At 39.4% G+C, this 57,671-nt stretch carries 44 protein-coding genes, 1 pseudogene and 2 CRISPR repeat arrays (1 of these 47 running past the window's edge); of the genes and pseudogenes, 25 read left to right on the top strand and 20 right to left on the bottom strand.

The annotated features are described in order from the left end of the window. Together NWP25_RS16105 and NWP25_RS16100 are read right to left on the bottom strand one after the other, a co-directional pair. Window positions 1-403 carry the 5' portion of a hypothetical protein gene (locus NWP25_RS16105; protein ID WP_280652212.1) on the bottom strand. 41 nt of this gene lie to the left of the window's left edge, so only the first 403 of its 444 coding nucleotides appear in the window; the start codon lies at window positions 401-403; the stop codon falls past the left edge of the window. 261 nt (window positions 404-664) lie between these two features. Then, complete coding sequence (locus NWP25_RS16100) at window positions 665-2,227, bottom strand: hypothetical protein (RefSeq protein ID WP_280699775.1); 1,563 nt, start codon at window positions 2,225-2,227, stop codon at window positions 665-667. Window positions 2,228-2,433: 206 nt separating this feature from the next. On the opposite strand from NWP25_RS16100, the gene NWP25_RS16095 reads away from it, so the two are divergent. Beyond that, entirely contained in the window at window positions 2,434-5,877 is a 3,444-nt protein-coding gene (locus NWP25_RS16095) for a type I polyketide synthase (protein WP_280699772.1), read from the top strand. A gap of 66 nt (window positions 5,878-5,943) precedes the next feature. Here NWP25_RS16095 and NWP25_RS16090 read toward each other — a convergent pair whose 3' ends face one another. Continuing rightward, entirely contained in the window at window positions 5,944-6,747 is an 804-nt protein-coding gene (locus NWP25_RS16090) for a Uma2 family endonuclease (protein WP_280652209.1), read from the bottom strand. Between the two features lie 428 nt (window positions 6,748-7,175). Between NWP25_RS16090 and tnpA (NWP25_RS16085) the strand changes: the two are divergent. The 5 genes and pseudogenes from tnpA (NWP25_RS16085) to NWP25_RS16065 form a co-directional block, all read left to right on the top strand. Then, window positions 7,176-7,454, top strand: a pseudogene (tnpA, locus tag NWP25_RS16085) (IS200/IS605 family transposase); the annotation flags it as partial. A gap of 493 nt (window positions 7,455-7,947) precedes the next feature. Beyond that, window positions 7,948-8,532, top strand: a complete 585-nt coding sequence (locus NWP25_RS16080; RefSeq protein WP_280699771.1) for a YdcF family protein — start codon at window positions 7,948-7,950, stop codon at window positions 8,530-8,532. Then, window positions 8,519-9,061, top strand: coding sequence for a WcaF family extracellular polysaccharide biosynthesis acetyltransferase (locus tag NWP25_RS16075; RefSeq protein WP_280699768.1), 543 nt, complete (start codon window positions 8,519-8,521; stop codon window positions 9,059-9,061). The genes NWP25_RS16080 and NWP25_RS16075 overlap by 14 nt, the downstream gene beginning before the upstream one ends. Window positions 9,062-9,102: 41 nt before the next feature. Then, on the top strand, window positions 9,103-9,357 hold the full coding sequence (locus tag NWP25_RS16070) for a TIGR03643 family protein (protein WP_280652206.1): 255 nt from the start codon (window positions 9,103-9,105) through the stop codon (window positions 9,355-9,357). A 125-nt stretch (window positions 9,358-9,482) separates the two neighbouring features. Then, on the top strand, window positions 9,483-9,974 hold the full coding sequence (locus NWP25_RS16065) for a DUF1499 domain-containing protein (RefSeq protein ID WP_280652205.1): 492 nt from the start codon (window positions 9,483-9,485) through the stop codon (window positions 9,972-9,974). Between the two features lie 7 nt (window positions 9,975-9,981). On the opposite strand, the gene NWP25_RS16060 is transcribed toward NWP25_RS16065, so the two are convergent. The 5 genes from NWP25_RS16060 to NWP25_RS16040 all read right to left on the bottom strand — a co-directional run bounded on the left by NWP25_RS16060 (window position 9,982) and on the right by NWP25_RS16040 (window position 17,499). After that, window positions 9,982-11,013: a D-alanine--D-alanine ligase family protein gene (locus tag NWP25_RS16060; protein WP_280657391.1), complete on the bottom strand. Its 1,032-nt coding sequence runs from the start codon at window positions 11,011-11,013 to the stop codon at window positions 9,982-9,984. Window positions 11,014-11,068: 55 nt separating this feature from the next. After that, complete coding sequence (locus NWP25_RS16055; RefSeq protein ID WP_280686506.1) at window positions 11,069-12,466, bottom strand: ATP-grasp domain-containing protein; 1,398 nt, start codon at window positions 12,464-12,466, stop codon at window positions 11,069-11,071. Between the two features lie 161 nt (window positions 12,467-12,627). Beyond that, window positions 12,628-13,461 (bottom strand): O-methyltransferase, encoded by an 834-nt coding sequence (locus tag NWP25_RS16050; protein ID WP_280652202.1) that lies wholly within the window; start codon window positions 13,459-13,461, stop codon window positions 12,628-12,630. Between the two features lie 4 nt (window positions 13,462-13,465). Beyond that, window positions 13,466-14,701 (bottom strand): sedoheptulose 7-phosphate cyclase, encoded by a 1,236-nt coding sequence (locus tag NWP25_RS16045; protein ID WP_280652201.1) that lies wholly within the window; start codon window positions 14,699-14,701, stop codon window positions 13,466-13,468. A gap of 1,742 nt (window positions 14,702-16,443) precedes the next feature. Beyond that, window positions 16,444-17,499 carry a DMT family transporter gene (locus NWP25_RS16040; protein WP_280699766.1) on the bottom strand — a complete coding sequence of 352 codons (1,056 nt, stop codon included), beginning with the start codon at window positions 17,497-17,499 and terminating at the stop codon, window positions 16,444-16,446. Window positions 17,500-17,710: 211 nt separating this feature from the next. Between NWP25_RS16040 and NWP25_RS16035 the strand changes: the two genes are divergently transcribed. Further along, on the top strand, window positions 17,711-19,075 hold the full coding sequence (locus NWP25_RS16035) for a histidine phosphatase family protein (protein WP_280657395.1): 1,365 nt from the start codon (window positions 17,711-17,713) through the stop codon (window positions 19,073-19,075). 331 nt (window positions 19,076-19,406) lie between these two features. Next, a CRISPR array of direct repeats spans window positions 19,407-21,016; the repeat unit is 36 nt; unit sequence ATCCCTACTCGCTAGGGATATTAATTGAATGGAAAC. A gap of 81 nt (window positions 21,017-21,097) precedes the next feature. Here NWP25_RS16035 and NWP25_RS16030 read toward each other — a convergent pair. Further along, on the bottom strand, window positions 21,098-22,288 hold the full coding sequence (locus NWP25_RS16030) for a helix-turn-helix transcriptional regulator (protein WP_280652196.1): 1,191 nt from the start codon (window positions 22,286-22,288) through the stop codon (window positions 21,098-21,100). Window positions 22,289-22,484: 196 nt separating this feature from the next. Between NWP25_RS16030 and csx18 the strand changes: the two genes are divergently transcribed. The 3 genes from csx18 to cas2 all read left to right on the top strand — a co-directional run bounded on the left by csx18 (window position 22,485) and on the right by cas2 (window position 24,317). Then, entirely contained in the window at window positions 22,485-22,739 is a 255-nt protein-coding gene (gene csx18 / locus NWP25_RS16025) for a CRISPR-associated protein Csx18 (RefSeq protein ID WP_280652195.1), read from the top strand. Between the two features lie 294 nt (window positions 22,740-23,033). Then, complete coding sequence (gene cas1, locus NWP25_RS16020) at window positions 23,034-24,026, top strand: CRISPR-associated endonuclease Cas1 (protein WP_280652219.1); 993 nt, start codon at window positions 23,034-23,036, stop codon at window positions 24,024-24,026. A gap of 9 nt (window positions 24,027-24,035) precedes the next feature. Next, window positions 24,036-24,317 carry a CRISPR-associated endonuclease Cas2 gene (cas2, locus tag NWP25_RS16015; protein WP_280652194.1) on the top strand — a complete coding sequence of 94 codons (282 nt, stop codon included), beginning with the start codon at window positions 24,036-24,038 and terminating at the stop codon, window positions 24,315-24,317. Between the two features lie 206 nt (window positions 24,318-24,523). Continuing rightward, window positions 24,524-26,112: a CRISPR direct-repeat array (repeat unit 36 nt; unit sequence ATCCCTACTCGCTAGGGATATTAATTGAATGGAAAC). Between the two features lie 35 nt (window positions 26,113-26,147). Here the strand turns inward: cas2 and NWP25_RS16010 are convergent. Further along, window positions 26,148-26,798, bottom strand: a complete 651-nt coding sequence (locus NWP25_RS16010) for a hypothetical protein (RefSeq protein WP_280652193.1) — start codon at window positions 26,796-26,798, stop codon at window positions 26,148-26,150. 609 nt (window positions 26,799-27,407) lie between these two features. On the opposite strand from NWP25_RS16010, the gene cas10 reads away from it, so the two are divergent. The 6 genes from cas10 to sfsA all read left to right on the top strand — a co-directional run bounded on the left by cas10 (window position 27,408) and on the right by sfsA (window position 35,548). Next, complete coding sequence (cas10, locus tag NWP25_RS16005) at window positions 27,408-30,413, top strand: type III-B CRISPR-associated protein Cas10/Cmr2 (RefSeq protein ID WP_280699764.1); 3,006 nt, start codon at window positions 27,408-27,410, stop codon at window positions 30,411-30,413. Continuing rightward, window positions 30,413-31,564, top strand: coding sequence for a type III-B CRISPR module-associated Cmr3 family protein (locus NWP25_RS16000; RefSeq protein WP_280652191.1), 1,152 nt, complete (start codon window positions 30,413-30,415; stop codon window positions 31,562-31,564). Before cas10 ends, NWP25_RS16000 begins: the two co-directional genes overlap by 1 nt. 13 nt (window positions 31,565-31,577) lie before the next feature. Continuing rightward, window positions 31,578-32,369 carry a type III-B CRISPR module RAMP protein Cmr4 gene (cmr4, locus tag NWP25_RS15995; protein WP_280699762.1) on the top strand — a complete coding sequence of 264 codons (792 nt, stop codon included), beginning with the start codon at window positions 31,578-31,580 and terminating at the stop codon, window positions 32,367-32,369. Between the two features lie 37 nt (window positions 32,370-32,406). After that, the gene (locus tag NWP25_RS15990) at window positions 32,407-32,802 is read left to right on the top strand and encodes a hypothetical protein (RefSeq protein ID WP_280652189.1); all 396 of its coding nucleotides are present in this window, start codon (window positions 32,407-32,409) and stop codon (window positions 32,800-32,802) included. A 5-nt stretch (window positions 32,803-32,807) separates the two neighbouring features. Beyond that, entirely contained in the window at window positions 32,808-34,718 is a 1,911-nt protein-coding gene (locus NWP25_RS15985; protein ID WP_280699760.1) for an RAMP superfamily CRISPR-associated protein, read from the top strand. Window positions 34,719-34,822: 104 nt separating this feature from the next. Further along, window positions 34,823-35,548 (top strand): DNA/RNA nuclease SfsA, encoded by a 726-nt coding sequence (gene sfsA, locus NWP25_RS15980; protein ID WP_280652218.1) that lies wholly within the window; start codon window positions 34,823-34,825, stop codon window positions 35,546-35,548. A 301-nt stretch (window positions 35,549-35,849) separates the two neighbouring features. Here the strand turns inward: sfsA and NWP25_RS15975 are convergent, their stop codons facing one another. Continuing rightward, entirely contained in the window at window positions 35,850-36,827 is a 978-nt protein-coding gene (locus NWP25_RS15975; RefSeq protein WP_280652187.1) for a carbohydrate kinase family protein, read from the bottom strand. Between the two features lie 423 nt (window positions 36,828-37,250). Between NWP25_RS15975 and pedR the strand changes: the two genes are divergently transcribed. The 5 genes from pedR (at window position 37,251) to NWP25_RS15950 (ending at window position 41,733) form a co-directional block, all read left to right on the top strand. Further along, window positions 37,251-37,526, top strand: coding sequence for a photosynthetic electron transport-dependent transcriptional regulator PedR (gene pedR, locus NWP25_RS15970; RefSeq protein ID WP_280652217.1), 276 nt, complete (start codon window positions 37,251-37,253; stop codon window positions 37,524-37,526). Window positions 37,527-37,719: 193 nt separating this feature from the next. Beyond that, the gene (locus NWP25_RS15965; RefSeq protein ID WP_280652186.1) at window positions 37,720-38,373 is read left to right on the top strand and encodes a DUF6391 domain-containing protein; all 654 of its coding nucleotides are present in this window, start codon (window positions 37,720-37,722) and stop codon (window positions 38,371-38,373) included. Between the two features lie 79 nt (window positions 38,374-38,452). Continuing rightward, complete coding sequence (locus NWP25_RS15960; protein ID WP_280652185.1) at window positions 38,453-38,926, top strand: hypothetical protein; 474 nt, start codon at window positions 38,453-38,455, stop codon at window positions 38,924-38,926. Between the two features lie 84 nt (window positions 38,927-39,010). After that, window positions 39,011-40,003: a glycosyltransferase gene (locus tag NWP25_RS15955; RefSeq protein ID WP_280652184.1), complete on the top strand. Its 993-nt coding sequence runs from the start codon at window positions 39,011-39,013 to the stop codon at window positions 40,001-40,003. 398 nt (window positions 40,004-40,401) lie between these two features. Then, window positions 40,402-41,733 carry a serpin family protein gene (locus NWP25_RS15950; protein ID WP_280699758.1) on the top strand — a complete coding sequence of 444 codons (1,332 nt, stop codon included), beginning with the start codon at window positions 40,402-40,404 and terminating at the stop codon, window positions 41,731-41,733. A gap of 66 nt (window positions 41,734-41,799) precedes the next feature. Here NWP25_RS15950 and NWP25_RS15945 read toward each other — a convergent pair whose 3' ends face one another. Beyond that, a complete protein-coding gene (locus tag NWP25_RS15945; RefSeq protein WP_280652216.1) occupies window positions 41,800-42,942 on the bottom strand; it encodes an AI-2E family transporter in 1,143 nt (380 codons plus the stop codon). A 1,118-nt stretch (window positions 42,943-44,060) separates the two neighbouring features. Between NWP25_RS15945 and NWP25_RS15940 the strand changes: the two genes are divergently transcribed. Both NWP25_RS15940 and NWP25_RS15935 read left to right on the top strand, forming a co-directional pair. Continuing rightward, window positions 44,061-45,491 carry an LCP family protein gene (locus tag NWP25_RS15940; RefSeq protein ID WP_280699756.1) on the top strand — a complete coding sequence of 477 codons (1,431 nt, stop codon included), beginning with the start codon at window positions 44,061-44,063 and terminating at the stop codon, window positions 45,489-45,491. Window positions 45,492-46,546: 1,055 nt separating this feature from the next. Next, window positions 46,547-47,362, top strand: coding sequence for a carbon-nitrogen hydrolase family protein (locus NWP25_RS15935; RefSeq protein ID WP_280652181.1), 816 nt, complete (start codon window positions 46,547-46,549; stop codon window positions 47,360-47,362). Between the two features lie 197 nt (window positions 47,363-47,559). Here NWP25_RS15935 and NWP25_RS15930 read toward each other — a convergent pair whose 3' ends face one another. The 5 genes from NWP25_RS15930 to NWP25_RS15910 form a co-directional block, all read right to left on the bottom strand. Then, on the bottom strand, window positions 47,560-48,147 hold the full coding sequence (locus NWP25_RS15930; RefSeq protein WP_280652180.1) for an HMA2 domain-containing protein: 588 nt from the start codon (window positions 48,145-48,147) through the stop codon (window positions 47,560-47,562). Between the two features lie 94 nt (window positions 48,148-48,241). After that, window positions 48,242-48,550: a DUF5132 domain-containing protein gene (locus tag NWP25_RS15925; protein ID WP_280656717.1), complete on the bottom strand. Its 309-nt coding sequence runs from the start codon at window positions 48,548-48,550 to the stop codon at window positions 48,242-48,244. A 175-nt stretch (window positions 48,551-48,725) separates the two neighbouring features. Next, window positions 48,726-49,568, bottom strand: coding sequence for an HMA2 domain-containing protein (locus NWP25_RS15920; protein ID WP_280699754.1), 843 nt, complete (start codon window positions 49,566-49,568; stop codon window positions 48,726-48,728). 96 nt (window positions 49,569-49,664) lie between these two features. Continuing rightward, the gene (def, locus tag NWP25_RS15915) at window positions 49,665-50,198 is read right to left on the bottom strand and encodes a peptide deformylase (protein ID WP_280651206.1); all 534 of its coding nucleotides are present in this window, start codon (window positions 50,196-50,198) and stop codon (window positions 49,665-49,667) included. A gap of 80 nt (window positions 50,199-50,278) precedes the next feature. After that, complete coding sequence (locus NWP25_RS15910) at window positions 50,279-51,607, bottom strand: IS701 family transposase (protein ID WP_280699752.1); 1,329 nt, start codon at window positions 51,605-51,607, stop codon at window positions 50,279-50,281. A 389-nt stretch (window positions 51,608-51,996) separates the two neighbouring features. On the opposite strand from NWP25_RS15910, the gene dnaA reads away from it, so the two are divergent. Continuing rightward, window positions 51,997-53,376 (top strand): chromosomal replication initiator protein DnaA, encoded by a 1,380-nt coding sequence (dnaA, locus tag NWP25_RS15905; protein ID WP_280651204.1) that lies wholly within the window; start codon window positions 51,997-51,999, stop codon window positions 53,374-53,376. A gap of 343 nt (window positions 53,377-53,719) precedes the next feature. Then, the gene (dnaN, locus tag NWP25_RS15900; RefSeq protein WP_280651203.1) at window positions 53,720-54,883 is read left to right on the top strand and encodes a DNA polymerase III subunit beta; all 1,164 of its coding nucleotides are present in this window, start codon (window positions 53,720-53,722) and stop codon (window positions 54,881-54,883) included. Window positions 54,884-55,093: 210 nt separating this feature from the next. Here dnaN and NWP25_RS15895 read toward each other — a convergent pair whose 3' ends face one another. The 3 genes from NWP25_RS15895 to tnpA (NWP25_RS15885) all read right to left on the bottom strand — a co-directional run bounded on the left by NWP25_RS15895 (window position 55,094) and on the right by tnpA (NWP25_RS15885) (window position 57,249). Continuing rightward, window positions 55,094-56,281, bottom strand: coding sequence for a TRC40/GET3/ArsA family transport-energizing ATPase (locus NWP25_RS15895; RefSeq protein ID WP_280651202.1), 1,188 nt, complete (start codon window positions 56,279-56,281; stop codon window positions 55,094-55,096). Window positions 56,282-56,363: 82 nt separating this feature from the next. After that, complete coding sequence (locus NWP25_RS15890; RefSeq protein ID WP_280651201.1) at window positions 56,364-56,750, bottom strand: DUF2358 domain-containing protein; 387 nt, start codon at window positions 56,748-56,750, stop codon at window positions 56,364-56,366. A gap of 73 nt (window positions 56,751-56,823) precedes the next feature. Continuing rightward, window positions 56,824-57,249, bottom strand: coding sequence for an IS200/IS605 family transposase (gene tnpA, locus NWP25_RS15885; RefSeq protein WP_438827611.1), 426 nt, complete (start codon window positions 57,247-57,249; stop codon window positions 56,824-56,826). Window positions 57,250-57,671 lie beyond the last annotated feature (422 nt).

The raw sequence follows: 57,671 nt of genomic DNA, 5'->3' as shown, positions 1-57,671 counted from the left end.
TGTTGTTAAAGTAACGGGGATCATCATTCATGATAAAGGAAAGAGTTTCACCTGGTTCCAATTTTAGACTCTGCTGCTTTCCACCAAAGGAAGATTTTACATTACCTTCTGCATCCTTAATTTCTGAAACGAGGGCTGCTGGCTTTAGATGTGGATACTTAAGTTTATAACTTTCAGCATTTTTATCGGGTTCATAACCATCACCGTCTGTCAATCGTTTGTATTTGGCTAGTTTGGGGTCAGGGGTTTCAAAATTAATTAAACACCACTGACCTGTCGAGGTAATTTCAACCTTAACTGCATGATTGGAAACATTTGTTAGAGCAGTAAGGGGAACTTCTTGAATTGCTTGCAATTCAAAGGAACCGGACTGGGTGGTGGCATTAAATGATTGTAGGTCCATGGTAGAGTAAATATCTCCTTTTGTAAGAAAAATACCGAATGGGGTGAAATTACAATTTGCAGATAACAAACATTGTGTTTTGTTTCTTGGAAAGCGATGGCCATTCTAGGTTAAATAGCGCCCAGATCTCCCTCTATTTAGCTTGATTGTTTTGAGTGTGTTAGATAGAAGCAGAGAAGAGGTGCACTAAAACACACCTCAAGAAGCGATAATCGCCATCGCTATTGCCACTTAACAAATGAATACCCGCGCACAGCCATCTTATAACCGTAATTCGTCCCAAGACAATACAGTGGTTTGGTTCGCTTGTCCGGTAAGGATAATAGTTTTTTGCGCGGAATCCACAGTAATGCTGGTAAGATAACGAGCACCTGGTTTTTCCCACTGTCTAACAATCTGACCTTGGGCATCATAAGCAAGGATAGCCATAGCCATTCTGTTGTCGGTATAACTGTACGCCCAATAAGTGTAGCCATTCCACTGAATTACGGGAGCAGCAGATGGAGTAAAGGTAAAAGGAGAGTGGAAACCTTGAGGAATTGTAGGTGCATTTGCTGGAGGCACTGTAACAACAATGGGAGCCGTCAAGGAGGATGGCAACAACTCAACTTTGATGGCAGAGGTAATATTATCAAAATCATCACCAACCCAAGGAGCATCAGCAGTAAAAACCTTACTGCGACCCTGATTAGTAGCGTGTTGGTATAGAGTAACCTTGAGTCCTTGTGGCACCTTCAAAGAACTTAGCGCATCGTTTGGAAAACCGATGTTCCATACATCATGGCTCCCAAGGCCCACTTCCTTGCTAACACCTTGGAAGTCGCGATCTTCATAGATAGTGGCTTTCAAGGAAGATGGCTTATAAGTTCCACTAATACTATCAATTCGCAACCCCGTTGGACCCCCAACACTATGCAGTTTAAATTCAAGGGTGTTGGTACCGACGACAAATCCAGTGGAAATTGAAAAACGACCAATCTTTGTCCAGGAGCTTAAAGGAACAGGATTACCCACTGATACCCCGTTAAGCACAATATCGGTAATATTGTCATCCACAGAAAGTTCACCGACAATCAATGCTTCAGAAAATTCAGGTAGCGTAAAGGTCGTTGTATAGCTATAGTTTCCAACAGGCCCGTTAGCAAAAGGTGTCTTAGGCCCAATCCATCGAGCTGTTTGGGTATTTGGAACCCAGTTGATAGGAGCTAAATCCTTGTTCGGAGTAGTAACACCCGGGAGTTCTGTACCGGCTGGATAGGTTGCTAGGGTGTAGTGGGGGTCAGGAATGCTGTCGGCCAAAACCTGACGGGCATTATCTACCCCGGTATTATAGAGGTCCGTGATGCTGAGAATTTCAGGCTGTGGTTTAGGGTCTGTACTCTTAACTGTTGAGGTATAACTAATGGTTAGCTTACCGGCGTTGTTGCCATACCATTTAGGATCATCATTGATGAGGAAGGAAACTGTTTCCCCTGGTTGCAATTCAAAGCTTTGTTGCTTACCGCTCACCGTAGATTTTGTATTGCCCTTAGCATCTTTAATTTCTGCAACCATGGCTCCAGGGTTCGACTGAGGATACTTAAGTTTGTATTTTTCATCGTTTTTGTCACGGGGGTGACCATCGCCATCTACTGGGGTTTTATATTTAATTAGGGTAGGGTCGGATGTTTCAAAGTTAATCAAAGACCATTGACCCGTTGCCGTGAGGGTGATTGTAACAGTGCTACCCGAATTATTGAGTAAAGCAGGTGGACTTGTAAGCTCTGTGGCAAGTAATTCAAGGGATCCAGCCTGGGAATTTGAATTAATGGAACTTAAGGTCATTAGGACAAAAACTCCTTATTTGTTTATGATTTTTATTTGACAGTCAAGCCCTTAGAGTTGCCAAAAATTTCAGTAACAGACAAACCATGGTAAAAGAATATGCTAGACCAAGGGGCAACTCCGCGGGAATAGCTTGACCAGCAACAAAGCTAGCGTGTATAATATATTTGTGTCAACCTAGGTGGTAAGTAAAGATAAAAAACTTAATGATTGGACAATCGATCGCAATTATCGGTATGGGATGTCGTTTTCCCAATGCAAATAGTCCTAGTGAATTCTGGGAGGTAATTCGAGACGGCGTAGATACTATCACAGATGTACCGATGGGTCGCCCTAGGGAAATGAAGGGTCGGGGCGGATTTCTAAAGGCCATAGATAAATTTGATGCGGCGTTTTTTGGCATTTCTTCGGAGGAAGCCATTAAGATTGATCCTCAACACAGACTTTTATTAGAAACCACTTGGGAAGCATTGGAAGACGCGGGGCTAGTTCCTGCTAACTTAGCCGGTACAAATACGGGTGTTTTTACTGGAGCTACTGGTAGTGAATACCTGAAATTGCTCAACGAAGACTCAACCTTTTCTGCTAGCATTGGTACCGTCGAATGTATGTTAGCAAATAGAGTTTCTTCCTACTTTGATTTTCGAGGAGCAAGTCTGGTAATTAACACCACATGTTCCTCTGGCCTCGTGGCCATAGATCAGGCTTGTCGCAACTTATGGAATGGAGAAATTTCTTTAGCTTTGGTCAGTGGCACAAATCTAACTTTTTCTTCGGTGATTGCTTCTAGGTTTGACAATGCAGGCTTAATCTCCGGGAATGGTCGTTGCAAAGTTTTTGATGCTAAAGCTGATGGTTACGTTCGCGGTGAGGGAATTGGAGTCGTTGTGTTAAAACCTTTATCCCAAGCTCAAGCAGACGGCGATCGCGTTTATGCTGTTATTCGAGGAAGCGGCGTTAATCACAATGGTAGGGGTAATGGCTTGACTGCACCGAGTATGCAAGCCCAGATTGAGCTCCTACAAAAAGTTTATCAACAGGCAGATATTAATCCTAGTTCCATTAATTATATTGAAGCTCATGGTACGGCAACATTGATCGGAGATGCCCTAGAAATGAAGGCATTAGGAGCAGTGGTGGGGAAAAATCGAACTCCCGATAATCCCTGTGGAGTGGGCTGTGTGAAAACCAATATTGGTCATACAGAAGCGGCTTCCGGTATTGCGGGGTTGATTAAAGTTGCTCTTTCGCTTTATCACCGTCAAATACCACCTACTTTACATTTTCAAGAGCCTAATCCTGGAATTTCTTTTGCCAAGCTAGGACTAAAAGTACAACAAACCTTAGAAACTTTACCCGAAGACACAGGGCTAATCCGAGCAGGAGTTAGTTCGTTGGGTCTGGGGGGGACTAATGCTCATGTGATATTAGAATCAGTCCCCTCTCAGGCAAAAGTTGAACTGAATCCTGCTCCTTTACAAATTTTTACCCTAACCGCAAAAAGTCCCACTGCTTTACAAGCCTTAGCCCAACGTTACCAAGCTTTCCTAGAACATACCCCTGAAGCCTCTTTGTCCGATATTTGTTTTACGGCTAACACTAGGCGATCGCAATTTCAACACCGTATAGCTGTGATCACTGAATCCAAAGAACAGTTAAAAATCCAACTAAACAGTTATGTTTGTAATGAAGAATCATTAGAGGTATTTAGTGGGAAAATCACAAGAAGAAAATCTGCGCCAGTTGGTTTTATTTTTACTGGAGAAAGTCATAAAATTAAACCAATTATTCAACTTTTTTATCAAAAAAATAACTCGGCTATTGATTCTCTTTTAGAACCATTAGAATTAATGCTTGATTCCTATGTAGGGAAATCTTTCCTAGAATTGATTAAAGAAGATAATTTAGAAAATTCCCTTCATAGTAAATTAGTTGATTTCATTTGTGAATATGCCGTTGCTCAATTATTTCAATACTGGGGAATCAATCCGGCAATGTCTATTGCCTACGGGATGGGAACTTATACTGCTTTAGTCATAGCAGAAGTTTTAACTTTAGAAGATGTAATTTTTATAATTACCGAAAATAAAAACTTTAAATCTCTTCATAATTTTCAACTGCCAACAATTCCAGTAGTTTCATCTTTGACAGGTAATACAATTAAAGTTGCTCAAAGTATTACTCCTGAACAATGGCAAAAAGAATTTGACTTTAATAACATAGATTCACAAAATCTAGCCAATTTATCATTAGATAATAATTCAATTCTCCTAGATGTATGTTCTTTAAGCATTAAAAATTATGACAAAATTGAAAGCAGTGACCATGTGTATATTTTATTTGCTACCTTAATTCAATTTTGGTTAATAGGGACAAAAATTGACTGGTCTAAAGTTGAGGATTACAAACAATGTTCACCGATTTCACTTCCCACCTATCCTTTTGAGGGTGAATCATACTGGATTAATTTATCCCCGAATATCTCCAGGGATAAAATTGAAGGAAAAAATAAAAATCACCATAATAATTTGATATGCCTAGAGGAAGAATTTGTAGCTCCTCGTAATGATATAGAACAACAAATAGCTAATATATGGCAAAAAGTTTTAGGACATGAATCTATTGGAATACATGACAATTTTTTTGAATTAGGCGGAAACTCTATTTTATCTGCCTCCCTCGTATCTGAAATGGAAAAAAACTTTGATCAGCATTTTTCTCTAACTTCATTTTTCCAGTTTCCCACCATTGCAGAAATTGCTCACTCAATGAATGAGCCTTTAGTGGATCTGCCAAATAATTCATTTATTAATGCACTTGATCCAAAAGATTATCACAAATTGCTGATTATTAATTTAGGTCGTAATGGATTACGTCCTAACCCATACTCACTCATGATAGCCCTTAATTCTCAGAATAATAAACCACCTTTTTTCTTTTGTGCAAATGGTATTCATGAAGCAACTCCTTTGAGTAAATATCTTGAAAAAGAATATTCTTTTTATTTTTTGGAATCTGGTTATACAATATTTTTCTTAGAAGATAGAACAACAGAAGAAAATATTAAAGCTCTTGCTTCTCATCATGTAAAGGATATTCTGGCCATTCAGCCTGAAGGTGACTATCTATTAGCAGGTTTCTCTTTTGGTAGTTTAGTCGCTTATGAGATAGCTAAACAACTTGAACAAAAAGGAAAAAAGGTCGCTTTTTTAGGCATACTCGATATGTTCGGAAATGACCTTAGATTTAATTTTTTTAAAAAACAATTAACTAAAATCTTGACAGTGAATTCAAAAAAGTTAATTCAACTAATTGAACTAATTCAACTAATTATGAAGACGATTTTTTACACAGCCGATAAAAAGCCTGATGAAATTCCTCAATCAACATACAATCCCAATAATACTTCGGACAAAAAATATATCATGGATAGATATCAAGGAAAAATAACTCTATTCATAGCACAAGGACGCGTAAATTCAAGACCAACAGAAAAACTAATTTCTTTGTTGTTTTATCGCTATGGTTGGTCTCAAGAGTCTTTAGCTCAAATCCATAAAGTACCCGGATCTCATGCCTCTATGGTTCAAGAACCTAATGTAAAGATTCTAGCCGATAAAATTCAATGTTCCTTAACTAAGGATAGTTAAAAAGTAGGGAATTTATCTTTGTTCTCTAAAATGAAAATTCCCTCTTCAAAAGTTATAAAACAACATCTAAAGTTGATCAGGATTTATCCCCATTGTCTGTAACTTAGCCAGCAGTTCTTCCCTTTGTTGGCGCTCTTGTGCAAGTAACAATTCCGCAGCCTCTGCTCTTTGCTGGGCTTGTTGGGCTTGTTGCTGGGCTTGCTGGGCTTGTTGCTGGGCTTGTTGGGCTAATTCACGGGCCGTAGGTAGTAGAACCCCGTCTAAAGTCGCCCACCTTACCCACACAGCATTGGCTCCTCCAAATTCCCCAGGCCAACGCACTAGGGCTAAACCTAATTTTTGACTGATGAGCCTGTTTTCCTCATTGGGGATGATTGGTTCATATCCATAATCCCTGATCATAAAACCGGCAAACTCATTGGGATTAAAGGGATCATACCAAAAGTATTCTGGTACTCTGAGCCTGTTTTGGTATATTTCTTTTTTGTCTGTCTTGTCTCTGGAAGCAGTGCTAGAGGATAGCAATTCCACTACCACATCGGGACCTTTACCCTCTTCCCAAGTTACCCAGCATTTGCGCTCTCCCTTGGGAACATCTAACACAGCAAACATATCCGGACCACGAAAATCATGGTTTTTCAATTGATGGGGACTAAAGTAAACAAACATATTACCCCCTACAAAGGCATCTTTATCCCCCAGCCAAGCTGCTAGGGGATCAACTAGTAAGTCCATTTGCAGTTTATGGCGATAGGTTTCCATGGGGATGCCGTCATCACAGAGTAATTCGTCCTGGGTGGGGGGATTAACAAAATCTGGGGTTGAATCTGGTGTGGATTGATCTAAGTTTAGCAATGTTGATTCAGTCATATTTTCTCCGATTGAATCCCGATGCTTACTAATTTAATTAAGTTTAACTGATATTGATTTGGTTTGCGTTGTGTTGCACAGACAGCAACGGTAAACTCAAGTCATGACTAAATTCAACCTTAGTTGTGCTTACCTATTCACGAGTTCAGCCTTTGTCTTACTGCTGCCAAGATACCCCAACCTAGGGCGATCAACCTGGGTAATTTATCTTTGATAATTATACATGGAATAGGATCGCCGCTAAAATGCCGGCAGTGTATCAGGATATTCAGGAACACAGGAACCATTGCCGATGGTTATCCACATGGGGGAGCCGAGGAATGAATTCCCCGTCTCAAAGCTAAAGTCGGTTAAAAACGGACTAGGAAGTAGGTTGAGGTTGTTTGTACTTTTTCTGTGATTTTTTGATTTAATTCATCAATTTGATTGTGGCTTTATGGCGGTTGTATTATCATATTGTTCGGGCGACTAAAAAAAGTGAGCTTTTAATTAGTCATGATATAGAAAATGGGGTACATGGTTATTTAATTGGTAAGGCTGATCATCTGGGTTGTATTATTCATGCTATTGGTGGAATTGAAGACCATATTCATGTGGTAATTTCTATTCCCCCTGAACTATCTATTGCCGAATGTGTGAAAAATTTAAAGGGAAGTAGCGCTTATTATTACAATCATTCATTGCCAAAGTTACCACAAAAATTTAGTTAGCAACAAGGATATGGTATATTGTCCCTAGGCAGTCATCAGTTATCCACAGCCCAGAAATGTTGACTGTTGACTGTCCAAGTTCTGCGTCGGTGATACAAAATTTGAGCAATTAATGACTCTATTCTTAATAGACAATGAACTTTATCTGGGTAAAACGCAAAAATTGTAAATTTTTATTGCAGGATTCAACGCTTATGGGTAAATATGGTTTATATTGCTGATTGCAGCGAGTATTGGCAGAAATTATCCTCAGTATAAATTTAATAGAAGCTAGTTTCAATAAAAGCGCTAAATCATCAAGTGGGAGTAACAGTTAAACAAATATTTGCTTATTTCCAGGAAATGTCGGTAGTTATTCATACATGAGCTAGGGATTAGTAAATATACTTGAACTAAGCTCAGTACAATTTTTCCCCAACCTTTGATATTCCCGAAATTAAACTATAGGTTCTACAATACTGTAGAAATAAACATAATTTCAGTTCATGTTATGTTGAAACTGAACAAAAAAAATTGGTTTTTCATCCTAGCAGGTTTTCTAGTGGGATTATTGAGCATAATTCCCACCCGAATGGCCATCGCAGCTTACCAAGCTCCCCATCCCCAAGCCATTCTGACCCTGGGCGGAGGTATAGAACGAGAAAAATTCACTGCTCAATTTGCCAAAAAACATCCCCAGTTAGATATATGGATTTCCACTGGTATTCCCAAAGAACAAGCCCAAGCCATCTTTAAAAGTGCAAACATCACCCACCGCATTCACTTGGATTACCGCGCCGTTGACACTGTTACCAACTTTACATCCCTAGTAAATGATTTTAAGCGCCAGAATATACAGCACATTTATTTAATTACCTCAGACTACCATATGCCCAGAGCCAAAACCATAGCCACCTTAGTTCTAGGTAGTCAAGGCATAATTTTTACACCAGTTTCTATTTCCTCTTCCCAAGGGAGAGAATCAATACTCCGTATTATGCGGGATGGTGGACGTTCACTGTTGTGGATTGTGTCCGGTCGTACTGGAGCCAGCTTTAACCCTCGTTTTAGTGAACCATCTTATGCGGCTAGATAAATACACCCTTGGTAATTATACCCCCGGCGCAAGGTACTGGAAACAACTTTTGTGGTACTTCGTTGGTTCCCCGTTAGTTGCAACTCCTTGGCTTCCCATTTCATCTGTAAAAGTGAAAATATTACGGATATTTGGAGCCACTATTGGTCAAGGTGTTCGCATTAAGACGGGGGTGCGGGTCAAATTTCCTTGGCGCTTGACTGTGGGTGATTATGTTTGGATTGGTGAAGATGCTTGGATAGATAACCTAGCCCATGTAACCATAGAAAGTCACGCCTGCATATCTCAAGGCGTGTATCTCTGCACCGGCAATCATGATTGGAATGACCTGAACTTTGCGTTAAAAATTGCCCCGATTTATATTGAACAAAGTAGTTGGATTGCAGCCAAATCAGTAATTGGCCCCGGAGTGAGGGTTGGTAGAGGGGCTGTATTAACCCTAGGGGGAGTGGCTGTTAAATCATTAGCATCCATGACTGTTTATGCAGGGAATCCCGCCCAACCAATAAAAGAAAGAAAACTATCATAGCCTTGCTCTTTGAATTATCAACACTCTCTTACTAGCAAAACATGAAATTACCAGACCTTGACCCCGAAACCATTGACCGCATTATTGAAATGGCATGGGAAGATAGAACACCCATGGAAGCCATTGAAACTCAATTTGGGCTCCAAGAAAAACAAGTAATTGCCCTGATGCGGCAACAAATGAAAGAATCTAGTTTCCAGATGTGGCGAAAGCGAGTTACCAACCGCAAAACAAAACATTCACAAAAGCGAGAATTTATCGCAGGTAGATTTAAATCAGCAAATCAAAAAACCTGAAATTCACACAGTCAATTACCACAGTTCACCTTCTCCCCACCAGCCAAAATGATGGAAAAATAATGTAAAAATAATGGAGAATATTTCAGTGCTGTACCTTAAGGAATAAAAGGAATAATTTGGTCATGTCCCATCTGCTCACGGCTTTGACAAAATCACTCTGGCGAAGGATCACCTTGATAATCTTCCTCACCCTGATTAGTGGTTTAATACTGCCTACCCCTACTTGGGCTGAATCTTCTAGTTTGGGAATTCATAATGGTTATCTCAGTCCTTGTCCCCCTTCCAATAACTGTGTTCTCAGTCAGAACCCTGATGCTAAACACGCCATTGACCCTATTACCTATCATGTACATCGGGACAAAGCACGAGGAACCTTACTCCAGGTTCTCAGTGTTGTTCCCCGCACAGAGGTCATAGAACAGACAGATAATTACATTCATGCCCTATGTAAAAGCCGCATTTTCAAATTTATTGATGATGTAGAGTTTTATTTACCTACTAACGAGTCAGTCATTCACGCCCGTTCAGCATCTCGCATAGGAGAATCAGATCTCGGTGTCAACCGCAGGCGTGTAGAGCAAATTCGTCTGGCTTTACGCGATTTAAATATTTAATGTTCCACTAACCATGAATTTGTAATGCTTCCTTGGTCACGGTGGAGAATAACTCATTAAGAGAAATACCCTTTGCTTTCGCCATACAAGAAATCACACTTTGAGGAGAAAAAGAACAATACAACCCAGCTTCTAAAAACCAAGGTTGTCCCTGTGGGTCAATGCGAAAGTCAAATAAACTATAGTGGCGACACCCCAAAGCCTGATGACACTGTTTAGCAACTTCCTGAACTTTGTGGGTAATGGGGTCCTTGGGGTCAACAATCCAAGCTTTGATATTATCTTTTGCAGTCAAATGCAAGTTACCATCATGGGTTTGTTGGAGTTTATCAGCATGGTTGCGGATAGGTTTTTCATCAGGGTGTACCAAATATTCTTCCAGAGGTAAACCCACTAATTCCCCATATTGAACAAGAATACCACATCTCACTTCTCTACCAAGTTCAATAAATTTTTCGACAATCACCTCATCTGCATATTCAAATGCCTGGCTCAAAGCACCATCATACTCACTCACCTCTTTGACCAAAGCCACCCCTAAAGAATTGTCAGAACTTACGGGCTTAATAACCACAGGAGGTATGATTGTCGGCACATCTCCACGGCGAAGCAATTCTCCATCAGGCACTTTCACCCCTGCGGCGGCGACAATGGCCTTAGCTTTGGCTTTGTGGCTGGCTATTGCCATAACTTCAGCTTTGTTCCCCATGTAAGGAATTTTGAGTAAGTCGAATAAAGCCCGGTAGTAAGTCATTCCCGGAATACAAAACATTTGTGGTAGTACAAGGTCAATGTTTTGCTCGGTGATAAACTTGATGGCATCCACCACAGAAATAGGTTGACTCAAAGCGATATCTTCTCTAGTCAAAGAGTGAGGAAAACGCCACAACCCATCAGGTGTAATATATGCAATGGAAAAATTATACCCCCATCCCCCTGTCATTGCCTCTAGGCAATCTTGAGCATAAAGCCGTGACAAGTTGCAGTAAAAATCACTGGATGGAGACCCAACTAAATGAAGGATACCAAGCATCGACATAATTGACATTCCTATATAATTGTGTGTATTTTTTTCTATTTCACAACTCAAGTTTCTAATCGCCGTCTAATTCTACCAACTTGCCAATATTGAAATCTATTTTTACCCATCCTTTTAGATCTTGCAGATTCTTCAGTAATAGTAAGGGAATTTGCCAATGATATAAAGTTAAAAATGGTACAGGGTCATCAAAGCAGAAAATGGCATCAGTGCCACCCACTAGGGTATTAACTGATGTTTGCAATTGTTTCCAGGAACGGATACCCGTTAGCCGCCAGATTTCGTGATATAGCCAGTAAGTGGGTTTGCTGTTAGCTAAAGGTTCCACAGGTGCAGCTTGAGGAGTTTTACCTAAATAAGCATCTGCAACACCAGGATGATTGTAGAACATTGTAATGGCTGAATGAGTCCGGGGATTACATTCAATAGCGTAAACTGTACCGTCTTCAGCTTGGATAAAGTCGAAGGAAACCTGTCCAGTTAATCCTAAACTCTTCACAAACTGTTGCACCCATTGACGAATTTGCGGATTTTCCACGTTTTGGTAATTGATTTGAAATGCAGAAGAGTTAGAACAGCAATGTAATCTTAATTCCCCATCCCGTACTGTGCTGTGTGTGCATAACTCCTTACCGGGAATAAACTCTTGCATAATCCAAGGGTTTTGAGCACTAATGGGTAAACTGTTGACAAAGGCTGCTGTTTCTTCTGGGGTATTGCAAGGCAATTTAGTTAAATTTAAGCGGCGAACCGAGTCATAAGCAATATTTTTGAGAATATACTTGCGAGTTTCTTGACTAAAATCAAAGTTAATCACTTGTTGCGGATCTGTGATTTGAAAAGATTTTGGCACAGACAAACCAAGCGATCGCCCTTGCTCAGTAAAAGCAAATTTATCATCTAGCATTTTGGTAATATCTGCATCAAAGTGAAAAACTTCGCAGTATGCTGATAAAGCGGGTTTTGCTAAAGAATCATAGTAACTAGCAACGGGACTGCATACAGGTACATAAAAGTCAACCTTTTCTTTTTTCACAATTGCCACCAAGGACTGTATATACCCTTCTGGGTCTGATTGCGGGGAGGGAACTGTATAAAAAGCACTGACAGCCCGAGAAAATTTATGGCCAGATAACCAATATTTATGAGTTTCAATCAAAATAACTCGATGTCCCGCTCCATGAAAGCACCGAGCTAGTTGCAATGCTTTAGTCATTTTACCTCCGCTCACCAAAACGGTTCGAGGATCAGCTGCTACCAGAGCTTTTTTCCTCAAAGGCCATTGCACAATGCCCCACAGCAAAGCTATTAACACTATCAAACCATTAAATGGCAAAGCTATTAATAATAATGTTAGAGTACCGAGAGTTTTAAATAAAGCCACTAACTTTAACCTGACATCCGTTGATGGTGTTGTAGATTTTGCCAGGGATAAAGAAACAGATTTTGCCATAGGTGTGTAGAAATAAGAAAAGTGTGGGCCAGGGTAGTCACAGCGACATCGCCAGTCAGGATACTCCTGGAGTGAAACAGGGAATCAATTCCCTGTCCCATAGCTCAAAAGTTAAAAACCGACTATTGTGGATAATTTAATTTTGGATAATTTAATTTTGTTTATACAACCCGTCTAATCAAGGTGATACCATCTCGCACGGGTAACAAAACTTGTTCCACGCGAGGGTCGGTAGCGACAACACGGTTAAACTCAGCAATGGCTTCACCGTTGGCGGTGCGTTTTTCTGCTGGTAGGTAAACCTGTCCTTGGAACAAAGTGTTATCCACGCAGATTAACCCATTAGCAGTGAGTAAGTTCTGCGCCAAAATAATTTCCAGGTACTCTACATACTCCTTTTTATCAGCATCTATGAAAATCAAATCAAATGATTCTTTTTTTGCTGCTAACTTCCGGAGGGTCTCTAAAGCTGGTGCTACTTCCACAACTATTTTTTCACCGTGAGGAGACTGACTAAAGCAATCTTGAGCAAATTGAGCAACATAGGGGTCTACTTCACAAGCTATGAGTCGCCCATCTGTGGGTAGTGCTTCCGCCATAGCTAAAGCTGAATACCCTGTGAACATTCCCACTTCGAGAATCCCCTTGGCTTTAGTCATGTGAACAAACATCTTCAATGTCTGTCCTTCCAAATGTCCTGAGAGCATCTCTTGCTCTAATTGACGAACTGTTTCACAGTCACTAAAGCGTTTACCCCAGTCTTCTTGGCTGGTTTTTTCCGCCAATGCTTTTAAGGCGCTGGATTCCGGGGTAGTATAGTCACCCAAATAAGGGTCTAAACCCTTGGCTAATTCAACGGCTTCACTTAGAGAATCTAATATTTCTGAGGGAATGAGATTCTCTTGTGCTAACTTCAAAGTTTTTTGTAGCTGGGCTACCAAAATGCTGTGGGGTGTTATTGGTCTAGGTGTTTCTCTGGTTACAACATTTGTCATGTCTTTACACCCCTAGCAGTTGTCCTTGCTGACTTTCCGTTTCAATGTATGCGTCAACTCCTTCTCCACCACGGGGGTGTTGAGCACAAAGACCTTTGTGTTCAGCCAAAGCCCCATCAAGTTCTTCACGAGTTAAATCATTCACAAAGAAGCACTCACCAATGGGGCGAGGCATAGCAGCCCGTAGTTTGCCATCTCGTGTTAGGGTGATAGACTGGGTAGCATCCCAAAGCAAATTCTCATCTAAGAGAGGATGATCCAGTGATAGACCTATACGACTCATCAAATCTAAGATGCGATCGCGCTCTTCTGTAGTAATGTAGCCTCGTTGGGCTGCAATAGTTGCAGACAAGGCCATATCTATATTCACCGCATGACCATGATATAGGGGTACACGAGGTGCTAACTCTAAAGTAGGACTCCAAGTATGGCCGTAAGCAATGACGCGATCAAGGTCGATTTCATGCAAGTTAGGAGTCTCCAACTCCAGCATAGTTTTGATAGCCTCGTAGTTCACCTTATGGGCAATTTCTCTGATTTCCGGTGTACCATTCACATGTCCAAAGTGAGTGGAAAGGAGTTCCTCGCCATATTTGTATAGCAGTTCAAACACTTCTGAGTTAGAAACCACAGCAATTTTCACCAACTCCGCCATACCATTGCGAACTTGAGCCGTTGGTAAGGTTTTCAAAAATGAGAAATCCAGGATTACTTTTAAAGGTGCATGATATGCGCCCAAGCGATTTTTCAACTTGCGATGATTAACTGCTACCTTAATTGCTACACCTGCATCAATTAAACCAATTAAAGTAGTGGGAATGCGAATGTAGTTACTCTTGCGACGGTAAGCAGCGCAAGCAAACCCAGCTACATCAGTAATTAGACCACCACCAACAACTAAAACTGGTTCTTTGCGAACTAAGCCAAACTTGGAAAAAGCATCAACAATTTTTTCAAAGGTTGCTAAGGTTTTATCTGGCTCAGTAATAATGATGGGAAATACTGTGAGGTCAATATCATAGTGTTGAAAATATGACCTCATCTCTAGTCCATAAAGTTTATAGACATTGGCATCGATTACGGCCAAACAGCGACCAAATTTACGGTAGCTATCAGCAAGTTCTCTGTTTTCGATGTTAAATGCACCCTTCACATAGACAAGACTAAAATCAATTTTTTCGTAGCCTTCCACGTGAAATGCGGTTTCTGTAGCTTGAAACGATGCTTGAATGTTATTCATGATGTCTGTTCGCCTGATTACAAGTAAAAAAATTGTCACATTGGCCCATTATTGCTACTTACTTTCATGTTACTTCCATGCCCTTTAGCCCTTTACATCAAAGGCATGACAAAAGAAGCTTTCAATGAAAAAGCTCAATTCTATTACCAACTGATATTGTTATTTAACAACACCATTCATTTACGTAAATTCTGTAATGGGGTTAACCTTTAATTGGGGTTCACCTCTGAATTAGTCAACTGATCCCGTTAGCAATATATTGCCATAATACTTGCACTGTTTCCCTAGGGAACATTGACTTTCATTGTGGAAAGTTTGTCTTAACTAAGATTTATTCCACCAAGTTTAACTTACAAGTTTAACTTAGTGGCCTTCCGAGGGTTAAATTTGGTAAAAGCAATACCCTCAATAAATCCTCCCATCGTTGGTCTCCAATCTTAAATTTTAGATTAGAGCAATAATTAATCCTTAGTTCGCTGTTTCTTAGCATTACTATCAAACCTTATCTCGCTAAACTCAACCTATTCTATTTTGCTTAGAATGACAGTGGACTTTGAGGAAATTTACCTAAATTCTACCTGAATTTTACTTAACTCCACTTTGTTTGTGTCTAACAACTTTTCAGCTTTAAACTTGGCACAACTCCTATCTTAATAACTACTCTTGTTGTCATTTTCCCAGTTGCAATTTAAAATTACACCCATGGTTTATCCTCAGATAGCTCTTTTGCACCACTAGTCTTCAACCATCAAAATGGTTAAAAACAAAAAAATGTTACTTTCCTTTCTTTCAGTGAAGTTACTGCTCACTATTGAACACAGCTACCTCAGCTCCTGAAAATCCAGAATTAAAATGTATCTGAGTTCCTAGCCACAAAACTTCAACTTTTTTAAGGAATAGTTATGTGTGAAAAAAGTCCAACGTTGCCTGAATTGGCTTTATACCTCTAAATTAAGCCGTTGTAGCTTAAAGCAGTAAGTAGTTTACTGGTGAGTAAATTAAAAGCGCAACACAAAACACAATATCAGGATAATATATATACTAACATATGTAAAGCAAAAAATTAGAAAATTTTATAAATGAACGTAAAAATCAAGGTTTTAGCCTTCCTAGATGATTAAGTAAGTAACTTTTAGTTAAGTTTATTAACGAGGGGCTACAAGTCAGTTACCGGAGAACGAGCCAAAGCCTCTGGCCTTGGAGATACACCATGTGCTACCTACTCAATTCAGTACCCACAATGAAAAATTGTCCATTGTCAGGTATTGGAACAAACACTAAAAACACTGGAAAATGCTTTCACTTCCCTATGGGAGCGGAACTTTAGATTTCCACACTTTAAAAACTGTCAATGGTTGTATCAGTCATAATCAACAGAAGAATCACAATTCCAGGGATTGTGCTTCAACTTCGGTAATACTTCACCAGATGCTTCAGAAGGCTTTGCTCAGTGTGAAGATAGCTATTGCTCCATTACAGGTGCTGAAATTTTTGTAGATAAAAAGCTGATTTCAGAGGTTTCATCACCCTTGGGTTGGAGTTTTTAGTCTACCTGATCCTCGGTGTAATAATTCAGTTGTGGTTAAGTTACTAACAAAAGAAATTAGCACTAGGGAGGGAATTGAACAATGAATCACCATGATTGATACAAGTTATTAAAAAATAATCAGCTAGAAATTTCAGCCTATATTACTTTTCTAAAACTTGATTCAACCCTAGGGGTGAATATTTCTCATGAACTGTCAAATTCCTTTAAATCCAATTTTTGTTTCTATCTTTTGTTGTGCTGTTGCAGATATTACACTATTCAAAGTAGCTTTGTGATGATGCTGCCAAATACCAAACTGGCTGATAAATATCCCAATTAAAATTACACTACCCCCTGTATATTGAGCCAAGGTAGGAGTTTCTCCCAGAATGAAATAAGCTGCTAAAATACCTACGATAGGGGCAAATGAGCCAACTAAAGAAGCTACAGAAACACTAGAGTTTCTCAAACCCTTAATCCAACAAGATTGACCTAGCACCACAATTACAAATCCATAAAATAACATCCATTTCCACAGGAAAGGTGAGAACACATCTAGAAAGTGTTCTCTACCACAAAGCACCATAGCGCTGAAGAAAAAAATCACAGTCCCTAGGGTAGTGCGAAAAATGTTGTAAATTCCTATGGGGACATGAGAGAGATACTGTTTATTGAGGATGGTAGACACAGCTACAGCCAGGGAAGCCATGGCTGTGAGAAATTCCCCCAGTCCTAAATTCAAACTACCGACATTCATGATTGCTACTGGTGTCTGAAGAAAGATAGTTAGAATTACGCCGACAAATGCAGCCATCGCTCCCATAACTTCCCAAATATTTACTTGTTCTTTCAACACCCAACAAGATAAAGCCAAAATCAATGGTGGTTCTAATCTACTAACTAAAATAATATTATTAACCTCTGTTAACTCCAGGGCTTGGAAAATTAACCCAGGAGCCAGAGCCCCTGAGAAAATGGCCACCACAGTCAAAATCAACCAATTTTTTGGGGATATTTGCTTCAAAGTTTGTTTCTTACACTGTCGCCCATAAATGAGCGTCAGGACTATTAAAGCCGAAATATTCCCCACAAATAAAACATTACACAGAGAAATTGGATTACGACCATCTATTAAGTTTTGTGAACCGATTTCCGTCAGCTTCCGAGTAACTGCACTAGATGAGCCAAAAATCAACACTGCTAGCCAGAGATAGGCTTGTCCAGGAATAATATTTTTAACAAAATGATGCCATAGTCTTTGACTAGCCACAATTACACCAGCATAATGAAAACGCTGTTAATCATACTAAGCTTTGCCAATTAAATCTAGAGCAAAGCTGAGAAAATGCCGAATAAAGCTGGATATTTTTGAGGGATAATTAGCGACAATTTCAGATAAATTATGGATTTATTTCTGACTGTGAAGTAACCTGCCGCGATCGTTGTAGAATTAGTCCTTTAGATATGGGAGGGCAAAACAGATGACCCGTGTCATCATTGTGCGTCACGGACAAAGCAGCTATAATACCGAGCGGCGAATCCAAGGACGCACCGATGTGTCAGTGTTGACAGAAAAAGGTTGTGAAGATGCCAGTAAGGTAGGAAAAGCTCTTGGTAATATCGTATTTAGTGCTATTTATAGCAGTCCTCTGCAACGAGCCAAAAAAACAGCAGAAATTATCTCCAATGAGTTGGCTAATCAATTAGTCAATGAGTCTTCACACCCTCTTCAACCGCAAATTTGCCATGGGCTGACAGAAATAGATTTACCTTTGTGGGCAGAAATGCTCAGTGCTGATGTCAAGGAAAAGTTTACCCAAGACTACCGCATCTGGAAGGAATGTCCCCATGAATTAAAGATGTTAGTCAATGATGCAGAAGGAACAAGAGAACATTTTCCTGTTCTTGCTATCTATGAACAAGCGCGGTTATTTTGGCAAGAAATTTTGCCTCTTCATCAAAAAGAAACTATTCTTATAGTTGCCCATAACGGCATTAATCGCGCCTTAATTAGTACAGCCTTAGGTATTCCCCCCAGTCGCTACCATTGTCTACAGCAATCTAACTGTGGCATTAGTGTATTGAATTTTGCTGGTGGTTTAGGAGAACCAGTTCAATTGGAATCCATGAATCAAACCCAACACCTGGGAGAAACTTTTCCTTCAGTGCGACCAAATCATCAAGGAGTGCGATTGTTGTTGGTACGTCATGGAGAAACAGAATGGAATCGCCAAACTAGATTTCAAGGTCAAATTGATATTCCCCTCAACGATAACGGCAGAAAACAGGCGCAAACAGCCGGGGAATTTCTCCGAAACGTCTTTATAGACTTTGCTGTTAGTAGTTCAATGCTCCGCCCTAAAGAAACAGCAGAGCTGATTTTGAGTCACCATCCTCAAGTAAAGTTGGAATTACAAGATGGTTTAAGAGAAATCAGTCATGGACTTTGGGAAGGAAAACTAGAAACAGAAATTGAGGAAGAGTTTCCCGGAGAATTACAGCGCTGGCGAGTTGTACCAGCAGAAGTACAAATGCCTCAAGGAGAAAACTTACAGCAAGTGTGGGAGCGTAGTGTTAGCACTTGGCAATTAATTGTGGAGGCTGCATTAAATAATGAGTTGAAAACTGGATTAATAGTAGCCCACGATGCCACTAATAAAACTTTACTGTGTCATGTTTTAGGTTTATCGACAAAGAACTTCTGGAATTTCCGCCAGGGTAATGGTGCGGTTAGCGTCATCGATTATCCATCTGGACTCAATGGTTTACCAGTACTGCAAGCAATGAATATTACCGGTCATTTGAGCGGAGGAGTATTAGATAAAACCGCCGCTGGGGCTTTGTAAAAAAAAGTAGTTAAGCTTTGGTTTAAATCAAAATCAAATCACGCATTTCCCCTTACAGCTTATAAAGTACATTTGTATTATACAAGTGTACAAATGGCACAGGGGAATGCCTAGTGTAGTTAGATAAAAATCTTCTGGTTTTACCTGGTCTAGCCATAGGTCAGCTAAAATCCCTGGAGTGTTGATTTTTTCGTTTTGAACTTCGGTTCCTTGCTGGGTAAGGTTTTGGGAGTTTTTCAAGGTTCCTTTTTAGTACCTTGAGGGGTGTTTTTTCCTGACCTTCGGAAAGTGCCTCTAGACTCCTGACTGGGCAAGGGTTTACAATGAGGCTATCCCTACTCGCTAGGGATATTAATTGAATGGAAACAAAATGCCATAGCGCCCCATGGACTCTCGCCTTCAGTCCCATCCCTACTCGCTAGGGATATTAATTGAATGGAAACATTGGATGATTTGCCGGGATATAAGTCATCCGTATACATCCCTACTCGCTAGGGATATTAATTGAATGGAAACTGCTTCAGCAGAGACCGGAGTCCCGCCTCATCAGTATCCCTACTCGCTAGGGATATTAATTGAATGGAAACTGGTATCCGCCATCCGGGCTTGCATTGAAGAATCTTTAATCCCTACTCGCTAGGGATATTAATTGAATGGAAACTCTTAAACTGGGAGCCTTAAAGCTCACTGCTTGTTTATCCCTACTCGCTAGGGATATTAATTGAATGGAAACTGAGACACCTTGTACCTTATATAACCATCTTCAAAGACTATCCCTACTCGCTAGGGATATTAATTGAATGGAAACGGGTAACCAAGATAGCCTACTAATATCTGTATCTGATCCCTACTCGCTAGGGATATTAATTGAATGGAAACTAGAAACTTGTCCCGCTAGACGGATGCAAGCACCGAAAATCCCTACTCGCTAGGGATATTAATTGAATGGAAACCTCTCACCCCAGCTACATACATAGCTGACTCTAAGAAAGATCCCTACTCGCTAGGGATATTAATTGAATGGAAACTCTGCTGGGCAGCGATGGCCACAATAGGGCTATGATTAAATCCCTACTCGCTAGGGATATTAATTGAATGGAAACTTTCTTCTACCTTGTTTTGATATAGAGATAACAAGTAATCCCTACTCGCTAGGGATATTAATTGAATGGAAACTGCTAGCCAGTAGGGACAAGTCCCCGTAATGTCTTTCTAATCCCTACTCGCTAGGGATATTAATTGAATGGAAACCAGGCACATTTAGTCCATACCCTTCATATACTTCTTGTTATCCCTACTCGCTAGGGGTATTAATTGAATGGAAACAGTAACCATAGTTTCTGCTGCATTATCATTTAAGCCTAATCCCTACTCGCTAGGGATATTAATTGAATGGAAACTTCACTCTCGTATACAATTCCATCCCTGATTATGAGGATTATCCCTACTCGCTAGGGATATTAATTGAATGGAAACTAGGTTAGGCGATCGCGTGCAGCTAGTGGGGGATGAATCCCTACTCGCTAGGGATATTAATTGAATGGAAACTTCTTATAAATCTTCGCATTTTTCCCCTTGTTTTTGTTTTAATCCCTACTCGCTAGGGATATTAATTGAATGGAAACGCGAATTAGAATTGCAGTGGGCTGCCCTGTAATTCTGAAGAAGAAATCCCTACTCGCTAGGGATATTAATTGAATGGAAACTCGTGTAGGGACGTATTGCAATACGTCCCTACAAATGTCGGAATGAATCCCTACTCGCTAGGGATATTAATTGAATGCAAACTTCCGACTGAGTAAGGAGTAAGAAGTAAGAAGTAAGGAGTAAATTCCTACTGGCTAGGGATTTTAATTGAATGGAAACTCACCTACCCTGTGACATCTGAATAAACCTAGTGAGTTTATCCCTACTCGCTAGGGATATTAATTGAATGGAAACTTCCGACTGAGTAAGGAGTAAGAAGTAAGAAGTAAGGAGTAAATTCCTACTCCCTAGGGATATTAAGTTGGAAATTATTCTCTACTCATGTGGTTGAAAATAGCGATGAAATAAAGCTTGTGCAGACTCACGATGTTTTGCCACTAATTGGGGAGGAGATAATAATTCTGCTTTATCTAAATAACGATGAACCCAGAAACTAAACTCATTTAAAGAACGGGGTGGTAACTCCACAGCATATTCTATATAACTGTATCTCCCGGTGGTTTTATCAATTAATCCCGGAGTAATTTTTTGTTTTAAATGGCGCAATTCACCTTCTATGATAAATGCTGTTACTGGAGGAAAAAACCGCACTTTAATGTCAATTAATTCAAGATTTCCTTGTAATTCTGCTATTTGAGGTTCTAGTTCCCCCAAATTTAAACCCCAACCATTTTCTAACAATTTATATGCCTTTTCTAAACTAACTTTTTGTTTTTCTAATCCTCTGGCAGGAACTTTTATAGGTTCGCAGTAATTACTAAAACGGTTTAACCTACCAATAACTAAATGTCCATTGAGACAAAGTTCATATAGCAAATACCAAGCAACATCATGATAAATTAACTGTAAAGGAAAAACTTGAAACCACCCCACACGGTTGAAACCATACAAATCTTTACTGCGGTAAATTTCAATGGCTTGTCCTTGGGTAATAGCAGTTTCTAATAAGGGTAACTGATGAAACAATGTATCGCGGTTTTGTCCCTTTTGCGCCATTTCCTCTGGGTCAGTATAAATAATAGCACGATTGAGGTATTGACGAGTAGGGTAAAAAAGTTCTCCCTTCAGTTCCATGTCTAAACCCCGTAATCGTTTACTCAAAATTTCGTAAATGCGTCTGACTTGGGCATCTCCTTGATATTGAGCCTGAGACCCCAAAGCATTAAAAGCTACTTTTAATTCTGTTGCTGACAGGGCACCAGTACCTAAATAATATCCCCAGCGATACATACGACGCTCAAGAATACCATAACGCCGTAGGGTTTCTAAATCTTTACGTAGGGTGGCAATAGCTGGGTAGTTTTCTGGTAATTTGATACCTAATTCAGTTGCTAATTTGTGCAGATGTATTTTGACAGCAGCAATGGCATTGTGATTTTGGTTTTCACGACAGTCAATTAAATCAGGGTTACCAACACCAGGATATTTTAATAATGTAGCAATCAATAACATCAGACGTGTAAAGGCTAGGGAATCTTTATACTGATGACTTGGTTGTTTAGGCATAGTCAAAACTACTAATTCAGCTAAGTGTCAAAAGAAAATATTCAATATTTTTCTCAAAGTTGGCTGTAAGTCTTGTTGATACAAGGTTGCACCACCTAAATATTACAAGGAATTTTATACTCTTTTACTGGTTTTTGGGGAATTTTGCCGCTATGGTAGTTAACGTGCTAACTTTTAATTCAGCCCTGTTGCAATTATGTATATTTCTCGGCGTTCTGCTACAGTCAGAAATGCTGCGGTTTCTACTGTAAATGGCAGTGTTACTTTGGTAATTTTGTTAATCGCCCCCTTGGGTTTAGCAGCGGTAATTATCAACACTTTATTGGTAACTGCGGCTACTTATATAGTTTCGAGTATGGTGGATAGGATAATTTTGTGGATGGAACCAAAACAAACAGCAGAATTAACATCTACTGGTAAATTAAAAGATTTACAACGTTGGCGACGTTAGGAATTGCATATTTGCCAATAAGAGCGCAGAGATTTGCTACGGAAGGTGTTTACTTAGGTTGCAGTAAAAAATGATTTAACTACTGTGGTGTGTGCTTTCTTGGAATATCGTCATTCTAAGTATTTTATCCTACAGGTGTAATATTCCTGTGGGCTGTTAAGAGGTTTATGAAATGTCTCACCCAAAATTGTGGAAACCCCACACCGGAAAACACATGTTAAAACACATGTTAAAACACATATTTAATTTGTGACATCACTTGTGAAAATCTCAGCAATTGACACTTTTGCCAATATGCAGACTCTTTATGTTTCTGAGCAAAATTGCTACGTCTACTTAAAGCAGGAAACCTTGCTGGTGAAGCAGGGAGAAACAATCTGTGCTGAAGTGCAGTTACCTTTGTTAGAACAAATATTCATTTTTGGTCATTCCCAACTCACAACTCAAGTAATTCAAGCTTGTTTATGGCGAGATATTTCCATTGCTTATTTATCGTCCATGGGTTATTGCTACGGTAGAATTTTACCAATTTCTAAGGGTTATCGACAGTTGTCACGTTATCAACAACAGTTATCCCCTGTGGATAAACTAATTACTGCTAGAGCTATTGTGAGGGGAAAATTAAAAAATAGTCGTGTATTGTTGCGGAGACAGAAAAAAAGACGGGAATCAGAAATTTTAGAAAGAGTATTACAAACTTTAGATTATTTAGCTGACCAAGCAGTACAAGCTGATACTTGGGAAAAGTTGATAGGGTTTGAAGGTGCGGGTGCGGCGCAATATTTTTCCGCATTTAGTGAGTGTTTGACAAATCCTAGTTTTGTGTTTTCTGGTCGTAGTCGCCGCCCTCCTGGAAATCCAGTTAATGCCATGTTGAGTTTCGGTTATCAGGTGCTGTGGAATCATTTATTAGCGTTGATTGAAATGCAGGGACTTGATCCTTATCATGCTTGTTTGCATCAAGGAAATGATGGCCATGCGGCTTTGGCTTCTGATTTAATGGAGGAATTTCGCGCACCCTTAGTAGATTCTCTGGTGATGTGGTTAATTAATCGCAACATTGTCGATGCTGAAAGTGATTTTGAGTTTAAAAATGGTGGGTGTTATTTGAATAATTTTGGGAGGAAGAAGTTTTTACGGGGTTTTTTACAACGTATGACAGAGGAAATACAAACTAATCCTGGGGAGCAACAGCCTAAGTGGGATTTATTAACTCAACAGGTGAGAGCTTTTAAGCAGTTTGTATATAACCCCAGTCACCACTATCAGCCTTATCGCATTGATTAAAGTGGAATTATGTTTCTGTATGTAATTGCTTATGATATTCCCTGTGATAAGCGGCGCAAAAAGGTCGCTGATTTATTGACGGGTTACGGACAGCGTGTACAGTATTCTGTGTTTGAATGTCACTTGGGTGGGGAAAAATATGATGATTTACGTCGTCGGTTAAGGAGGGAGCTGAATTTAGAGGAAGATAACGTCAGGTTTTATCCTTTATCTCGCCATACTCTTAAAAAGGTGGAAGCTTGGGGTGTAGGTGTACCTGTAATTGAGCCTCCTCATTCAATTATCATCTAGTTTTTGTGATGTTTTTACACTGGTCTAGCCATGGGTCAGCTAAAATCCCTGGAGTGTTGATTTTTTCGTTTTGAACTTCGGTTCCTTGCTGGGTAAGGTTTTGGGGGTTTTTCAAGGTTCCTTTTTAGTTCCTTGAGGGGTGTTTTTTCCTGACCTTCGGAAAGTGCCTCTAGACTCCTCGCTGGGTAAGGGTTTACAATGGGGCTATCCCTACTCGCTAGGGATATTAATTGAATGGAAACCTGTCTTTTCCGGCGGTGATTAAAGTATCGTTTAAGAATCCCTACTCGCTAGGGATATTAATTGAATGGAAACCAGACCCTCATCAAGCTACAGGAAATCAACAAAGAATCCCTACTCGCTAGGGATATTAATTGAATGGAAACGGAACTGTCTTCTAAAGTATCAATCAATGCTTTTGGATCCCTACTCGCTAGGGATATTAATTGAATGGAAACTAATCAACTTCAATGTCTGTGTTAGGCAGATCCACATCCCTACTCGCTAGGGATATTAATTGAATGGAAACTCAGTGATGCTGTCCTCTAGAATGGGCTTTCCCCATATCCCTACTCGCTAGGGATATTAATTGAATGGAAACCTATATCCTGGGGAATTCCTAGTTTCTTGGCTGATTCTTATCCCTACTCGCCAGGGATATTAATTGAATGGAAACCCCTTTCGCTCTTGCTGCTGTTTGGGTGGCCAGGGAAACGATGTAATCCCTACTCGCTAGGGATATTAATTGAATGGAAACAGTCCATGTATTTGACCCCTTTGTCAAATCTGTAAGTCAATCCCTACTCGCTAGGGATATTAATTGAATGGAAACGTTAAAGACACACTTAGTTGGTAAATAAAGATGTTTTTTAAATCCCTACTCGCTAGGGATATTAATTGAATGGAAACTCTTTAGAATCCATAGAATTTTTATAGCTTAATAGTTTATCCCTACTCGCTAGGGATATTAATTGAATGGAAACCTCTTGTCTCGCATTCCTGCGAAGACAAAGATTTAAATCCCTACTCGCTAGGGATATTAATTGAATGGAAACTGTACCTCCTGTAGTCCATTAGAGGTTTTACTTGTATCCCTACTCGCTAGGGATATTAATTGAATGGAAACGTACGATTTTCTTAGAGTTCAACTTTATTGAGGTGAATCCCTACTCGCTAGGGATATTAATTGAATGGAAACCTTTTCTGCGATTCGCTTTTCTGCGATTTGCTTTTCTATCCCTACTCGCTAGGGATATTAATTGAATGGAAACTTTATTGAGGTGAGGCCCTTGCCTCTCAAAATTTTTAATCCCTACTCGCTAGGGATATTAATTGAATGGAAACATCGAAATCGAAACCAAGCTTTTTGTAGATGTCAAATCCCTACTCGCTAGGGATATTAATTGAATGGAAACTGTAGCATACCAGTGTTGGCTGAAATTGCTCGAACAATCCCTACTCGCTAGGGATATTAATTGAATGGAAACTATACATTTCCAGTAAAGGACGTAGGGAAATTAATATTATCCCTACTCGCTAGGGATATTAATTGAATGGAAACTATACATTTCCAGTAAAGGACGTAGGGAAATTAATATTATCCCTACTCGCTAGGGATATTAATTGAATGAAAACTCGTGTAGGGACGTATTGCAATACGTCCCTACAAATGTCGGAATGAATCCCTACTCGCTAGGGATATTAATTGAATGGAAACTTCCGACTGAGTAAGAAGTAAGAAGTAAGGAGTAAGGAGTAAATTCCTACTTCCTAGGGATATTAATTGAATGGAAACGAGGACCCCTTAGTATATTTGGTTATACTCGTCATTTAATTCAGAGGATTATTCTGCACAAAAAGGCTGACTTTTGCTTTCAGTTTTTCTTGAGCGTTAATATTCATTTCTTCTGCTTTTGCTTTTGCCATTTCTATTTCTTTCTTAATGTTTTCTTTGTTAGCATTAGATCTACTAGCATCAATCAAACAACCTATTATGAATACTAATAAACCCAGGATAAAAGCGAAACCAGAAATATCGGCAGCCGATAAGGCAGTAAATATGCTAAATATTAAGAATAAGCAACCACAACCAGATGCAAATACATATTTACTTTCCGCCTCTTGTTTGGCTTTGGTCACAAATGCCTCTGCTTTCTTTTCAGTTTCAGATACTTCCTCTATATAAGTACCGATTGTGGTGATAAATTTATTCAGAAATGAACGGTGTTTTTCCTCAGATAAATCTAGTTTTATGTTAGCTAACTTTTTAATAACCTCTAGAATTTTATATATATCTTCAGCTTTCCAAGATGTACCGCAATCCATACAAACATTAGCATTTTTAGCCTCCCCTGTCACTGCACCTATTGCACCACCTACAATCCCAAATAAAACCCAACCAGCAACGGCTCGTCCCCAATTGACTTGAGTTTCCTTGTTGAGTTGAATGTGAGTAGAACCACAATTAGGACAATTAGCCATACTTTTCTGAATATTCGGACAAAGGTATAATAATAGACATGATTTTTTGTAGCAACTAAGGAGTACAACAGAATTTCGTCATCTACCCTAGGATATAGAAATAGATAAACACCTAGGTTACCTTTGGGGGAGAAACTCAACTGGTTGATTTCTACACCGAATACCTACCGTGATAGCTTTTGTTTCAAACACATTTGGCATCATGGGAAATTGTTAAAAGTTAATTCATCTTAAATTCCTACTTCCTAGGGATATTAGTTCAATGGAAACTTCACTGGGTCAAAATGAACTGGGTCAAAATGAACTAATTCCTACTTCCTAAAGAAATTAATTGAAGGGGAAAATACCCCAGTGGGAACTTGTTAAGGTAAAGGAAACCTAGGTGGTGGGTTGAAACCGGGTAAGGATTTATGAGTGGAATGTTTCAGAAAATGTAACAAATGTCAAAGAAGAAAAAATATTGTTGATGATTCTAAATAAATACCTGAAACCTTTACGTATAAATCATTTGAGCTTGGGTAAAAAAAAATTTGAGATATCTGGTGTTAATAGACAAACCTTGAATTAAGGTTTTAAAATGGCGACATTGGATACATAAAAATATTACTGATGTCACAAGAGTACTGGCGGGCAAAAATTTGGGGGTTATTGCATGACCCTATTTTAAAAGCCTTACACAACGACACTGGACGCGGTGAAAATAGCTTCTACCAACAATTAGAAGTAATGCAACCTTGGGTTGAAACAGGTAGAACTCCAGAAGAATCAACTGGTGGAGTATTGGAGAATATACTTTTAGCAGATTATATAGCCTCAGCCAGCGACAGAGGAGCTATAGGTAGTGTGACGGCTTCTATTGACTATGCGCCAAGTGATAATCTAGACCAAGGCTTAGAAATTGCACATTTATTATCTGGTGAAAAACAACAATTCAAAATTCAACTACACGCAGAACTTATAGAATCTAATCGTCAACAATACTTATTAAATAAAGAACATTTGCTACTGGAAGCCATACCAAAAGACTTGCGGGAAGAAGATATTAAACATAATGTTACAAAGATTAAAAAGCTATATTGGTGGCTATGGCGTTGTTTACCCCAAGCTACCTGTAATGTGTTTAATAATGATAATTCTTTGATGTTAATGCCGGCAGAAGCACGATTACCAGATGCTTCTATTTGGAGTCATGTTAGCATCACATCAGCTTTAGCTGGTGGGTTAGCTGGTTACGATTTAACTACTGAAGAAGTACAAAATTCTCTTAGTGGTGAAGAAACTTCCCATCCTTACTTAGCAGTATTTAGTTTCTCACCGGTACAAGAACTGATTAAATCTAGTCGCAGGATGCGGGATTTTTGGGCTGGTTCTTGGTTGCTCCATTATCTCTCGGCTAAAGTATCTTGGGAATTAGCTAACCAATACGGCCCTGATAGTCTTGTTTATCCCAGTCTTTACCAACAACCATTAATTGACCATTGGTTACGCCAAAAATATCCTGAATTTGAAACATGGATAAGTCAACCCACATCAGAATCATTGTTAACTGCTGGATTTCCCAATGTTTTAGTTTTAATTTTACCTAAAGATAAAGTCAAAGCTGCTATGGAAACAGCACGACAAACCCTCATGGGAGAGTGGCAAAATGTTTATCAATTGGTATTTGAGGAACTAAAAATTCGTCATTGGATGCCAAAATTAAACATTGATAACGTTACTTGGTCGGGTTGGTTGAAATCCCAATGGCAATTTTATTGGACTGGGTTACCTATTGGTAAGATAGGGGAAGGATTTACAATTTCTGCTGATGAAACTAAAAAAGCAGATTTTGATAAATGGGTGGATGCACAAAACCAAGCATATGGTTTAACACGTGAAGAGCGCAAACTATTTAAAGATGAAGAATTAAATTTACTACAAGAAGCCTATAAACAACGTTGGAAACAACAAAAAGGAGGCTTTAGTGCTAATGTTGGTTCATGGTGGGGATATATATTCGACGCCACCCGTTATGCATTAGCATCAGTTAAAAATGCGAGAAATTGGGAATTACCCACAGCATTTGCACCTCGTTCTACTGTTTCAGGGATTGGTTCAGTTGTGAACCATAACCCAGATGGCAAAAACTGGATTGGCGAAGGAGAAACCAAAAAATTATGGTCAAAAAAGGCAAATTTGTTTAATGGTAAAGAACAGTTAAATGCTACGGAAACTGTGAAACGTGGGTTACCTAAAGTTCTCCATAAATTATTAAGCCCTAGCAAGAATGATATTACTGTATCTTATCCAGACTTAACTTCTGGTGTAGCTGGTTATTTAAAAGTTAATGCTGGGGATAGCAAACATCAACGTAATTTTGTAAGTGCTTGTCAAAACCTAAGACAGTGGATATTGCAAAATCACAATCAAATTCCCGATGCGATTACAGAAAATTGGGGTATTCCTTGGGTGGATAATGATAATCAACTGAAAGAATATCATTCCCATCATCCCCGATTGTTAAATGCAGGTTGGTTAGTGGAAGATTTGGATATTGGTGAAGATTTGAATGTAAAAAATCAAACTACCCAACATATCCAACAAATTATTAATAGCTACTACCCGAAAAATAACCCATCCAATTGGTATGTGTTAGCAGCTGGTGATGGTGATGGGATGAGTGACTGGTTAAAAGGAACGAAACTAAAGAAGTACGGTGATTATATTCCGTCAAATTTATCGGTGGAGTTAGATGGTTTTCAGAATTTCTTACAAGTAACCAAACGCATGGGACCAAGTACCCATAGTGCTTTAAGTCGCGCATTACTAGACTTTTCTAATGCACTTGTTCCTTACCTCACAGAAAAACGCTATGCCGGTAGATTAATTTATAGCGGTGGGGATGATGTTTTAGCTTATACAAATCTATGGGAATGGGATGATTGGTTATGGGATATTCGCCAGTGTTTCAAAGGTGCTGAAGATCCTAGGGGGGAGTTTAACAATAATGGTGGTTATTGGCAATATAGAGGCCATTCCACAGAAGGTGAACAAGTTAATTTTGTTGAACGTCCCTTGTTTACCATGGGTAGAGAAGCTACTATTAGTTTCGGTATTGTTGTTGCTCATCATTCAGTACCTTTAGCCATAGCGTTAGAAAGTCTTTGGGAAGCAGAACAGGAAGCAAAACAACAGGAATCTCCCGAAGGGAAACAAAAAGATGCTGTACAAGTGCGAGTATTATATGGTAATGGTAATACTTTAAAATGCAGTGCTAAATTCGATGTTTTCCATAATTGGCAGAAATTAATTACGAAAACAGAATTAGACAGTGCCATATTTGAACAAGCTGCAAGTTTGTGGAGTCAACACCCTGCACCTAATTGCACAGCAATGGGATATTGGACACAGGCTTTTTGTGCTAGACGGGACCAATTTCAAGGTAATGAAAGTGTAAAAAATCAGTTTCAGACAAATCTAGTGGATTTTCTCCAAGCATTATTCACTAGTACTAAACAAGGGTCAGAGGATAAAGTAAAAACAAAAAATCCTCTAGATGCTGAAATAGAAAACTGGTTAAAACTTGCAGCCTTTATTAAACGCCATCGCAATATTACTCTAGGAGGTGATATTTAATGTATTGGTATAAGCTAACTCCATTAGATATCTTAATGTTAAGAGATGCTAAACCATTTTCACCACAGGAAAGGGCTTGGGCTGGTAGTACATTTCCTCCCAACGGTCATACTCTTGCCGGTGCATTACGTGGACTTTTGGGGGTGAAACAAAACTTTAAACTTGCTGGGGTATTTCTGTGTTATCAACAAGCAGGAAAAAACACTTTATATTTTCCCCGCCCACTGGGATTTTTTAAATCTACTCCCCTTGTGCCATTAGCATGGGACACAGAATCTCATATAAAGAATGCAATGTGGGATAACAATCAACCTTGTCCTTTAGTGAAACCTGCCAATGCAGAAACAGATTGTGAAGATGCTCAACACAACTCAGCTAAAGGTCAACCTCGAGATTTTAGAGAATATTTGCCTTATTACGTCATTAAAGAATATCTAGAAACAGGAAAAATAAAACACGAAAATTGGCTAGTAACTCCTGGTAGTTATGAAGATAAACCTTGGAAAATAGAAACCCGTTCTCATAATACCCTAGAGGAAGGGACAAGAAAAGTTCAAGAAGCTGATGGTTACTTTGTAGAAAATGCCATTCGCCTCCGTCAAGATTGGAGTTTAGCCATAGGGGTAGATCAAGAATTACAAACACCCACCACCATTAGACTGGGGGGAGAAGGACACCGGACAATTGTAGAATCTTGTCCTGAATTGGGTGAACAATGGCAAGAATTACAAACACTATCCCAGGAAAACTTTAAAAGTGCTAACAAAGCCATAGCTTACCTAGTTACCCCTGGAGTTTTTGAAAGACCCCATATAAATATAAATAGGAATGGGAATAGGAATAGTCAAAAAATTTGTTTGTGTCGTCCTTATCCTTGGGAATGGAAAATCAAAAACGGTATCAAAAACGGTAATTTTGTCACTATGTCTACGGATAAACCAGTTCCAATTAGTTGCAGAATTAGAGATAAGGAAGACCAAACAAAAAGCATTCCTGCACCCCAAGTATTCGCTGCTCCGCCGGGAAGTTTATATTATTTGGAGCATCCCCAAGACTTATTTCAGGATAATGCCCATTGTCGTGTGAATAATTGGCGCAAATTGGGTTATTCAGAAATGTTGTGGATTCAATATACAGAATATAAGAATTAAATGAGGAGAAATCATGATTTCATCTATTTACTTGTACTTAATTTCACCATTACATACTGGTGGTACCACCCAAGAAGGAAACTTACTAGGAATTGCTCGTGAATCTCACACTAATTTACCTTATATTCCTTCTAGTACTGTTCGCGGTAGACTCAGAGCAAGTGTCACAGATAAAGATACCCAATATCGATTATTTGGCACTGATTTAAAAGATGGAAAATTAGAACAAGGTAATATTTGGATTGGTGATGGTTCTGTATTGTGGATACCAGTACCTTCATTAAGTCACAGTGTAGTTTGGGTTAGTTGCCCTATGTTATTACAACGATGGCAACGATTACAAGGCAATAATTTAACTATACCTGGGGAATATAGTTGTAATTTTACTAATGGTAGATCTGCTGTTTACCTCAAAGATGCCATTATCAAAGCTGATAGGTTACAAAATTGGGATAAATGGAAAGAGTTTGTCCCTCAATCATCAGCAACCAATTCTATAACCAGGTTTACAAATCGCTTGTTAGTTTTGTCTGACAAACATTGCGCTACATTAATTCAAATGAGTTTGTGGCGACAAGTAAAAATTAAGTTGGATGTACACAAATCCGTAGACGGTGGTTTTCGTTACGAAGAAGCTATTCCCCCGGATACATTAATGTATTTACCTTGGGGAATCACCTCTCAAGCAAATGGAACATCAGAAAAATCTTACACCGATTTCCAAAATTTATTAGCCGCTAATAAAATTATGCAAATTGGTGGACAGGAAAGTTTAGGGCGAGGTTTTGTCCAACAATGGATGTAGAATTTACAATCTTAGGAATAAATAGGAATAAACAAATATGACCTTTGACCCCAGAACCATGGCCACACCAATTTATGATGCTTTAAATAATTTGCGTTTTTTACCCAATCAAGATGAGGTTCGTTTAAGGCAACAAAAAAGTCAAGCGGTTGAACTATATACCTACCTTTCTACTTGGGGAATGATGCGTCTCAAAGCTGAAGAAAAGGCTTTAGACAAAAATATGATGGGTAAAAAACAGGTTGTGCAGAAATTTTTTGAATGTTTACAAGAACTTTCAGGAACACCGAATTTAGCTAATGACCAGGGTTTAGCAACTTTAAAAAATCTGGATACAGATGAATATTTGGGGTTAACAGGATTAGGTTTGGCTTTAGCACAGGAATTTAGTTTTTGGGCTACTGCTATTTATTCAGATATTCAAGGAGACTAAAATTAATGACATTTGAAAGACCTAGACGACGGAATGGAAGTCAATCTAATACCAATGAGTCTAGAAATAATTCTCATGGTGACGGAGGTAATAGAGGAAACCGAGGTGGTGGTGGGGGTGGTGGCCAACCTCCTGTACCTTCCCCTTGGATAAATCCAGAAAATCCACCCAAACCAGATTCAGGAGCCAGTTTTGTGGAATATCTGCGATGGATGCGATGGCCTGAGGCTGAGTATAAAGACTCTACGAAATTAGAAATATTACAAATGGCCTGCGAACAGGCTAATTACAGCGAAAGATTAAAAGAACTGACTGAGCGCACAAAATTAATCGCCGAAAATAGTTTTAAAGTTCAGTGTCCTTGGCGGATCAGAGTAGGTGGACATCGGGGACCAGAGAGTATTTTGTTACCTGCTTTTGATGCATTGGGTTTACCATACATTCCTTCTAGCACTTTGCGGGGGGTGGCTAGAACCCAAGCTATTAGAGAAATTGTGACGCAACAGCAAATTCAATGGAAAGATGCAGAAAAACAAGTTGCGCCTTGGTTCGGTTCTCTGGAGGGAGAAAACCCTGAACATCGCTCCGGTAAAGTTGTATTTCTCGATGCTTATCCGGAGGCTAACCAAGGGCCAGCAAATATATTAACTGTGGACATGGCTAATAATATTTGGAAGTGGGAAGGTAATTCAATACAATATAGTCCTAATCCCAACCCATTTTTAAGTTTAGAAAAACCTTTCTTTATAATTGGATTACGTTTAGCTAGTGGTTGTGAAGATCATGGGATTTTAGAAAAGGTCAAACATTGGTTAATTACTGGACTACAGGGTGGGGTGGGTTCTCAAGTTAATAGTGGTTATGGTCAACTAAATCCCGCAGGTAGAGTTACCCCTCAAAGTGAATTTTTCCAAGTTGATTTTATTTTACAAGGTCAACTGATTCACGGTGGACAAAAATTTAGGAATCTTCGTCAACCTTATATCAATAACCATAACAATTTAAGACCGGATACAATTAATCATGGGGAAGTGCGTCCTGTAGCTTTTAAATCAATGTTGCGTTATTGGTTTAGAACTTTTGCATTAGGAGTTTTAGACCCTACACAAGTTCAGGAATGGGAAGGTAAAATTTTTGGCACAATTACCCCTGAGAAAAAATATGGTTGGTTAATGGTGAGGGTATTGGAAGGGAGGATAACTACAAGAGAACCTCAACGTAACAATGATCCTGTGGGGGAACAGGAGGGTACTTTAACATTAAACTATTCTCCGGAGATACCAGAAAACCAAAAAAATAACCTCCAAAAACTTGCTAAAAATCTAGCTTGGTTAATGTTTCATTTAGGTGGTGTTGGTCAAGGTGCAAGAAGACCTTGTTATTCTCGTGGCCAAACAAGACCTTATGTACGTGGTTCTACCCTTATACCAGATACCGAGGATAGATTTTGGAAACTACCAAACACTCCCCAGGAATTTCAGAGATTATTTAGACAAAGACTAGAAGCTTTTTATCAAGGATTGCAAGGGTTAGGGGTTAATTTCAATCATCGTCAATTAAAGAACTGTGGTAAAGTTAACTCTTTTACCTGGTTTGAGGCCTTAGATATTAATGGTAAAATTATAGTTGTCAGTAATAGAGATGATGGTAACAAGGGATATGCACTAGACATTTTACATCAATATTTCCACCAATTAGAAAGACCAAATTACACTGAAGCTAAAAACTTGTGCGGTGGTGTTAGGGTAGATTATCCATTTCCCGATAGAAATACTAGACGGGAGGTAATTCCTTCCCCTGTATGGATTGCAGATTTAGAGAAATACCAAGTGGTAACGGTATTTGGTGCTAATGAACATCCCCGGAAAAAGTATTTAGAAATGCTGGAGAATAGGGTAGTAATTTTTCCCTTTTGACAAGTGCTTAGTTACCCCAGGATGAATTTGTGGGGTAATGCACTTCCTAATTTAAATTAATTATTGACGCCATCGCACTATCAATGGGTATGAATTACCAATTAATTACAGACTGGCTTTACCGCTATCCACCTTTATATTCAGGAATACTGTTAAAGCGTTACAAGCGGTTTTTTGTTGATATTCAACTTGACTCTGGCGAAGTAGTCACAGCACATTGTCCCAACACAGGGCCAATGACGGGAGTATCTGCTGTTGGTAGTGCAGTACAGGTTTCCAAAAGTGATAATTCCCAGCGGAAATTAGCTTACACCCTAGAATTGATTCAGGTACATGATAATCAGCCAACTTGGGTGGGAGTGAATACTATTCTACCCAATCGCATAGTAAAATTAGCTTTAGCAAAATACTTGTTCCCTGAATTAGGAAACTATAGCCAAGTTAAAAGCGAAGTGGTTTATGGACAAGACCAAAAAAGTCGAGTAGATTTTTTTTTAACCGGTGGCGATGGGGAACCCTCAATTTATTTAGAAGTAAAAAATACAACTTGGTGTGAAGGTAGTGTGGCATTATTTCCCGACACGGAAACCACAAGAGGACAAAAGCATTTACGAGAATTAACAGCTCTACTACCCCAAAGTCGTGCTGTAATGTTGTATTTCATCAACAGAGGTGATTGTACTGAGTTTTCCCCTGGTGATATTACAGATCCTATATATGGTAAGCTCTTGCGAGATGCCATTGCTTTGGGTTTAGAGGTATTACCTTGCCGTTTTTGGATTTCCCCAGAGGGGATACGCTATCTAGGTTTAGCAGCACTAAAAATTTAAATAGATTTTCTGGATATGTGTGGGTAAAAAATATGAGTAAATACCCAGGGGATGATAACCGATGACAATATGGCTAAATTGGATGAAAAAACTGAAGTGGTTAGGGACTTATCCCCATGTCTAAAGCTAGGGGACTGGGTGTGGTTTCTTGGTAAGAAAAACTCCTCAACAGCCAATTAGAGAGCCTTGAGGAGGATGATAATGGTATTTTTGTAGATATGTCTAGACTACCCCAACTGAAGGTTCTGGGGGTTTAATGATAACACCATCGGTGGATAACTTTCAGTTCCCAAAGTGATGGTTAAATTTTGTGGGAAGCAAGAAAGGCTTGAACTTCAGCAGCAGTGGGTTGGGAGGCTATGGCACCTGGTTTAATAGTGGTCAAGGCCCCAACTGCGTTAGCATAAGCAACGATGCGTTGAGCTGTTGTTGCATTTTGCAATCCTTGAAGACCATGTTCAATGAGCTGGTGGATAAATCCTGCCAAAAAACTATCTCCTGCACCGGTGGTATCAACAACATTTACTGCGTAGGAAGGTAAATGGCCTTCATTTTCACCTAAACAATAGGTACAACCATGTTCCCCCTTGGTCACCAGTACTCCCTCAATGGAGCCTAGACGGTAAGTAATTGCCCCGGGGTCTGAGGTATCAAATAGCCATTGTGCTTCTTCCTGGGAAAGTTTGAGAAAATCAACTTGCTTAAGTAATGCTAGGATTTTTTGCCGAGGGATGTTTAAATCTTGCCAAAATACAGGTCGCCAGTTCACATCCAAAATAATCTTCAAGTCGTATTGTTCTGCAAGTTTTAAGGCGCGATGAATTGCCTGTTCACTTTCAGGGTAGGCTAATTCTAAAGTACCCAAAACCAGAAAATCTGCGTTTTCAAATAACGACTCTGGCAATTTTTGCCCTTGTAAGCGGGTATCTGCAAATTCAGAGGTGTCATACTCACCAAATCCGGCAAAACTGCGATCGCCTGCCAAATCGCGTACAACATAAACTTGCCTGGTTGGTGCTGTGGAATGGCGTTGCACCCCTGTGATATCTACACCCACCTCTTCTAATAGCTTAACTAGTTGATTTCCTGGGTCATCTTCGCCCACAGCCCCAATAAAACCTGCGGAGGTTCCCAGTTTTACCAAAGCACAGGCCACATTAGCGGGAGCGCCCCCTGGGTAAGGAGTCCAAGACTTTACTTCTTCTAGGGTTAGCCCCAATTGGTCAGCCAAACAATCGAACAAAATTTCACCAAGGCACAAAACACGGGGATTGCTCATTTCATTTCAGAAGCTGCGGTTAATTTTGACTTAGTAATTTTAGTTTGACACTCCCTGAGCTAAAGGTAAGGAAATTCTGCAATTTGCTGTTTTGATGTGTGGCAGTTTTCAGTATGGAGCAAATTTCGGCATTTTCGTTATAAAATCTACAACAGTTTTGGCTTATTTGTCGCCAGTTTTCAGTTCAAAAAAATAGTAGTTTTTGCTACTGGTGTCACAGTTTTTGCACTTATGTAATATTGCTAATTTTTTTAATAAGAAGTATGACAAATTACTAAGTTAGCTGTATATTGATATCCCTGCCAAATCTAAAGAAAATATAGTCAATTGCATTAATGCCATAACTTGGAACCCTCCCATCAAAAGAATCTTCTAGAATTAGAGGAGGATAAGTACATATACCAAGGGAGAATGGAAAAAGTTATGGCTGGTGGCGAGTCTCAGACCCCGGTTAGTCTCTCAGACAGAGAACTGCAAATTATCGACTTGGTGGCCGCTGGCTTAACTAACCAAGAGATTGCGGTCAAACTAGAGATTAGCAAACGCACAGTGGATAACCACATCAGTAATATTCTCACGAAAACCCAAACCGAAAACCGAGTGGCTCTCGTGCGTTGGGCTTTGCAGTGGGGTAAGATTTGCCTAGATGAAGTTAATTGCTGTTCTCTACCCATCAAAAACGATGAGAACATTTGCTGATGTGGACTAACTTTTTGTTTTGCTCACATCTTTGTTTTGAGAGGAATCTCCAGCGTAAATTCTGATTAGCATCTGAAACCAACTAGTCCCCATTGAGAATCATCAACAAAAATTAGCAACAATCCCGAACCCCAAAGGTTACATTGATAAAAAAAATCTAAGTTCCTCCATCAGCTAGGAGAGCAGTGTTTTTATGAATAGTTCTGCTTTTGTTCCAGGCGGCTCATCTACCTTTGATTTTTTCAACTTTGACTTTACCGCACCCCAACCCACAGGAGATGCTGATTTACTTAAACAGCTATCATTCATCCCAGGGTTAAAAGAAATGATTTTGCTGCGACAAGTTCACGCCTTAGAACACGCTACGGTTTGGGTTCTCAGTGAAACTAACAACGCCTATGCACCCAGGGGTAGAGGTTCAAAACTACAGGTAGATAACGAACTATTAGGGGGTTTGTCCACAGAACAAGGATTTTACCTTTATGGTGAAGTGAATATCAGTGATTTGCGGCGGGCGGTGACAGTGGGCTTAAATCGTCTGGTGAATGGTGAATGGGATTTAGCCTTACATCCCCGATGCGGTACTAATGCATCGGTGGCTATGTTGTTAACATTTGGACTGGCTCTGGGTGTCAATTTGTTACTACCATTGCGACCAATTGAGCAATTAATTGGTTTAGGACTGGCGGCTACCACAGCAGCAGAACTCGCACCTGATTTGGGTTACATAGCACAGCGCTACTTTACCACGGCTATTCCCTTTAACTTAGCAATTGAAAGTATTACTGTGAATCGTGACCCTTGGGGAAGACAGGGACATTTCGTAAAAGTCACATGGCAAGATTGACAGGTTTTTCCATTCAAAAACTTATCAAAAACTTATAAAGTGATTAACAACACAAAATTCCCAATTAGAATCTAGAAATATGAGAAACAAGACTATACCATTACTGATATTTGCAGTAATTGCACAAATTGGAGTACTGTCATCCCTAGGTCAAGCACAACAAGGGCTGTCTAATGCTGAAGTAGCAGCAATGGTAGAGGCGTTGAGATTAGCAGCACCCCAAACCGGCATTAAAAATGATGGACTTTACAGTGAATGGCAAGTAAAAGCAGAAACTCTGAGAGGTTGGTCAAAATATTGTCTCAAAAGAGAATTAACCCCTAGGCAGTTTGAAAATAGCCCGGACACTGCACGCTCCATAGTATCCTGTATTATCAGTCGTGAGTTAGGTAATCAATTTCGCATTACTAATAATGAAAATCAAAGTGTGGGTAACGTAGCTTGTTGGTGGATGACTGGTAGCTACACGGGGTGCAATCAAGGCTTTAGTAGCACCTACGTCAACAAAGTGATTGGTTTTTACCAACGGCGGCGAGCAATTCCCAAAGGCTAGTCCATGTCCATGACCAACGTCATCCTTGCATAGAAGGTGGGGTTTTGTGGAGGGTGTCAATTATCCTATCAATTCAATATCTTTATGAGAAAGCTATACTTTTTAGTTCCAGGTACATATGGCCAATTTGCTTGTGGTGGACTTTGGGCAGAATTAAAAACAGTTAAACTAGCCCAGCAAATTTGTAGTGCTGATGTGGTCACTTATCGCCAAAGAGAATCAGAGGAACTGTTTATTGATGATTTGCTCAGAGAAAAAAATTTAGATGGGGCAATTTTTGTCATTAGCTGGGGATTTGATGTACCTAAACTAGCTCTTAAGCTCAAGGAATATAATGTTGTTTATCATGCCCATAGTGCAGGTTACAAATTTCGCCTACCGGGGAGTATTCCTATTATCACAGTTAGCCGTAACACCATGGGTTACTGGGGGCAAAAGTCTCCTAACTCTCTCATTTACTATTTACCTAATGAAATTAGTAATGAATTTAAAAATTTGCATCTACACCGGGATATTGATGTTTTAGTTCAAGGCCGAAAATCTTCTCAGTATTTAATGGAAGAATTGATTCCGGCTTTGAAGAAACAGTGTCAAGTCAAATTAGTCAATTCTTATGTAGAAGATTTGCCCAGACTGTTTAATGAGTCGCATATTTATCTGTATGACTCTGCTGAATATTGGGCGCAACAAGCGGTCAGCGAAGGCTTTGGACTACAACCAATGGAAGCTCTTGCTTGTGGTTGTCAGGTATTTTCTAGTGTCAACGGTGGATTGTCGGATTATTTAGACCCAGGATTTAATTGCCATAAAATCGCCGGATATTCAAAAGAGTATGATGTTCAGCGTGTGCTGAAGGCGCTGAAATCCCCACAAACTAACTCCTTGGCTGAAGAATTTTTTGCAGAGTATCGCAGTGAAAACATTATCCAACGCCTTGAAGTTATTTTGGCGCAATTAAATGAATTTTTTGATCACAAAATTAATTTTGCAAATAATATTCCAGATTTGTCACCAACTCGCTTGGCAAAATTACGTATTCAGAATATGTACAAAAAAATTAGGCATAAATACTTTTAGGGATTTTTGCTTTTGGAGGCGGTATTTCAGCTAAAATGTGTATTGTAATGCAATTTTTTAGAAAATTTATCTTACTTTAGGAAGATTAAAACTATTAGATTTATTTATCATTAACAAGGCAATAAAAATAATTATTTGGCAGTTAAGTATCCTATTATACAAAAACTTTTGAATTAAACTATTTTACACTGTGATTTTGTCTCAATATGAGTCAAAATAGCTTTCTTATTCCATAGCTGATATAAGTTATATTTAATTACCCCTAGTCATTGTCTGTTACTAAAACTGTAACCATCTGAAATTACCAGTGTGGTAAATGCAATAGTGAACTATCGAAACATAATTTAACGTCAATTTTCTCTAGAAAGTTAAAAATATCGGGCAAAGGAGGCGGGACAATGAATCGGCAAAAACTTAGTGATGTGGAAGGAAAATTCTTACAAAGACGTTATGGTGTTAGTCTAGGAAGACGTTATGTTTTGGCAGCGGCTAGTGTTGTTTTGTTCAGTGTGTTGGGGTGTTCCCAGGTTAGTGGTAGTACAAATTCCCTTAAGCAATCTGATCCACCTCATTCAGAGACTCCCTTGGGAAAAAAAACATCAATTTATGATGGTAAACTGGTGGATGCTAATAATAAATTTGGCTTCAAACTGTTTTCAGAAATTTACCGGAAAAACAGTGGTGAAGATAATATTTTTGTTTCACCTTTAAGTGTGGCCATGGCTCTGGCCATGACATATAATGGTGCCAAGGGTGCTACCCAAGAAGCAATGGCTAAAACCCTAGAGTTCCAGGGAATGAGTTTACCAGAAATTAACTCAGGTTATGGCACGTTAACAGGGTTGGTAGAAAATCCTGATTCCCAAGTAAAACTGACAATTGCTAACTCCCTATGGGCAAGTGAAGAAGCTACATTACAGAGGAAGTTTCTGCAAAGCACCAAGGAATTTTACAGAGCCAAAGTCGCCAATTTAGATTTTAAAGATGCTACATCATCTGCTAACACTATCAATCAGTGGGTTCAAGAAAACACTGGGGGAAAAATCAACAAAATAGTTGAAGAAGTTCCTCCAGAACAGGTGTTGTTTTTGATTAATGCCATATATTTTAAAGGGGAATGGAGCAATCCCTTTAATAAGTCACAAACTGCTAAACATCCCTTTAAGTTAATATCCGGCGAAGAAAAGCAACACCCGATGATGTCTCAAACTGGGGAATATAGATACTATGAAAACGAGGATTTTCAGGCGGTAAGTTTACCTTATGGACCGGATGGCAAGGTCAGCTTTTATATCTTTTTGCCTAAAGAAAAGTTTGATTTGCAAACCTTTTATCAAAACTGGAATTTTGAGAATTGGGAAAAGTGGATGTCCCGGTTTAGAAATCGCGATGGGTTTATTCGCTTACCTCGCTTCAAGACAGATTACGCTGTTACACTTAATGATGCACTACAAGGGTTGGGGATGGGAGAAGCCTTTAGCAATCAGGCCGACTTTTCTGGGATGGGTAGTAATTTGAAAATTAGTGAAGTTAAACATAAAACCTTTGTGGAGGTCAACGAGGAAGGTACAGAAGCCGCAGCTACTACATCGGTGGGAATTGTCCCCACAGCTTTTAAAGAAAAACCGGAACCTTTCCGCATGATTGTTGACCGTCCCTTTTTCTCTGTCATTGGAGATAATCAAACCGGTAGGATTTTGTTTATGGGTTCAATTACCAATCCACAGTAGCGATTATTAAGACTCCCCCTTGATTTCCTGTTCCCCATGGCTCATTTGCCGTTAAGGTGATGTGGGTTATGAAACACTTAGTGGATTGTTGGGTTCAGCTGTTGGTGATTTTTCTGTAATAAAGGCTGTGGTTTTTTCTTCCGCTTCACCTAACCTCTGGGGACGTAAGGCTGTTAAAGCAGTCTTGATAATTACAGCAGTGGGTACTGCTACAATTACGCCTAAAAGTCCACCAACCCGGGCTCCAGTGAGGACAGAAATTAGTACCCAAACTGGATTTAACCCAGTAAAACTACCTAAGATTCGCGGTGCAATTAAGTTTTCTAAAATTTGCTGTACGATAACGGCGGCGATGAGAACTTTAATGCCCATGGAAAAATCTTGCAGTGCTACCAGGGAGGTGGTCAAGGCTATACCTACTGAACCACCAAAGGGAACCAGTGCCATGATCCCAATAGTTAACCCGAACAAAAGACCAAATGGTACTTTTAACCACAAAAACGTGGGAATGAGGGCTGATGCCATGCAGGTGGATAAAATTAGTTGAGTGATGAAAAAGTTTTGAAAGCTCAGGCGTACTGTTTTAGAAAAAGGTTCGCGAAATGTGGTGGGGAGCCATTCTACTAAACTTTCCCAGAGTTCACCTCCATGCTGCAACAGGTAAAAAGTTAAAACCATGGTTAGGAGAAAATCTAGGAGGCTGGTGAAGGTGACCACCGCCAGGTTTAGCACTTGTCCGGCTATGGCCTGCAATTGACTCTTGACACGATCATTAATTTGCACTAGAAGAGCATCAAGGTTAATTGGTAAACTCAGGCTTTCTGCTTTCTCGTTTAAGATCATTAACTGAGAACGTCCAGAGTCAATTAACTCTGGTAATCGAGCCACTAATTGCTGGGCTTGGGTAAGGGCTAGGGGAAACAGGGTGACACCTAGGGCTAATAGCACTGATAAGGCTAACAAAAAAACCAAAATGGCAACTTGTTCTCTTCTGGCGCCTTGACGCTCCATCCAGCTAACGGGATAGTTGAGCAGAAATGCTAGTACTGAGGCTCCAACTAAAATAACTATGAGAGAGTGGAAATAATGGAAAATTTCCGAAATGGCCCAACCATTTAGAACTAAAAGTGGCGCGAATAAGGCGATGGCCCCAATTCGCGTTATGGGTGTAAATGTTTGCCACCAGTTGAGTAGCTTGCGTGTCTGCATCTTTAGCCGATTGCGGGATAGAACTGATTGACAATCTCCTGTCCAAAGACGTGGAGATTCTTGATTCAACGAGCCCACTTAAACCAGATTTCTTAGGTTATCTAGCCTAGAGGTGGTTCTTTCCTCAAGCTTTAACTTTGGGTATGCCTTACCTTAGCTGGATTACTCGAATATTTTTTTAATATTTCTTGGAGTTAAAAAGCCATTAGTCTAGTTCCCATGAATTTTTTACTTACTTCTGGAGGAAAACCAGAACTAGGAAGTAGAACTCTACACATTGAATTATCAAGGTGCACAAGCTGACCATTAGGTTACTGGATGTTTATCCAGGTTTATTACCCTGAACTGCTGAAAATATGATAACACTGAATGCCACCAAGGGCTAAAGCGCTCTGGTTGGCTTTGATGTTTAACTCCAGGGAGATTGAAACCGTCGGAATCCTGAAAAACCATGTTTTCCGGCATTTCACTTCGGGGTGTTCAGCTTATTTTGTGAGTAGAAGTTTTTTATTCCAGTGGTTGGTTTTTTACCATGGTTGTGGATTTTCTATGGGCTGTGGGGATCTGGGGAACAATTAACTGTGAGTAATCTGTCTATTACCTTGGCCTTTACTTAGGTCTTGGGGTATTTGTTGTGATCAACTGGGGCTGGAACTTGGAAATTTTTTACGTTAGGGATGTTAATTTTTAATAGTTTTCCGAGATTTGGTTAGTTTTCGGTGGGTGTTGGGTTCATTATTGCAGTTATTCAGGAGAAATCTCATCCTTGCTCAAGTTTTAGTGGCTTTGGCCAGGGGGTCTGGGAACAGGATTTGTGTGGCACACATAACTCAGCCCACTCTAGTATGATTACGGTGGTTTTTTAAACTGGCAGATAATTTGACATCACAGCTGGTTAAATTAGTTTATTGTTGTCATACTTCAGTTAATTGTTTATTTGTTTATTTCCGGATTTGCTACAAAGAAAGAGAAGTCTTCCTATAAGTGTTGTGGTTGACACAATATCTGGTAGGTCAGCATGGTGACTGAAACCTTAACTTGTATAAGTTAATTTAGTGGCATATCAGTCAGTGGAAAAATTTACCAAGTTTGTTTGAGCAGTAAGTGTGAGGAACTCTGTGACCAGTCAAAGAACTTCAGCGAAAGAAAACCAGTTAGCGAAAGCTCTCGAATCCAAACACCAAAGTCCTCACATACCTAAGTCTGGAGGTTGGCTGTGGTTCTGGCTGGGTATGAGCGGTATCGCTATGGTTTCAGCAACAGCAGGGGCTCTGTTAGCTGTTTCTTTAAGCAGTAAGCCACTGCAACAAGCAGCGTTAAGTCCTCAAGAAGAGGCGGTTTTTGATAGCGATCGCATTTCTGGGGTTGGATTAGGATTGTCGGAATTAACTCGCCCTGTTCATTTGTTGGTCATGGGGATGAGCGTACTTACATCTGACCTAAAGGACCCTCCCTCAGAATTTCAGAATCTGGGCTATAAACCACAGGTAAACTCTTTTGAAGGGTTGTCTGATGTGATGATATTGGTGAAATTTGATCCTGAGACAAAAAAAATAGCCATGCTCTCCATTCCCAGAGATACTCGTACGGAGGTAATTGGTCATGGGGTGAAAAAACTTAATTCTGCCAATGTTGACGGTGGCCCTGCTTTAACTGCAAAAAGTGTAAGTAATCTTTTGGGTGATGTACCAATTGACCGGTATATCCGAATTAATGTTCTTGGTGTTGGTAAGTTAATCGATGCCTTGGGTGGGGTGACAGTACACATCCCCAAAGATTTAAAATACCGAGATGATAGCCAACACTTATATATTGATTTAAAGGCGGGTAAACAACATCTCAACGGGGAGCAAGCTTTGCAACTGCTACGCTTTCGTCATGATGAACTGGGAGATATTGGACGGGTTCAACGCCAACAAATGGTGATGCGAGCATTAATAGATCAAACTTTTAACCCTCGAACACTAGGGCAATTACCTAAAATCCTCAGTGTAGTTAAAGACAATATTGATACTAACTTAACAATTGAAGAATTATTAGCCCTAGCAGGTTTTAGTGTGGGAACAAACCGTTCCAATATGCATATGTTCATGTTACCAGGTCGCTTTGGCCAAAAAGATGAATATCTTGCTAGTTATTGGATACCAAATGAATCTGGTATTGCCCGACTAATGTCTCAACACTTTGGTATGGAATTAACTAGTGAACTCCAACAGGTGAATTCACAAGGATTGCGAGTATATATTCAAGATAGTACAGGTAGCGATCGCTCTGAAATAAAATCTTTGATTAGGACTTTACAAGCATCGGGATATCCCCAAGCCTACATATCTCCACCTTGGCATGAAACTTTAGAGGTAACTAACATCATTGCCCAACAGGGAGATACTGAGAAGGCAGAGTTAATTCGTAATACTTTAGGATTTGGAGAAGTGCGAGTTGACAGTACTGGTGTTCTTGATTCCGATGTTACTGTTCAGTTAGGTAAGGATTGGTTACAACAAAAACGTCTGTTTGAAGTCCCTAATTCAGGGTTTTATTTGCGTTAAGGTTCCCCAAGGGAAGTTTTTTAGCTTGACTTAAACAACCCTTACCGATGCTGTCAATATCGATTTGGCAGGGACACTTTTAGTATGTAGCATTACCTATTTTATAGTGATTTTATGGTGATTTTCTACTTAGCTTTAGGCACAAAACCTGAAGGGTGGACACCAGAAAACAGGTAAAACCTGGAACCTATGGAATTAAATCAGGAAAACTAATCAATTCACAATCCCCTCACCTAAAGGTGGGGGGTGGGTCAATGTTTGCAGAATTATAAATGGACTGGATTACACTACTGGGATAGCTACAGTCTGATTTTACTCAAAGATTAACATCCGACTCTTTACTTCACTGTGAAATAGAAGGTTAATATAGTGAATTAACTATTACAGCAGTTTCCGGTGTGGTGAAGTACAACCTTGGCGGTGAAGATGCCCATTTCACAAAATTTCCATGATTATGATTTGTACTTTATTTACTTGAAAAGTGCTGTGTTGCAAACAAGGTTTAACTTCCTATGTTACCTAAGTGGCTCGGAATAAGGACATATGGGTATAATGGGGGGATTGCCCTATATTTAACTTGGGAACAGGAAGAAATTCACAAGTTATGTCCAAGATTTTCTGAATTGATGTTACCTTAATAGGCTGGGGTTAAAGATGAACTCGGGTTAAAGTAGTTTGAGCTTTTGTGTGAGTTTTTCCTGTAGCTACTTTCTGTAGATATTGATTTGTAATGAACTGCTAAAATTACTCCATCACGGTGAAGGCAATGTCCTGTATGAATACCAGCTGGTTCTAACCGTCCTGGGCTTTTAGAAACTTCACCGGCGAGAATAGGCAATTTTCGCTGAGGGGGAATTCTTTCCCAGGTTGGGGGAGATGGGATATGCCCAATTTTTATGGGTTAATGATTCAATAGTGATTGTGATATTTTTTGATGGCAACAGAAGGATATTAGAAAAAAGCTGACCCCATGGCTAAAAATTTCCGTAGTTCTTTCAGCAACGATATATTTTTAAAATCTAGACCAGACAAAATCACTGTTTTTTCTTGAATCTATGAAGTCTTATTTAGCTGCGGCTATTCAAATGACCAGTGTGCCGAGTTTACACAAAAACTTAGTGCAGGCAGAAGAATTAATTGAACTGGCTGTGCGTCGAGGTGCTGAATTAATTGGGTTACCAGAAAACTTTTCTTTTATGGGAGAAGAAAAAGACAAACTAGGACAAGCCGAGGAAATTTACCTTGAAAGTGCAAGATTTATCAAAAAAATGGCACAACGCTTTCAAGTTACCATTTTGGGGGGCAGTTTTCCAGTTCCCGTAGAAGATACAGGGAAGGTTTATAATACCACAATCCTCATTGATCCCAGTGGGGAAGAACTTTCTCGCTACTTTAAAGTACACCTGTTTGATGTTAACGTTCCCGATGGCAACACCTATCGAGAATCTAGCACTGTTGTAGCCGGTGAAGAATTACCCTCAGTTTATTACTCGGAACAACTTGGTAATATAGGACTTTCTGTTTGTTACGATGTTCGCTTTCCGGAATTGTATCGACATTTGTCAGATCAGGGAGCGGAGGTGATGTTTGTACCTGCTGCCTTTACTGCCTTTACTGGCAAAGACCACTGGCAAGTATTATTACAAGCACGAGCCATTGAAAATACTGCCTATATAATCGCACCTGCTCAAACTGGCAATAACTACGACCGTCGCCACACCCACGGACACGCGATGATTATTGACCCTTGGGGCGTGATTTTAGCTGATGCTGGTGAAAAACCGGGAATTGCTATGGCAGAAATTAATCCCTCTCGCCTGGAACAAGTCCGCCGTCAAATGCCTTCTTTGGAACATCGAGTATTCAGTTGATCAAAAGTGCTGAATCCTCAAAGAGTTACATTCCCGACTTCTTGGCGAAGTTGGGAATTGCTCTGGGTGGATAAGTAGATTTACAGTGCATTTTATCTGAGTGGATACACAAGGGCCCACAGGACACCCACTGCACAAGATTTATGATGTTAAGGTTTGTATTTTATTTATTTGAAAAGTGCGGTATTTGTGGAACATCAACCAGATTTTTCTGTAGTTACTGGTAATTGGCTACTAATATTTAGTTTCATAAAACTATCAAAAGCATACCATGCCAACACATACCAGGGAATAATCTGTAGTTGGAAACCTCTGAGCATAACTTGTCTCACCGCCAACATACTCAGTCCTAGGGGAAAAAGAAAGCGCAAGTCAACTTCACCACTGGTGGCTTGTTCTAATCTTTTGTTTAAATTAATAATTGCCTTTTTCACATCCTCTGCTGCTTCGGAGCTACCTTCAGTAATATCAGCAAAATTAAATCCTAAATCTAGTAGTGTACTCAACACATTTTCCAAGGATACATGTTGAACATCATGGTGGATGGTAATACTACCGGAATTAATACTGGTTTTGACCTGACGGATGTGAGTTTGTGTCTCAAGGACATTAGCAATACGTTTCATTTCTTCGGGATAACGATGGGGGGGAGAAATTCTCAATCGTAGTCTTCCTGGAGTACTACTGATAATTTTGGCAGATATAGGTCTGGGTGTGGTTTTTAAGCTTGCTTGCTCAATAATTTTAGCTATTTTGGTAGGGTTACCATAACTATTGATTAACATAGTGCAGCCTTCCTGAATTACCTCCTGAATTATATTTATGCTCGTAGTCAGGATTTTAGTCCTGGCTACAAACTTTTATTTATTCATGGCAGATTTATGCGCCATGTTCTTCTGTGTTGCTACCAGATGTACTAGTAGCTTCAAAGGCAGGTGCTTGTCTTTCTTCAGCAATTTCAGCTTTTGCTTCGGCTATAATGTCTTCCCATGTTTCGCCCATTTCTGCAAATGCGCCTCTGCTTTTTTCGTAGGCGACAATTCCACCTTTAACTAATGATTTGGCTATGGGTTTACCAATTCCGGCCACAACAGGAATTAAGACAGGTGCCAAGAGTAGCGCTCCTATGCTGACTATAATTCCAGAAGCACCAGCATCTTCAACGAAATCAGGAATTTTAGGTGCCATAGTTAATTCACTTTAGTAGGAGTATGTAAGCTTTTTAGCTTAATCTGGTGGGGATGGTTATATCATCTTTCTGATGGTATACATTGCTTTAATCCAGGTTTGAAAACAAGATTCAAACCCTTGACTCGGGCAATAATAGTTGAACTACTGTTAACCACTGGGGCTAGTAAGGAATTCAGATGAGGCCATGACTTACACTGACCTGATTAGGTTGATAAGTGATGGCAACTGATCCCGCATGATAATTTACTCTTACACTGACCACTTGGGGATTTGCCTTTAATAACTTCTCTAGTTGTTCTCCATAGGCCTTGTGTTGGAGAATTAGGGGTACATGAAACCTGATTCTTCCGGGTATGGCATGGACAATACTATAATCAGCTTGAAGATAATCACATAGGTCGTTCTTAGAAACAGAAGTTTGGCTGACTTTTTTGACATTAGACCTAGAAAGTTTTGGTTCCATGTAGGAAATCACTCTACGGGTGGCATGGGCGGTAATCATGTACACTGGAATTGCTGTAAAACCACTAATCCCTAGTCTTCCTGTCATTGCCAACCCTGTGAGCAAAGGAATTAACGAAACAGATTGTTTTTGCCAGAAATCCAGAGATTTCCACCTGGGGAAGCTGTCTGTATTGCTGATGGGTGTTTGTTGAATGTCAAACTGTTCAAGTATGTTCAACAGCTCGGACATTGACAGCAGGTTTTCATCGAGTGTAAGGACTAAGCTACCTGTTTGCTGATGGAAACAAACTTCTTTCAGTCCTTTGTACTGCCGTAAATATTCGCTGATGGTTTGTAAATTGGCGTTAAAATCACCGTCAGTAGCACGGATGCGGAGGCGGCCATTTGTTGCGTGAACAATTTCTAATTTATGAACAGATTTATGAACAGATTTATGAACAGAAAGTTGCACTTGTGACTGTGCAATTTCTTGACTGGTATAGTTATTTACGTTTACTTGATTACTGGGAAGCTGCGAATCATACTCGCAACTACTGTTATCTTTTATCATTTAATCAATAAAATGCACTGAAGCTAAGGCAAACAATAGGTTAAATATAACCATGGGCTTCAGGGTCAAGTATCTTCCTTGAGAGATATTTTAGGTTTAAGTATTATTTATGACTATTTTTTGGTATTCATCTTCCGTGAGCATATCAACATAGTTTTTCACATGATCTACAAACATTACACCGTTGAGATGATCATACTCATGTTGAAAGATACGAGCAACAAAATCAGTGAATTCTTGCTTTTGTAACTTGCCATAACGGTCAGTGTATGACACTACAATTGATTGATACCTTGGTACTAATCCTCTCAATCCGGGAACACTTAAACAACCTTCCCAACTTTGAACAATTTCACTAGAATGGTCAATTATGTTGGGATTAATCATGGCAGTGGGCTCCAGGAAGGGAGCGTTAGGATACCTAAGATTAGGGCGGGAAGCCACGATAAATAAACGATGGGATGCGGCTACTTGAGGAGCTGCAATTCCCACACCGTTGGCTTGAGCAACTGTTACAGTTAAGTTGTCAATGAGCTGTTGAATGTGTTGGTTGTGAATATTGTCAACCCAAGTTGCTTTTTGACGAAGTACAGGGTTACCCAATTGAATGATTGGCATTAATTCAGGCATGATTTAGTTTTTATCAGTATTAAATCTAGTGACTATCCAGAAGTCTTATTCGGGAATAAGAAAGTAGTAAAGAAGCTAAATCATCCAGAAGCATAACAGGGTTTAAATTGATTTATTGCGGTAATTAAATGATGGAATCCCGGTAACAAATGTGAATTGGGGGAAATAGTTAACCAGGGATAAATTAACCAAAATAATAAAAGTGGTTGGATAATAAGACGCAGATTATTTAAAGTATTCTTCCATCCAGAGTCATGATTCCATTGTGGATGATTAGAAAAATCAACATCACTATTTTTTTGGGGGTCAGTGTCAAGTTGACGAGATTCATTGAAGCCTAAAAACACTGGAGAATTTAAACTAATCATTGTATAAACACTAAAAATAATCTCCCACCATCTCTCAATATGTAGGAAACTAGTGAAACGATAATCTGTCCAGCCTAGTTCCTGTTTACACTGTCTAAACCCATATTCAACCCAGGTTCTTAATGTATATAAGTCCCCTAAAGTCTTCTTCAAATTCCCTTGAAGATTGGTCATTACAAAGGAGGTAGAATTTTCCGCCATGGTTTCTGGGTTAGTAGTTATTTCCCAGTAAGTTGTGGCTCTTTTTTTACCATAAATTACTTCCCTAATATATCTTGTCTCTGATTTTTGATTGCTAAATGTTATGTCAAATTTACACCACTTATTAGCCCTAATAGTTTGTTCTGGTGGTAGCCACACTGCATGATTACTTTTAATTGAGACTACATAACCTAATTTATATTCGGCTATTTTTTTCAGAAATTGGCTACTTTCACCATATAAACCATCTGCCAATAGTAAGTTAATAGTAAAGCCAAACTCGATTAATTCTGTAATTATTTCTGATGCTAATTCTATCTTAGTTTTATATTTATCTGAGTCCTTTAGTGTTTCTTTTGGTTTAAATACTTTGAATATTAATGGAAAAGTTATGTTATCGTAAACTCCATAGGCGTTGACTGAAACTATTCCATTATCTACTTTTCCTAGACTTCCTAAATATTGTCTAGCTACATAATCTGTTTTTTTACCTTTCTTCCTATCTCCTGTTTCATCTATTACTAATGTAATGGCACGACCATTTAATTGTTTTTTCAAATTATTTAATCTTCTTTGTTTTAATTTCTCTACTGACCAATCTGAATTTGCTAAAAAATGGTGTAATGATTGTGCGGAATTTATACTCACTACCTTCGCTATCTCTGGTAAGGATTTTCTTTTTATCTTTGATATGATCCCCAGGTGTAAATATTTGAAGCATTCATAATTCCTTACTTCTTTAAATAGCTCTTTATACTCTGCACAATATTCATCTATGATTGCAACTGTTGGGTGGGGATCTCTTGCCAAATGTTTGAGGATTTGTAATTCTACATCCATTGCCCTACTTACCTTTTAGGGTTTTCTGTTTTAAATATTATATTCTTTATTGTCCAAAAGTTACAGAGGAAGGGTATCTTAAACATTAAGTAAAATTGCTTATTCTATGGACAAGCTCTTATTTACCTTGTACTTCTGGTAATGTTAGCAGTGAGGCTGTTAAAAAATACGTTGAAGAACAAGGACATTATGACAGTACCTGATGGACTCTGAATCTAAAGAAGCTTTGCCCTGGTCTAGGTCTACGGACTAAAGTATAATGGGGTATCTTGGCCACGCTCCGATACTTTATCTCGGTGGTTTTGCCTTGCTCTATTTTTTTAATAAATACTAAATTAGTGCTTTCTCGCATCTTCCATTGTGAGGATTAGTAGCAAAGGTGATAAATAATGGCAATTCCCATTGACAGTCTGTGGAGTCAGGTGCTGGAGCGATTACAGTTGGAGTTATCCCGCCCTACCTTTGAAACTTGGATCAAAACTGCTAAGGCCGAGGGACTGGAAAATAATTGCTTGGTGATAAATACTCCTAATCCTTTTGCTCGTAATTGGTTACAAAAATATTACATCAATACCATTGCCAATGCAGTGCAAGATATTTTGGGTCATCCGGTGGAAATACACATTACAGTTTCTCAAGGTGATGAAGTTACTAATTTCAGGGAATCAGAGGTGTCTTGGCAATTACCCGGTCACAGCGTGACTGCTGAAACTGTTGCGCCAAAACACCACCCCACTACAGAGTTAAACCCTAAATATGTATTTTCCCGATTTGTAGTTGGTGCTAACAATCGCATGGCTCACGCAGCTTCTTTGGCTGTTGCAGAGTCTCCGGGGAGAGAATTTAATCCTTTATTTTTGTGCGGTGGTGTTGGTTTGGGCAAAACTCACTTGATGCAGGCTATTGGTCATTATCGTTGGGAAATTTGCCCAAGGTCTAAAGTATTTTATGTCTCTACGGAGCAATTTACTAACGACTTAATTACAGCTATCCGTAATGATAGTATGCAAAGTTTCCGGGAGCATTACCGCGCTGCTGATGTTTTGTTGGTAGATGATATTCAGTTTATTGAGGGGAAGGAGTATACCCAAGAAGAATTTTTTCATACTTTTAATGCTTTACATGAAGCCGGCAAACAAGTTGTCATAGCTTCGGACCGTCCTCCCAAGCACATTCCTCAGTTACAAGAACGTCTGTGTTCCCGCTTTTCTATGGGTTTGATTGCTGATGTGCAAACTCCAGATTTAGAAACTAGAATGGCAATTTTGCAAAAAAAGGCTGAATACGAAAATATTCGCCTCCCTAAAGATGTAATTGAGTATATTGCTTCTAATTACACTTCTAATATTCGGGAGTTGGAAGGAGCTTTAATTCGCGCACTCGCTTATATTTCTATTTGGGGTTTACCTATGACGGTGGAAAATATCACACCAGTTTTAGAAAGACAAACGGAGAAGGTAGCCGCCACCCCAGGGGTGATTTTATCCGTCATTGCTGATGCTTTTTCCATATCAATTGAAGATTTGAAAAGTAACTCCCGGCGCAGAGAAATCAGTTGGGCTCGTCAAATAGGAATGTATCTCATGCGCCAACATACTGATCTGAGTTTACCGAGGATTGGTGATGAATTTGGTGGGAAAGACCACACAACGGTTATTTATAGTTGTGATAAAATTGCTCAACTTCGAGAAAGCGATGGGAATTTAGCACAAACCCTGAGTCAATTGAGCGATCGCATTAACATGAATAGCAAGGAAAAGCATTACTAAATTTACGCGGCGCTAATTTCTCTCTAAAATCCTTTCTAGGGCAAAAAATTGTTTTCCACAACCATCACTGCAATAACTATTGAGCTGTGCAACCAAAATATTAAGGAAAGTATAAAAAATGATTAATTTTAAATTAATATGTGGAACAATATTATTTTTTTGGGGAAAAACTGAGTGAAATCCAATTGGCCTGTGGAAAAAATAGCGTAGTTTTCCACAAGTTTTCCACAAATAGTAACTTGCTCAACTATATCTTTGAGCTCACTTGTGGGGAGTTTTCCACAATTTCCACAACTGAAGTCTTCAAATCAATTTCGATTAATAAAAAACAACCCAGTACCTTATGAAATTAGTTTGCACCCAAAGCAATCTCAGTAACAACCTTTCACTCGTTAGTCGTGCGGTACCATCACGCCCAACTCATCCAGTGTTGGCTAATGTGTTGCTACAAGCAGATGGGGAAACCAACCAAGTCAGCTTAACAGCCTTTGATCTCAGTTTGGGTATTCGTACCAGTTTTGAGGCTGAAGTTTTAGAAGGGGGAGCGATCGCTTTACCAGCTAAACTGCTTGTAGACATTACCTCACGCCTTCCAGAAGGAGAAGTCACTTTAGACGATCAATCAGCTCTAGAGTCAGAAACAGCCACAGGAGAAGGTTTAGTTGTCAACCTCACACCCAAAAGTGGACATTATCAAGTACGAGCAATGGGAGCAGAGGAATTCCCCGAATTGCCGATAATTAGGAATTCTGAACCCATTCAATTAACCACAGCCGCATTAATTGCCGGATTAAAAGGTTCATTATTTGCTACCAGTGGTGATGAAACCAAACAAGTACTAACTGGAGTGCATTTAACAGTTAAACAAGATACTCTAGAATTTGCTGCCACAGACGGACATCGCCTAGCGGTGGTAGAAACTACCAACGAGGGTCCTTTAAATGAAAGTGATCAACTAGAGGTGACAGTTCCAGCTAGGGCTCTACGGGAATTGCAACGGATGTTAGGTCATAATCTTGCCTCAGATGAAGCTATCGCTTTATATTTAGATCAAGGTCAAGTTGTATTTGCATGGCAAAATCAACGCTTAACCAGCCGGACTTTAGACGGTCAATACCCCGCTTATCGCCAACTGATTCCCCGGCAATTTGAGCGCGAATTGACAATTGAGCGCAAACAATTAGTTAGCACCTTAGAGCGCATAGCTGTACTAGCCGACCAGAAAAATAATATTGTTAAAGTCAGCATTAACAGCGCCGCCCAAGAAGTTACCTTATCATGTGAAGCTCAAGATGTAGGTAGTGGTAGAGAATCAATACCTGCCCAAATATCTGGGGAAGATATAGAAATTGCTTTTAACATTAAATATTTAATGGAAGGGTTAAAAGAATTACCAACCTCAGAAGTTAAAATGCAACTGAATCAAGCCCTCACCCCGGTAATTTTCAAACCTCTGGGAGGTTTGAATATGACTTATTTAGCTATGCCGGTGCAACTGAGAAACTAGGAGCAATTAGGCCTTGGTGAAAAAGTTATTTGTGAGGACAGGAGAAAGGGCAAGGAGGAGGATTTTGAGGATTTCTGGTCATCAATGGGTGGGTAGCTTTTGATTTTGACACTCTTATTCCTTGCACTTTTTTTACTTTTGTGAGCTTTGACACCCTGGATACCTCACGGTTTCACTTTTATTGACCAAGGTCTAATTAATTACCGGAAATTAAACTTTGATATTGTTAGTAAAGCGAATTTTCAAATAGTCATTTTCCATCTTCGCCCCCCCTGGTTGCAGTGCAGCTAAAGCTTGTGGCAAGACTAGATTGCGGCGGTGGTTACCAATAGTGATATTTAATTCATCACCGGTTTTACTTAATTGAACTTGGTTCTTAGGAATACCAGGTAAGTAAAGTTCCAAACTATATTGGTTTTGCTCCTCCACAACTCTAATAGTTGTTTCTTTGTAATATATCTGGGTGGGGTCTTCATCTTTGTAAAGAGTTTCTTTCAGACGTTCCAAGGAGGCTAAACCGCACATTTCCTCAGAAAAAAGCGGTACTTCTTTCACAGGTAAAGGTAAAAAGTTTTCATGTATTTCCTGGCGATATTGCTGCTGGTTTTCCTTCCAACGTTGGAAAAAGGGATCTTGAACTTCCTGGGGAATAATGCGATTAGCTATGACTAAATCTGTTGCCACATTATATAAACTCAGATAAGCATGGGCGCGGAGAGATTCTTTAATTACCATTTTTTCGGGGTTAGTGACCAGGCGCACTGAGGTTTGAGTGTTGTCGGTTAATACTTTTTCTAGAGCTTCAATTTGCTCGTAAAACTCATAAGGTGCATCCATGACTTCTTTATCTGGGAGGGAAAACCCCGCAATTGGTCTAAAAATAGGTTCTACCAATGGTCGTAGCGCCACCGAGATGTTTTGAAATGGTTTGTAAAAACGCCGCATATACCAACCACCTATTTCGGGCAAACTCAACAGACGTAATGCTGTTCCGGTGGGTGCTGAGTCGATAATCAAAACATCAAAGTCGCCTTCGTCGTAATGGCGTTTCATCCTGACCAAGCCAAAAATCTCATCCATACCTGGTAAGATTGCTAATTCTTCTGCTTGAACTCCTTCTAAACCCCTTGCTTGTAAGACTTGGGTGATGTAGCGCTTCACAGCACCCCAATTTCCCTCTAGTTCTTGGAGTGCATCGAGTTCTGCACCCCACAAATTTGAGCGAATTGCTCGGGGTGCATGTCCCATTTCTAGGTCAAAACTATCTGCCAAAGAATGAGCGGGGTCTGTACTCAAAACCAGTGTGCGGTAGCCCAGTTCTGCACAACGAAGTCCAGTGGCCGCAGCAACGGAGGTTTTGCCTACGCCGCCTTTGCCTGTCATCAAAATTACGCGCATGGATGATTACGTCCTGTCTCAGGATTATTTACATTTATTTACATTATCAACTGTTTGCAGAAAATAGGTCAGTGTTTTTTGTCTAAGTCCTGATGGCAAAAAAATGCTGTTTGATTACTTCTAGGGGTGAACAATACCAGTAATCAATGTGGGAGATGATGAAATTATCAGAGTTAAGACTTAATTCACTCCAGCCAGAAATGGAAATGCGGGGTTTCCATGGGAGGGGTGTATTCCAACTAAGGGTCCACTCAGTTTTTATGGTGTCTTGTGAACGTTGAATGTCATGTAGGTCCATGTGGGGATTGATAAACCATGTTTGGATGAATTTAATCATCTGCTCATAGCGCTTAACTCCCCGAAACTTAGTTAATGGGTCTTGAAAATAAACGTTTTCATCGTAAATGCTGTAGGTTTGATTGGCAGGAAATCTGTGATAATCTTGTGTGAGAATTTGAATGATATCCATATAACAAAAAGATATACAAAACTACAATCTCTATGTTAAAGGAGCAAAAGGACTCACGTTACTCTGGTGAGAATTAAGGGGATGATGAATTGGGACTTTTTGGTTGTTCTTGGTTTTCAACGTAATTTTTCAACTCTTCAACGGTGACACCACCGGAACTAGCCACGAAATAGGCACCAGTCCAAAAATAAGGCTTGTTGTAGAAGTATTTTTTAGCCAACCAAGGGAACTCTTTACGAATTAATCTACTACTCACTGTTTTAATATTTCCAATTAGTGTTGAAAGTGGTTTGTCTGGTTTGTAGTCAATTAATAAATGTACATGGTCTGGTTCACCGTTAAATTCTAGTAATTCACAGTCCCATTTTTTAAGGGTATCCATGATTATTTCTTTTAACCTGTTGAGTATTTCTGTATTAATAGCTTCTTTGCGGTACTTGACAACTAAAATAATATGAGCGTTAAGCCGATAAACAGACCTAAAACCACGATGGTACATATATTGACAACGTTGACTGTTGACTGTTGACTGTTGACTTTCCAAATTGTGCGTCGGTGATACAAAATTTGAGCAATTAATGACTCTATTCTTAATAGACAATGAACTTTATCTGGGTAAAACGCAAAAATTGTAAATTTTTATTGCAGGATTCAGCACTTCTGATTGATAACATATAGCGGTAAGTAGTATAATACCACGGGCCTATGGAAATATTATTGATGTTAGACCTACTGAGGGTCAGAATCAGGAATTGATTTGGAATTAAATAGTTTAGTAACTTTAAGCTTCCCCGGTCTAAAGACACGGGGATTTCTGAATATTCCATAAAAGAACTTTCTTAGGTTGACTTAAACAACCTCTACTGATTCCGGTTAAGTCAAACTTAAACATCATCGCTACTTTACGAATAATATTGGCTG

This window comes from Umezakia ovalisporum Ak1311 (assembly GCF_029891685.1).
Taxonomy (GTDB): domain Bacteria; phylum Cyanobacteriota; class Cyanobacteriia; order Cyanobacteriales; family Nostocaceae; genus Umezakia; species Umezakia ovalisporum.
The sequence above is the reverse complement of the archived record's forward strand: the minus strand, read 5'-3'. Positions and strand labels throughout refer to the sequence as shown.

Coding starts and splice junctions, on each gene's coding strand:
- NWP25_RS15965 (WP_280652186.1), top strand. CDS start 37,720: ATGAATAGTTCTGCTTTTGTTCCAGGCGGCTCATCTACCTTTGATTTT.
- NWP25_RS15975 (WP_280652187.1), bottom strand. CDS start 36,827: ATGAGCAATCCCCGTGTTTTGTGCCTTGGTGAAATTTTGTTCGATTGT.
- NWP25_RS16075 (WP_280699768.1), top strand. CDS start 8,519: ATGCGGCTAGATAAATACACCCTTGGTAATTATACCCCCGGCGCAAGG.
- cmr4 (WP_280699762.1), top strand. CDS start 31,578: ATGATTTCATCTATTTACTTGTACTTAATTTCACCATTACATACTGGT.
- NWP25_RS15895 (WP_280651202.1), bottom strand. CDS start 56,281: ATGCGCGTAATTTTGATGACAGGCAAAGGCGGCGTAGGCAAAACCTCC.
- NWP25_RS16065 (WP_280652205.1), top strand. CDS start 9,483: ATGTCCCATCTGCTCACGGCTTTGACAAAATCACTCTGGCGAAGGATC.
- NWP25_RS16070 (WP_280652206.1), top strand. CDS start 9,103: ATGAAATTACCAGACCTTGACCCCGAAACCATTGACCGCATTATTGAA.
- NWP25_RS15935 (WP_280652181.1), top strand. CDS start 46,547: ATGAAGTCTTATTTAGCTGCGGCTATTCAAATGACCAGTGTGCCGAGT.
- pedR (WP_280652217.1), top strand. CDS start 37,251: ATGGCTGGTGGCGAGTCTCAGACCCCGGTTAGTCTCTCAGACAGAGAA.
- NWP25_RS16045 (WP_280652201.1), bottom strand. CDS start 14,701: ATGAATAACATTCAAGCATCGTTTCAAGCTACAGAAACCGCATTTCAC.
- NWP25_RS15925 (WP_280656717.1), bottom strand. CDS start 48,550: ATGGCACCTAAAATTCCTGATTTCGTTGAAGATGCTGGTGCTTCTGGA.
- dnaN (WP_280651203.1), top strand. CDS start 53,720: ATGAAATTAGTTTGCACCCAAAGCAATCTCAGTAACAACCTTTCACTC.
- NWP25_RS15945 (WP_280652216.1), bottom strand. CDS start 42,942: ATGCAGACACGCAAGCTACTCAACTGGTGGCAAACATTTACACCCATA.
- dnaA (WP_280651204.1), top strand. CDS start 51,997: ATGGCAATTCCCATTGACAGTCTGTGGAGTCAGGTGCTGGAGCGATTA.
- NWP25_RS16030 (WP_280652196.1), bottom strand. CDS start 22,288: ATGCCTAAACAACCAAGTCATCAGTATAAAGATTCCCTAGCCTTTACA.
- NWP25_RS15950 (WP_280699758.1), top strand. CDS start 40,402: ATGAATCGGCAAAAACTTAGTGATGTGGAAGGAAAATTCTTACAAAGA.
- NWP25_RS15955 (WP_280652184.1), top strand. CDS start 39,011: ATGAGAAAGCTATACTTTTTAGTTCCAGGTACATATGGCCAATTTGCT.
- NWP25_RS15985 (WP_280699760.1), top strand. CDS start 32,808: ATGACATTTGAAAGACCTAGACGACGGAATGGAAGTCAATCTAATACC.
- NWP25_RS15920 (WP_280699754.1), bottom strand. CDS start 49,568: ATGATAAAAGATAACAGTAGTTGCGAGTATGATTCGCAGCTTCCCAGT.
- NWP25_RS16010 (WP_280652193.1), bottom strand. CDS start 26,798: ATGGCTAATTGTCCTAATTGTGGTTCTACTCACATTCAACTCAACAAG.
- tnpA (WP_438827611.1), bottom strand. CDS start 57,249: ATGTACCATCGTGGTTTTAGGTCTGTTTATCGGCTTAACGCTCATATT.
- NWP25_RS16080 (WP_280699771.1), top strand. CDS start 7,948: ATGTTGAAACTGAACAAAAAAAATTGGTTTTTCATCCTAGCAGGTTTT.
- cas2 (WP_280652194.1), top strand. CDS start 24,036: ATGTTTCTGTATGTAATTGCTTATGATATTCCCTGTGATAAGCGGCGC.
- NWP25_RS15910 (WP_280699752.1), bottom strand. CDS start 51,607: ATGGATGTAGAATTACAAATCCTCAAACATTTGGCAAGAGATCCCCAC.
- cas1 (WP_280652219.1), top strand. CDS start 23,034: ATGCAGACTCTTTATGTTTCTGAGCAAAATTGCTACGTCTACTTAAAG.
- NWP25_RS15990 (WP_280652189.1), top strand. CDS start 32,407: ATGACCTTTGACCCCAGAACCATGGCCACACCAATTTATGATGCTTTA.
- NWP25_RS16100 (WP_280699775.1), bottom strand. CDS start 2,227: ATGACCTTAAGTTCCATTAATTCAAATTCCCAGGCTGGATCCCTTGAA.
- NWP25_RS16060 (WP_280657391.1), bottom strand. CDS start 11,013: ATGTCGATGCTTGGTATCCTTCATTTAGTTGGGTCTCCATCCAGTGAT.
- NWP25_RS16090 (WP_280652209.1), bottom strand. CDS start 6,747: ATGACTGAATCAACATTGCTAAACTTAGATCAATCCACACCAGATTCA.
- csx18 (WP_280652195.1), top strand. CDS start 22,485: ATGTATATTTCTCGGCGTTCTGCTACAGTCAGAAATGCTGCGGTTTCT.
- NWP25_RS15890 (WP_280651201.1), bottom strand. CDS start 56,750: ATGGATATCATTCAAATTCTCACACAAGATTATCACAGATTTCCTGCC.
- NWP25_RS15960 (WP_280652185.1), top strand. CDS start 38,453: ATGAGAAACAAGACTATACCATTACTGATATTTGCAGTAATTGCACAA.
- def (WP_280651206.1), bottom strand. CDS start 50,198: ATGCCTGAATTAATGCCAATCATTCAATTGGGTAACCCTGTACTTCGT.
- cas10 (WP_280699764.1), top strand. CDS start 27,408: ATGTCACAAGAGTACTGGCGGGCAAAAATTTGGGGGTTATTGCATGAC.
- NWP25_RS16000 (WP_280652191.1), top strand. CDS start 30,413: ATGTATTGGTATAAGCTAACTCCATTAGATATCTTAATGTTAAGAGAT.
- NWP25_RS16050 (WP_280652202.1), bottom strand. CDS start 13,461: ATGACAAATGTTGTAACCAGAGAAACACCTAGACCAATAACACCCCAC.
- NWP25_RS16035 (WP_280657395.1), top strand. CDS start 17,711: ATGACCCGTGTCATCATTGTGCGTCACGGACAAAGCAGCTATAATACC.
- NWP25_RS16055 (WP_280686506.1), bottom strand. CDS start 12,466: ATGGCAAAATCTGTTTCTTTATCCCTGGCAAAATCTACAACACCATCA.
- NWP25_RS16095 (WP_280699772.1), top strand. CDS start 2,434: ATGATTGGACAATCGATCGCAATTATCGGTATGGGATGTCGTTTTCCC.
- NWP25_RS15930 (WP_280652180.1), bottom strand. CDS start 48,147: ATGTTAATCAATAGTTATGGTAACCCTACCAAAATAGCTAAAATTATT.